The sequence below is a fragment of the Paenibacillus sp. CR_12 genome (genome assembly GCF_041953985.1).
GTDB lineage: Bacteria > Bacillota > Bacilli > Paenibacillales > Paenibacillaceae > Paenibacillus_AQ > Paenibacillus_AQ lautus_A.
The window spans coordinates 345,605-403,275 of the sequence record NZ_JAVFHO010000001.1 but is presented as its reverse complement, the minus strand read 5'-3'; the positions used below and the strand labels follow the sequence as shown (position 1 = coordinate 403,275).

The window sequence follows — 57,671 nt, the reverse complement described above, 5'->3', positions numbered from 1 at the left end:
GCATTTAAATGCTTATATAGCAAAAGTAGTTGTTCTAATTCATTCTTATGAATGTATCTGGCAGACACATTGGGCATGATGATTCCCTCACTCTTAGGTTTTTATCAGGTTTCGGCGGTTCATATAACGTTCTTGCGTTCACAACAACCAGAACCTTATGGCCCGTAGCGCTGGGTAGCATGCCACTTAGGTTCGCAGAAGTGGCATGCTGATTTCTGCTTCCTTGCTCACCTCTTCGGGCGGACCAAGGGGGCTTTGGCCGCATTGCCGGAATGCGTTGTTATCTGATGGACGGGCCTTCTTCGAGTTCACTTGCAAAATCGTCTTTAATTATTGAATACAATTTTACATCCTGAAATGCACCCTTTGCCCAGATATGCCTTCTCAATACCCCCTCAAATCGCATTCCAGTCTTCTCCATTACTCTGGCGGATCCGATATTATCCAGATGGCATCTTGCTTCAATTCGAACTAACCCTAATTCATTGAATCCAAACTCTAAAATTCTTCTAATTACCTCGGACATGTATCCTTGATTCCAATATTCATTTGATAATACATAACCAAGCTCTGCCCTTTTATTTCGATTATCCCAACTCACAAAACTACAACTACCAATTAGTTTCTTTGCTTGTTTGTGCTCAATTCCCCAAGGTCCTACCTTCTGTGTGTCATAACGGTTTAACACAAATTCAATAAATGCTTTTGTATCATCAAGTGACTGATGAGTGTCCCAAACGGTATATCTCGATACCATAGGAAATCTACAATAACTATACATATCATCCTGATCCGAGTAACTTATCTTCTTTAATCTTGTTCGTTCAGTTTCAAGAACAGGGAACTCTTGAAAATGTTCTTCAATTTGCGTCATTGCAGTCACCACCAGATAAAATATTAGTGCCTAGCTTTCAGATATCGTATATGTATTCGCGAACCCGAGAACCTTAAGGCCCGAAGGGCCGGTCGCGGCGCGGTTAGGTTCGCAGGGTTGTCCGCCAACGCTTCCCTGTACCTCTGAATTCGCTCCGCAGTGAAATCCCTTCGCTCTTCGCGGACCAAGGGGCGAACGCCCGCTGCGGGAATATGGTGTTATGTGATGTCTGCCTCATCTTAGAATAACTTTCAAAAATTATAAGTACTTCTTAAAGGCTTTACTCGAATCACCGTCATAACCTAACTTTGTATAGAACTCGTGTGCTTGCTTCCTCGAAGCTCCGCTGGTTAAAAAGACCTTAACACAACCCCTTGAAATACACAGCTCTTCAATATGCTTCATAATGAGCGATCCATAACCTTGACCTTGTCTTTTTCCAGATACAATTACACGTTCTACAACCCCAAAAGGTTGTGACTCTATCAACGCATCTAAACATAGATGCAGATGTGCAGTTGCAACGATCTCTTGGTCTACTTCGCAAATGAACAAGAAACTATTAGGATCTTGTTTAATTTCTTCTATTCTATCTTCCAACACTTTTATTTTTGTGTTGTTTGGAAGCAACTCTTTATATAGTCCTTCAATAGCTTCGGCGTCATTGGATCCAGCTTCACGAATTATCATTCACATTCTCCTCTGTATTTAGGATGATTTCACATAACGTTCCCGCATCTGTGACGCGACCCAGCCTTAGATAGCTCTTATCTTAGGCTGGGTCGTGTGTTGTCTGAATTTTCGCCTATGAGCGTGCTTGCTTATGAAAAAACCAAGGGGCGGAGCTTAGATGCATGGTTTAGTGATGTTACTGCCTTATCTGTAATTACATTCTCATAAATGTTTTACAGATATATATTGTTCCTTATGTATTCATTCTAGTTATTTATAGTATTTTATTGGTATTTCATCATATCTTATATGTTATAATTTTCTAGTACAATATACGGCTTTAAGGGCGGTCGGCTAATCTCCCAGAAGGGAGGTGATGCCCATTGAGGTCAAAGATGCACTTTCCTTAATGTTCATGTTCGGCATGTTCATTCTGGCATTGCTTACCTACATGAAAAAGAAATAGACCGCCCTCGCTAAGGTAACGGTCTATTTCTCGACCTAACTCCTATGGCCGACTGCTCTTTATGCAGTTATTGTGCTTTGGAGTCGTGTTCCAGCACGGCTCCTTACTTATTCTTACCTCAGTATAACTCATTTTATAACGCTTTTATATGTTTTGTTGATTATTTTTTATTTATATAAGGTCTGTAGTGCTAAAAACCTTTAATCAAGATTCCAACTCTATTTTTTGCTTTGGTATAAAAACTCAACTTCACCATCTAGCAAATATCGATATTCAAATAATTGCATTGTTCTTTCCCTAATTCTCTCCTTTATAACCCTGCCTAGGCTTACCGATCCTTGCGATCCAAGGTAACCATTATTAATAAATGACTTCTCTACAAATTTTGTTTCCCTTAAGTGATACTGTAACCAATCTTTCTGCGATTCAATTAGTGCTTCTCTTGGTTCTCTATCCAACTTAGAAAGAAGCTTTTTATATATATGATTTAACTCATTATCCCAAATCTCTGTATATTTGCTTTCCAACGCCCCCCATTCTAATGTTGTAATAATCTCTTTGGAATTTTGAAATTCATTAAATTCCACCTCATAATCATGATCTATAGGATTTCGAAGCATTTCATCATAAAATTCTCCTTTCAAATCAAGGTTCCCAATGCTCATGGTTAACACTTCATAGTTAGAAGGATCTGTACGACCTTCAGTTATTTCTTTCGATTCTGTTCCATTACCTGTACTCACTACATCAGATGGCAGTTCAGAATTCATTATTGATTTAGTTTCGCTGTTCAAGGTAGTCGATTGACTACTATTTTGACAAGATGAAAACACTATCGTAATAAAAAATAATATGAGTATCTTACCTTTCATAAATGATCTCCTTAAATATTTCTTTAATATTTACCGGAAATGACGCATAACGTTCTTGTATTGACGAAACGGCCCAGACTTAGATAACTCTTATCTTAGGTTGGCGCGTTTGTTGTCTGAGCTTTTTCCATGATTATTCATCTGACAACCCAGGGGCAATAGCCCCACAGCGTGAATATGGTGTTACCTGATGGATATGCCTTTTATGAACAACTAACATTTCTTTTACTTAATTTCTTAAATGCCGAGTAATCCTGATCGGACTTAATAAAATTCAATATCTTTTCGGCACATTCTGTTGGATTCAACTCTTCAGTATTTACTTCAAGGTCATATTCATTAAAGCAATATACTTTGTCGAACTGGGAATTTGCTAGTCCAATCATTCGATCTCCTCTGATTTGCTCTCTTCTTGTGAGTTCTTCTCTCGAGCATATTACACCTACGAATAATGTAGGATAATCAAAAAGTACATCAAGATAATCATTAAACCACTTGTCATTTTCGATTACGGTATCGACGATTACATTCAAACCATATTCTAAAAACAGTTTAATTGTGGCGTAGTACATGGAGATTATAGGATCAAACATTATTTGTCCGATAACTACATCATCCAATTCTTTTACTGGTTTTAAATCTGGAAATTTGTTATTAATAAGATCATTGAAATTATGAAAAAAATCATCTATGGATAAATGTTGAAAAAGAATCTCTTTCTGATTGATCAGTTCCATAGAAATACTAGTCTTTCCTGCACTTGAGGTTCCGTTCAAGAACACAATCTGTCCTTGCTTCAAACGAATCACCCTCACTTATAAGCGTATCTTTCAGATAACGTTCGGGCATTCACGAACCCATACTGCAGTAAGCGACCAACGGGAGCGGCCGCGATGCGGTTAGGCAGTGCAGGGTTGTCCACCTGTTCATCTTCCCTGAAAATCCTCGGGCAGACCAAGGGGCGCGACAGCGACCCGTAGCGTAAATGTTTTGTTATCGGATGTCAATGCCTTCCTGGAACCTCTAAAAATCTTGGAGTCAGTTTCGCTTTTGTTTTTATATTTTATAGTTTTCTTGCCTTTATCACAAAAGTTACTGGAAGCATTTTTGCTCTCTTTGCCATATCGCTGTTTTCATCCCGCGATTGCATAAATTCATGATCAGATTCCTCAATCATTAGCTCAATTATAAACCCTGCTTTCGCAAGCGCGTTTACATAGGTAGACAGCATCCGGTCCGCTAACAATAGCTCACCTTCATCAACTGCTACCGGATACCAACCTTCATTAAAGTAACTCTTATTAATTACAAACCTATCATTTTCTGTAGTAATCCATCTGTGTATAGGGTGAGACCAACTGAAAATAAATAGCCCGTCTTTTTTAAGGTAAGAAGATATTCGTCGAAAGGTACCCTCAAGATCGGTGGTCCAACCTATGGCATAAATTGAATAAACATAATCAAATAATCCGTTGGGATGCCGCATTCTTCTTCCATAGGAGAACATATCAATTTTGCTGCTATACCACATGACTTCAAATGTTGCGCTGCCTTTTCAATTTGTCTTTCTGAAATATCCACAGCCCATAGTTCAGATGCATTTCGTTCCCCTTGATATTGCAAAGATTGACCATTTCCGCAGCCGATCTCCAGCAGTTTTTTTCCTGAGATATCACCAAAAAGCTGGCACTTTTCTTCTGAGATAAATGCTCCATAATAAGGGAGCACGATTGCTTTTAAGAAGTCATTGCCTTTGGTATCCCAATATAGGCTGTTTGTTTTATGAACAACATCCGTTTTTAAATCTTCCGAGCTGCCGACACCATTTTCCACATCCACAATTATGTTTCTTCTATTTAATGAATTCTTGTCCATGAAAACACCTTCTCTTAGTAGGTATTTATATTTGAGTATTTCAGATTTGCATTGATTTCAGATAACGCTCTTGTATTCACGACGTCCTAGCCCCTTAGAGTCGTTGCTTATAGTTGTGAGGCTTGCCGAACACCTAATGCAGGACGTCCCGACGGGCTTAGGGGGCCGGATGTGGTCACTCGCTTCTGAGAGTGACCCCGAGCGTCAATATGGTGTTAGCCGAGGGAAGTTCTGGAAGCAGCCATTGTATTTAAGGCGTTCTCAAAATAGCTATATACTTCATCTGCAATTCCCAGAAACTCTTCAACAAGTACATCACTATCCAAGTAACAAGCATACAGATACTCAACTAAAGCGGAGTCAATCTCGCAATAGTTTATTATGGCATTCTTCATCTCAATAATGTCATCTTGCCATACACCTGTATCTGTTAAAACCAAAGAGTATAATGCACGAATTAATCTCTTCGAATACCCTTTAATATATCTAGTTTTCATCGTGTGATCACTAGCAGTAGAAAGTGAACGACGTACACGATCTACTTCTTCCTTGGTCTCTGTATTTAAGTCTAGAATGAACTCTGGAGAAATAATGATCGGTGGTACTTTTTCACCAATGTCATGACCATGCATGCAAACACAAATTATCTTAACCCAAAAACCCCACTCATTCGGTTTACTTAATACATCGTCAATCGAGCAAATTATCGTATCAATCTTGGTTACTATTGGATATTCTTCCAAAAACCCGTCTTTAATATTTGACAATCTTTCGTAATCAATATCTTTGGGATTTACACATACAATAGTAAAGTCTGCATCTGACTTTAAAGGTTTAGCAGTTCCTTTTGGAATCGAGCCACACATATAAATGCTATGAATCTTACCTTTAAATTCGGTAAGTATATGATTTATATACTTATCAACAAAATCCTTATATTCATTTTGTATTGCAATTCTATTTATAACTTTTTCTAATATCATGTAGACTCCTCCTAAACTAAGAACTTCTTTCGGCTAACGTTATTGTATTTACGGACACTCACTGCCTTAAACGACCGTAGGGTGTGGCCACGATGCGGTTAGGCGAGTGCAGGGTTGACCGGCTGATTTAGCTTCTGCAAATGAAATGCCTCTTTGATTCCTTCTTCTACCTCGGCCAGACCAAGGAGCGATAGCGACGCAGCGTGAATACCATGTTATCTGATGAATCGGCCTTCTTCGAATTATCTAAATTCACTTATCTCTTTTATTTGTTGAATAATTTCCAAAGTATCATTGGGGTCCTTGATGTCAAATAGATAATTAGCTTCATCTTTAGTAGGTTGAATTTCTATCGTATTTTCTTGTCTCTCCAATACTTCCAAAAAGTTCAAGGCACTTCTAAATATAGCTTTACTTCTTTGGGTTTGTGTAACACGTTCTTTCAATAAATCAATTGGTAAATTAAAGTGGACTATAATACTTTCAAATCCATTGTCATGAAAGTTCTGGAGTACATTTGTTCTTCCTGATTTATTTAAATTGGAATTGCTTAAGATAATGTGGAAATTGCTTTGCACCATAGCATAGTTAACAATAGCATTTGTTATAGAGAATTTTAAAGTATTGGGACCTTCTATAGGGCGAAGTTTCTTATAATGGCTATTAATAAATTCAGCATGATTATCCTGATCAATGACTATGGCTTGTTGTAGTACAGATTCTAATTCTTTAGCAAAAGTGGTTTTTCCACTATGAGTTTTTCCAACCGTCATGATTACCAGGCGGCTCATAAAATGCTCTCCCATCAATGTTTTCTATTATGATTTTTGCCGATCTTTCAGATAACGTCGTTGTATTCGCGAACCCGAGTGGCTTAAGCGGCCATCGGGAACGGGTGGTTCCGCCACTTTGCTTTGCAGGGTTGTCTGCCTGACCAACTCCTCCGAAAAGCCTCGAGCTGACCAAGGACCTACCAGGTCCGCAGCGTGGATACGGTATTAGCTGATGAAATTGCCTTCCTCGAATTACTTACTACTAATCTTTATTATTTCTGAGCAATTCGTCACCAGTTCTAAACCAAGGTTGCAAAGCAAATCTTGCTTCACCAGTTCCGCAATCAAAAAATCTTGAAACTATCTTAATCTCATTATCATCATTAATAATTGACAAAGGACTATTCTTAAATTATTCAATATCTTCTAATCTGTAACCATTTAAATCTAAGTACCAATTTTTATTCTCATTATCTATTATTTCATCTATTTGTCTTATTTTATTCTTTATATATTCATTCCAAATTAAACTTCCTTCAAGGTAGTGTTCTGTTAAACTACCAACAAACTCAAATCTGTGTTTTCGATACTAATCTAAAACAAATGTTTGCACGTTGGCTCTTCCTTTATCTTTTGATTTTTCATTTTACAAGAATTTTCTTTGCAATGGTTTCAGCTAACGTTCTTGTATCTACAAACCCGAGAGGCTTAAAGGAGCGCCAGCGACTGGGCCCGACGAACTTAGCCTCGCCAGGGTTGTTCGCTGATTCCGCTTCTCTGTAAATGCTTCTTTTGAACCAAAGGCGCAGCCTGAAGCGTAGATACATTGTTATAGGATGTTAGCACCTTCTTCGAAAGACTTACACTATTCAATCCCCCGTTAATTTGGTTATTTGTTTGATTTTCCTTGTGTAGAAAAATAGATTATAAGATTGATTATCCAAATACCTGTAATTGCTAAAAAAATATAAAACGATACAGGGTCTCCACTTAATCCAATCTCGTCAACGATGATTCCACTATTATATAAAAGTTGGCCAGAAACAAAAATCGAGATAACTGACAAACTAAGGACAGTAAAACCGTTTATCATTTTATTTTTTAATTTAGGGATTATCAGTATAAAAAATAAAAGTAGTGATACAACCAAACTAGAGATAAAAATAGGTCTTAGCAAAGTGAAGGTTCCTAAAGTTTCAAACGATTTGTGTGTGTACATTTCTACTCCTCCTCCAATATATATTCTTCTACTTCAATTTGCTCTTTATAAGCTAAACTACACAGTTAGTTTAAATCAACTAATAATGAATTGCTTTTGATTTTTCGTTATTGCGCTGATTTCCTAAAACGTTTCTGTATCTACGAACCCGAGAGGCTTAAGGGAGCGCACGCGATCGGGTTAGCCTCTCAGGTGTTGTCTGCTGGGGTTTCATCTGCGAAATGCCTCTTGCAGACCAAGGGCCGAAAGGCTCGCAGCGTAGATACGATGTTATCGGATGTTCTTGCCTACTTCGAATTACTAACCTAAGTCCTTCAATTCATAATAAGCGTCTCTAAGCCATGGATGAATAACTCTAAGGTTATCTCGCTGTTTCCATAAAAAATCAATATATTCGAATGCTGCATCGTTCAAAGAATGATCTAGTTTTTGCGTAATCTGAAATAAATATGGAGGTTCCCCAATTTGGTCCCATTCAATCTTATCTGCAACAAATAAAACCTTGTCTAAAATAGTTGAATTTTTCTTTAGTGTCGTATGACACCCAACTGCATCAAGAATTTCCTGATCCATAATATTAAATATATCTCTAGCCATTTCTTTAGATATCTTCTGATGAATTATCATTGGAAAAGCCTCTTCTTCAGACAGTACTTCAATACCTAGATCATAGGAAACTTGAATCCTTACATCGTTAGAATAAACCGCACTTATATCATGTAAATATCCAGCTATTTCAGCTGAATCTGCATTAGCATTAAATCTTTCTGCTATCTTTCTTGCCTCTTTCCCCACCCTGACACAATGCTCCGCAGTTTTAGGGCAACCATTGTTCACTAAAAAATTATATATGTCATCCTTGAGATTTCCGGATAAAGTATTTATAACAAGATTATTATATACTGACTTCATAAGCCCTCCTAAAACGTATTAACCGCACGCAAGAATTTCCGATAACGTTTCCGTATTCACGAACCCTCACTGGCTTAAGGGGCGCCAGCCCCGGGTCCGACGGACTTAGACAGTGCAGGGTTGTCTGCTGATTCCTCTTCCCCGAAAAGCCTCTAGCAGACCAAGGGCCGTTAGCGCAGCGTGAATACTTTGTTATCCGATGCTACCGGCCCTCTTCGATGCGCTTGTTAAATTTTTATAATCTTCAATTAATTTATTGTATTCATATCTTTCTTCTATGGGATAATCATTTCCAACTATATTTATGTACCTATTTAATTCTCTTAATTCAATAAAAAATAGTTTTTGATTCCGTATTCTATCAGAAGTGAAATAAAACCCTTCTACAATTTCCTCATCATTCAGTGAAACTAGAAAAATGTAACTATGTATTATCTGATTATATAAGTAGCTTGCCTTCATACTTTCATTTGATGGTGTATCTAAATCATATAGCTCTTGAATTCTATGCCAATTAAATCTTGTAACATCTTTTCTGTTTTTAAACGATTTAACCTTTAATTGTATTTGTTCAGTGTCATGGGATAATTTCTTGGCTTCAACTAGCTTTCTAACTGAATACATTACGATCATTATGTCTTTCTCAAACTCCACTAACATATCATCATCGTATGCTGTTGATAAATACACTTTATTAATCTTGTCAGAAAGTTTTAAAAGATCTTCTTTCCAATAACTTGATTCCCATATCATTTGGAGGACTCCCTTTTAATAGATTTGATATTTTTTTAAAAATTAACTCTTACGGTGGTTTCGGATAACGTTTCGTATATTCACGACGCCTGGCGAATGCCAGGTGTGTCATAGCAACTGCTTCCTTGAAGCCGCTTCTGGGACCGAGGAGCGTAGCCCTAATGCGTGAATTTGGTGTTATCTGATGGCACCAACTTCACGAAATACTCACATTCTTAAAATCATTATTCTGAATACTCTATTTTAAATTAATTCCAGTTGTTTTCATAAAATTTTCTTGTAATTATTATAAGAGATGATACACAAGACGATTACTCCACATAATATTAGTAAAGACCCTATCCAATAGTTAAGTGATAGATTAACATAATATTCTTCTGGACTATAAGATCCTGCTGCGGCTGCTTGATATGCAGCTCGCCCCATGATTACTGAAAATTCTTCAACAATCTTTGAAATTGAGATTATACATGTACCTACTAGAATTGCTATTAAAGAAAATATGACTTGGATCTTATTCATGAGATTCATTTCCTTTCAAATAACTAGATTCTTGACTGAACTTGGTGCTTTCGGATAACGTTCTTGCATTCACGACGTCCCACCACCTTAAGGCCTATGGCCGGCAACGATGCAGTTAGGTGGTGCGGATGTGTCCCGGCATCTGCTTCCTTGTTTCAACTTCTGGGACCGAGGGGCTTCATCCTCGATGCTTGAATGCGGTGTTATCCGATGTCTCTGCCTTCCTGATTTACTTGCATTAATACTTCCTTACCGTACTGAAAGACCTGTTCTGGAATCATTCTCGTCGGTTATGTATTCTATATTTATATAGTTCTGTTTTTTTGCGTTAGCATACAGCCCTTCTACTAACTCGTCATTCTTGCAATAGATTGTTGTATAAGAACTATCTACAACTAATAATGCCAATTCGCAGTTGCTTCTGAGAAAATCGTCGTACGTTTTAATTTCAATTGGTTTAATGCCTCTAGGAAAAGCTTTAAGGTCTTGGAATATTAAATAATAATCATTGTTCGTTATAACATTTCTTAGTGTTTTACCTTCCATGCATTCAATTAATCCTGAAAAAAGTGCATCTAGTTTGCCATCTATTATAATGTATGACTCTTCCCCACCAATCCACCAATTATAATCTTCTACTTTAAACGGTATTAATATATCTTCGAGAAATCTTCCGTATTCATTTGGAATTTCAAAGCTAATTCCTCTTATCATCTGCTCTTCTCCTTGTTCATTTCTTGCAGAGATTTCGGATAACGTTTCCGTGTTCACGACGCCTCACTGCCTTAAGGTTCCGAAGGAACCGGCCGCGACGCGGTTAGGCAGTGCAGGTGTGTCCGCTGAATCTGCTTCCTTGCGCAGAAATTCCTCTTCGTTATCACTTCTTACTTGTTGGGGGCCTAGGGGGCTTGCCCCCCGATGCATGAACATAATGTTAGACGAAGGAATCTTGAGTTGCCCCAGAAAATATCTTTATACAGCTTTTATATAGTTTTTATATAGTCTTTAATTAATTCTTTATTAGTTTTTATACTGGTTTTATACACTCTACTCGGTTGCCAAATGGATCCTTGAATTCAAATCTTTCATATCCTGGTATAGGTACAGATTTCAGAATTTCAATCCCATTGTCTGTTAGTAGTTTTTCAATAGCTTTTATGTCATTCACTTCATAAGCTAAATGAGCTTTTGTTAATAATCGGTTTACACCATCTTCAGTTCCAATGTGTAACTGTTGATCTCCAACCTGAACCCAAAAACCACCTCTGCCAACTAAGGATTCTGGTTTTAATATTTCCTTCAGTTGCAAGATCCCACAATAGAAGTTTCTCGCCTCATCTTCTTTGCCGTTTGGAATTGTAATTTGAGCGTGATGGAATCGACAAATCATTTCGATGCTCCTTTGGTTGGTTATTCACGAACCCGAAAGGCTTAAGGCGCGATAGCGCCGGGTGGCTCTGCCACTTAGCCTTGCAGGTTTGTCCGCTGAATTCACTTCCTCGAAATCCCTCTTGCGGGCCGAGAGACAGGCGCAGCCTGGCTCGATGCGTGAATGCTTTGTTATCAGAAGTCAATGACTTCTTCGAGTTGCTAATAGATTATTCCATTGATTCCACAACGGATAGAATATATTCTTTTTGAATGTTCCTTCCACTAATCTCGCATTGTAATGCCTTTCCATTGACGTCTTCTTCGATCCAGATAAATTGTTGGTTTTCTGCATTTGAAATATAAAATGCCTCATTACCTCGTACATTTAGTTGCTCAATACTAGAGTCTCCGTCACCCGGCATTTGAATTCGACTTTTTGTTGTTCCGAAAATTTGGAACTTGTATATTTCTTGGTTATTTTCGTAAGTAATGCTGACACCAACAAGTTTATTATTAGGTTTTAGTTCCCTTACAACAACATTTTTTCCAGTTATTTCACATTCCTCAACCATCTCATCGATTTCTTGCGATGTTAAATTTTCAAATCCATAATAAACTTGAATATCACACATATTAGAGTGAGTAGGAAACTTTGGTTGCCAAGGAGATAATTTTTCTTTTAAGCTTTCAAAGCTTCCATCCCAATTAATAGCGGCATAATTTGTTTGTTGTGAAAATTTGTTATCTGCGGCATCAGCTATGTAGATAGCCTTCCCTTCGCCAGGTCTTAAATTAATAATTTCACTGATTATATCTTGACGAGATTGAAAATCAATCTTTCCTATAACATTCCCTTTTTTATTTTTGATTTCCATTACTGTCACTCCATTTCTTCTTTTAATTGCTTCCTTGACTAATTTTCCATTGATTTCTGATAACGTTCCCGCATCTATGACGCGACCCGGCCTGAGATAGTTCTTATCTTAGGTCGGGTCGTGTGTTGTCTGAATATACGCCTATGAGCTTGCTTCTGACAACCAAGGGGCGAATGCCCCGCAGCATAGATGCATTGTTAAGTAATGTTACTGCCTTCTCTGTATTTACATTCTCATATACGATTTAGATGTAAATATTGTTTTTCTATGTATTTTAGTTATTTATATTATTCTAATGGTATTTCATCATGTTCTATATGTTATAATTTTCTAGTACAATATACGGCTATAAGGGCGGTCGGCTAATCTCCCCGAAGGGAGGTGATGCCCATGGAGGTCAAAGATGCTATCTCCTTAATGTTCATGTTCGGCATGTTCATTTTGGCATTGCTCACCTACATGAAAAAGAAATAGACCGCCCTGGCTAGGATAACGGTCTATTTCCGACCCATCTTACGTGGCCGACTGCTCTTTATGCAGTTGTTGTACTTTGGAGTCGTGTTAGCGCACGGCTCCTTACTTATTCTTACCTCAGTATAACTCATTTTATAACGCTTTTATAGGTTTTGTTGATTATTTTTATTTATATAAGGTCTGTAATGTTATCTGCAGAAATTTCACTTAACGTTCCTGTATTCACGACCCGACGTATGTCGGGTATCCGGCGAATGCCGGATCAAGGGCGTATGCCCGCAGCGTGAATATGTTGTTAGGCGATTTTCGTAATTATTTTCACAATAGTTTAAATTTTTCAAAATGTATCTTATGAACTTCTTTTCCTTCTGGAAGAGGATAATAGACATCTCGATAATGCGATTCTAAAGGATCACTATAAATTCCAAGTTGTCTACGTAAAATAAACTCTTGTAAATTAGATAAGAAATAAGATATGCCTAATCCACTTGGTAATTTATAAAAACTATATTCTGCAAAAAACTCATCATATTCTTCTTTAAACGGCCACAATTTAATAAACCTTCTATCTCCTAAGCAAATATTATTAACACAAACTTTTAAGTTTCTCGGTAAAATTTCATTAAAGTGATTACGTTGTACAATTTTATTATTAAAAAATTCTTTCATATAACTTTGATAAGCTCGGTCTTTTCTTTTAACTTCGCTATATGCAAAAACCCCATTAAATATTGAAATTTCGCGTCCATCAGAAATAATAAGACCGTTCTCGTTGGCTTTATCAACTATTTCCAATAATTTGGAAGGTTCTATAGAACTCTTAACCTCGATGATACCTATCACATTTTCTGGAGTTGTAACAATAAAATCTCCCTCTGAAAAGATAGGGGGTATATTATTCTCATAAATTATTAGATCTATCTGCTTGGTTATGCGATTTTTGTTCCTTACAAATCCAGTTCCTACGGATAGATTTTTAGGAAGAATCCTTTTTAAATAATTCATTAATATGATTTCTTTATATCGTCCTTCTTCTGCCCAATTAGCGTCGTCGATAAGGTGACGAACACGTAACTCGTGCGCTTTAAATTCTTTAGCAATTGACTTTTGATATTCTAAGTAATTAGGCATTTTTCTTACTTGCACCTCCAAGTTTATTTTTAACGATTTAAACATATTTGATTTTATGAATTTCGCCTAACGTTCCCGTATCCACGACGTCCCACCGACTTAAGGCTCCGTAAGGAGCCGCCGCGATGCGGTTAGTCGGTGCGGATGTGTCCGCCTGATTCTGCTCCCCTGCCAATTCCCGTCGGGCGGACCGAAGGAGCCGTAAGGCTCCGAAGCGTGGATATGATGTTATAGGATGTTCGGGCCTTCCTCGAGTCACTTAAAATGTTCACTTTCGTTCCTTTTTAATATTTCATATGCAATATTTAGGATAGTCTTATCACGCAGAATCATGAACTTTGTTGAATAATCATTACAGTTTATCAATGACTCATTCATCAATTCCATTGCCCTATCTAAAGTCATCCAATTAACCACCATTCCAAGTTGCTTTTCGCTTTCGCTAAGTTTTACAGCGCTGACTCTTCTCCTTGCATATGCTATCCAACAATAGGATAATTGCATAAAATCATTTTTCTTCTTATGTTCTTCAATATATCCCAGTTCATGGAATACTTTAGCTTCATATCCAGTCTCTTCTCTAATCTCTCTTAAAAATGATTGATCTATTGTTTCTTTTTCTTCGATTCCTCCACCTGGCAATTTGTATAGATTAATTTCTGACATATACATCATAGCTGCATTCATCTCTTCATCAATTAGGACACCTCTTGAAGCATATCGTGATACCGACTCAATCAATTCAGGAGTTCCACCGAAAATATCACTATCAGTAATTCTTCTAATTAATTTCATCAGATCAATCCTTTTATTCGATGTCTCTATTCGAGCATTACAAAGATCACCAGTTGCCTGGCTCAGTTTGTTTATATATGTTTTGCCCAAATTTCCTATAACGTTTGGCATTCCTGACGTTCAAGCGGCTTAAGTGACCGCAAGGAACGGGTCGACAGACTTAGCTGGTTGAATGTATCGCCTGAATTACCCTCTTTGAAATCCTTCTTAGCGATCAAGGGCGAATGCCTGCAGTAGGAATGCTTTGTTATCAGATGTGCCACACTTCCTGAGTTACCATTCAAAGTACTAACATTTAGTTTAAATTATCAAAGATCAATTAGTGTCTTTAATATCCCGATCCCTCTGATTTCAATTAAATTCCCGTCGTTGTCATTATAATTTTCTTCAAATATGGTGTATATGCCGACGTTCTTAACATGCCCTGACATCCAATTAATTTTTATTTCATTATTATCTTTTAGTTGTTTACAATTTATTTCCAAACCATCATTTGTGCAAATTATTCCATGTTTTTCTCTAAGCCAACTGGTGTAATCTGATTTAGTAGGATTTGTAAAAATCATACTAAATAATATGACAACTACAACACTAATTGTTATTCGAACTTTTCTCCTCATGCTTCCACCGCTTTATTATTTTTTTGTGGCATTTCAGATAACGTTCCCGCATTCACGACGTCCCACTCCCTTAAGGCCGAAGGGCCGGCTGCGTAAGCAGTTAGGGAGTGCGGATGTGTCCCGGTAGTTACTTCCTCGCTTTCTGCTTCCCGGACCAAAGGTCAGCTTGCTGGCCTGCAGCGTGAATGTTTTGTTATCGGATGTCAATGCCTTCTTCGAATCTCTAACATTATTCTTTCCTTAGATCATTGATTCCGCAATGCTAAATAATACGCATTTCTGAATATCGTTCCCCATAAATTCATACTGTATTGCCTTCCCACCAGAATCCTCTTCTATCCAGACTAATTGCTGGTTGTTAACACTCGAAATATAAAATGCCTCATTCCCTCACACTTCAAGATTCTCAATTTTAGAATTTTCGCTGTCCGGTTCTTGAATACGACTTTTTGTTGTCACAAATATTCGAAATCTGTAAGTTCCTTGATCTGAATGATAAGTTATATCCACACCAACAAGTGTATTATTAGGCTTAAGATCCCGTACCACTACATTCTTTCTAGATCTTTCACTTTCTTCGATCATTTCATCGATTTCATGAGATAATAAATTGTCAAACCCATAGTAAACTTGTATCTTATGGATCTTAGAGAGAGTCGGAAATCGTGGTTGCCAAGGGGATAATCTTTCTTTTAAGCTTTCAAAGCCCTCATCCCAGTTAACTGCAGCATAATTCGTTTGTTGAGTAAATTTGTTATCTGTAGCTTCAGCATCATAGATAGCCTTGCCGTCGCCTGGCCTTAATTCAGAGATAATACTTTCAACTGTATTTTTATTTTGATTTGAATGAAATTGAATCTTTCCAATCACATTCCCTTGCTTGTTTTTTATTTCCACTCTTTTCATCCCTTCTTCGAATTACTTCTTGTATTGATTGTCTTTGCATGGATTTCCGATAACGTTTCTTGTATTCACGAATCCGAGAGGCTTAAGTGACCGATGGGAACGGGGCGAAGCCTTAGCCTCGCAGGAGTTGTCCGGCTGAATTCACCCTCGGCTTTTTCTACATCGGTCCGGACCAAGGGCGAATGCCCGCAGCGTGAATACGGCGTTAGATGATGTTACCTTGAGCTACTCACAAAATCCCTCATGCCCTCTCTTAACATGCTAACCCCTTCTTCTACACTCTTCATATTCTCATCGTCATTCATATTATTCCTTGCATGTAATAATGCCGGTCTTAATGATTCTACTGAATTTCCAAATTGGTACATCCATTCATATCTAGGAACCATCCACAAATGAAAGTGATGTGTTGTATCTTCATTATAAAAATAATAGACCTTATCAATTCCCAATCGTTTTCTTTGTTCACTTCTGAGCTTATGAATTAACGAAATAAATTCTAATCGCTCTTCATCTGTTAATTCATCCATGCAGTAAAAATGCCTTTTTGAAGCCAATATAACTAACCCTTTGATTGGGTAAGCAACATCCTGATGGACATGAAAGTTGCTTGATTCAAAAATTACTCCACCAGGTGGAGTAATCAAGCCACTTGTCAATGCGCAGCTTACACATTCAACTTCTACTGTTCTTCCATCACCCAATGTAATTTGTCTTGGCATTATGCACCTCGTATTATTTGATAAGAACTTGCATCGTAATTTCATCTAACGTTCTTGTATTCACGACGTCCCACCACCTTAAGACTCCGCCAGGAGCCGGCAGCGATGGCGGTTAGGTGGTGCGGATGTGTCCGGCTGATCCTGCTTCCCTGAAACTGAAATGCCTCTTCGAACCCGCATCTAACTTCGTGCCGGACCGAGGGCGAATGCCCAATGCGTGAATATATTGTTAGGTGATGCTACCGACTTCATTGATATACAAACTAATTCTCTTCATTCTCAATAAAAATAAGGAAGTACTCTTTATTAGTTACATCACTATAACCAATATCACTTGTACAGTCCTTAAGATCATATTCCGTTCCTTGTGATTCCCCTCTTTGCCCAGTTTTCTTTATTATTTGATTACAAGTTGTTCTTTTCCTTCCTTTACTTTGACCACCGAACTTATCATCTGAATTATCTCTTGAAAACTTAATTTGTTCGCCATTCGAGTCTAAATCTAAATAAACAGGATCTCCTTCATCTGTAAAATGTACAATTCGGATCTTATCTTCCTCGTGCTTAAGAAATTTCTGATAGAATAGTTCAAGTTTATCTATGTTTTCTTGACCTGCGGGTCCAGTTACCACATGACCTTCGCTCGTTGCGTCTTTATAACTATAAGAGTTACATCCTGTTAGAGCTACAATTAAGATTAGTAATGAAAGACTCTTTTTCATTGTTCACTTCCATCTCTTATTGATTTACGGTAATTTCACCTAACGTTTCCGCATTCACGAACCCCGCACCGACTTAGATAGCTCTTATCTTAGTCGGTGCAGGGTTGTCTGCTGAATCTTATCCACCAAAATGCCTCAGCAGACCGAGAGCTTCAGCTCGTAGCGTGAATGTTTTGTTATATGCTGTCAGGCTCTTCTTCGAAATACTAATAAATCATTATGCCTTCAATTTCTCTGATCTTTAATATTTCCTGACGTTCTGTTGTCTTAATAAATCCTTCATTTTCATGTGCTATTGTTACTAACCATTCTTCTCCATTCTTATAAAAACACAAATCTTCTAATAGTTCAGGTTGTATCCATTCATACAATCTATCTACTTTGCTTAACAATATTTCCTTTAGTTCTTCCTTACAATCAAAATAATAAACATCTGCGTAGTGCCCAAACAATCGTGTTCCCGGCCATTCTTCTTGTTTTCTAATCTCTTTTATATATGGTTTTAATTCTTCAATAAATGTTTCTCCGTTTTCATTCAATACAATTTGATCCCTTTTGACTAATATAAACTCGTCACATAGGTTAAATGCCAAAGATACTAATTGTTTATATGTTACTCCTATTGGTTCTTCTAGTATTTGTATCATTCAATTCTCCCTTTTTTGAGATCTTTCATTTTTAGCCTGATTGCATATAACGTTCTTGTATTCACGACGCCCCACCACCTTAAGCCACGAAGTGGCGGCCGCAATGCGGTTAGGTGGTGCGGGTGTGTCCAGCTGAATCTACTTCCTCGCTACTGGAATCTCCCCCTGAATCCGCTTCTAACTCCGGCCGGACCGAGGGACGAATGTCCCGATGCGTGAATATAATGTTATAAGATGTCAGCGCCTTCATCGAGTTACTTACACGGTTCATTTATTATTCTTGTCAGCTTTTTAATTTATCAATGTTCTTTAATTATGCATTGCGAATGTAATCTAAACAATTTTCGCAAAGCGATGCTCCACCATCTTTTGTAAAACAATAAGTGGAACCGCAACGCATGCACTCTTCTAAATCACCAAAATCCCACTTGTCAGCACAGGTGAAACAAATAAACCCTTCTTCTGTCCTAACTAAAGTTTCATAGCCACAATCAGGGCACGAGTAAATTGGCCATTCACCGCCTTGCGTTACTACTTCATACTTACTTTCACGCAGAACTTCAGACACATATTCATTAGCAATTTCTTCTGGATCGTCATTCTTGTATCCGCAAAATAAGCAATGAAATCCATCTGAAAGATCTGCGGCGTCTTGCAGGCATCGTGGGCATGTCACTACAAGTTGTAATTTCGCTATTTGGTCACCGATAGCTTTCCAACGTTGTTTAATGAAAGCATCAAATTTTAATACCTCTTCCCTAATAATCATCATTTCATCATTATCAAGTTCATCTTCAAGTTCATGGCTAATGAAATCGATCAGGAAGTTTAAAGCATCTGCAACAGTGGCTTTTAAGGCCTCAGAAGTGTCCACAATACCAAAGTGTTCAAATCTATTCCTTTTATCTCTTAGGCTATTTAAATTTTTCCTCTGTTGTGAAGAAATATCTACTTCACAAATATTAACTAACCTTGCTATACAATCGTCAAAGGAGGCGCTTGTAAATTTGCCATTTTTATAGTCTTGGAGACTAGCTTTATCTACTTTAGTAAACAAAAGCGTCCAATGTTCTCGCCTCAGACGTTCTTTAAGAATCAGTTCTATTCCGGAACTTAGATGCAAGATTGCGTATTTCAAATCAGACGGTTGAATAGGTTCATCTAGATACTCCAGAGCCGAAACAACAAAGTTCAAGCCATTTTCAAACAATTCAAATTCAACATCGTTATGCGAGTCCTTTTGATTCAACTATGATTCCTCCTGTTCCGTTTTGCGCTGATTTCTTATAACGTTACTGTATCTACGAACCCGAGAGGCTTAAGGCGCTTCGCGCCGGGTCCGACGGACTTAGCCTCACAGGGTTGTCTGCCAGATTCACTTCTCCGACAAATTCCTCTAGCAGACCAAGGAGCGCTAGCGACACGGCGTAGATACGATGTTATAAGAAGGTCAGGACTTCTTGAAATACTAGCTTTTATTTATATGGTTATCAATCTATACTTGCATTGCTTTTTTTAACCTTAATGTCTCATCCTCAATTAATCTATGAAAATAGTGATTCGGATCTACTCCGAAATCCGGTTTGACTCTATTGGTTCCCTGGTTTTCTTTTATTAGTTCAAATATTTTCTTAGAGTCGCTTCTTGAAAACACTGTTTGAATTAAAGCTCCAACTCCACCATCACAATAAGTATTAATAAAAATAGTCTTTAAGAGTACATCATTAGTTGCGAACATAAATATCTCATCCATATTTTCTTCAGTATAATGAAAACAACTCCAATTAGATAAATAATTTAGATCCCATGCTTGGTTTTTACATCCAACTATTATTTTGTTAATATCGTTGCTACCAGAATTTTTTGGAGCTTTTATACCAGGCTGATTTGTAAATAGCATTGCTACATATGCTATAGTGCTCTCTGAAATTAACAAGTTTTTATAGTTCCATTTTAGAAATTTAATCATTTTTTCTATTGGCGATAAATCACGCTGCTTATGTAAAAATACTAAATGAAGCATTTCTGCGATATGCATAAGTAAGTGATGGTCTTCCTTGTTATAATTTATTTCATTAATATATGGATCAACAGGCAATGAACAAATTGGAATACTATTTATATCTCCCTCAGCCAGTCTAAGCCATAACATGCTAGGGTAGTAATCAAAAATATTATTAAACTCTTGTAGTTCTTTTTTGGGTTCAACACTATCGTTAATTTTTGTTCCATACTCCAATAGAGCTAGACCTGCACTTGCAGAAAAATTATTCATAATAATCCATGTCATCAATAGTGCAATTTTACGCATTTCTTTATCATCTTTAAGATAGCCATCACGAGCAAGTTTTAACAGTCCACTTAAGAGATTTCTATCAAGTAAAACTATAATCTGTTTATTGTGTTTTAATTCAAATAATTCATTATAACTAAGTGCTCCATCCGGTGAATACTTTGGATGAAATACTAGTTGCATCTGACATATTGTTTCCCAGATATACTCAACTTCATCGCCCTCCATCACTAAAAAACTCATGTGTACCTCCATTTTATTCTATTAATAAAGCAGTATTTAATGAAACACGGTCTTACCTGACTTTCTTATAACGTTCACGTATTCACGACGTCCGACGGAGTCGGATGTGTCCGGCCGATTTCTGCCTCTCCGAACCCCCTCAGCCGGACCGTGGGCGTAAGCCCGATGCATGAATATTATGTTAGATGATGTTGCTGGCTCCTTCGAATCACTCGGGATAATTTTTTGATGCTTCTATCAGTCTATTCTCTTCGTCGAAAGCTTTTAATACTCTGTCTATATCACTAAATTCATAGCTTCTAACTACAATAAGCTGTTGCATATGAAGACCAGGTGGATCTATATTGGGTCTGGATAAGTTATTTAGTAATCGTTCTGGTGTATATAAAATACTCCATCTTTTTGAACCATCTGTGAAATGCATCGTGATCTCTATCCAATTCCATTCTTTTGGATTATCAGTTCCAATCTCATCATCGAAATGCCAGTTTAAAAGTCTTGGTCTTGAATTTGAATCTTTCACCATGGTTTTACCTCTCTTTGTAATCAAGCAATTTCAGCTAACGTTCCCGTATTCACGACGTCCCACCGACTTAAGGCCCCCCAGGGTCTGCGGCCGCGATGCGGTTAGTCGGTGCGGATGTGTCCGCTGAATCTACTCCTCTGCCGATCACATCTAACTGACCGAGGAGCCACCAGGCTCCGATGCGTGAATATTATGTTACATGATGTCAGTGCCCTCTCGAATTAGCCCACAAAATTATCTTTAATTAATTTCATTTCGATATTATTCCATGTGCGTCCTGCTTTATCTTGATATACATTCTCCTTACGATTCATCTTCTCAAAACCAATATTCTCGTAACATCTAATTGCCGATATATTAAAATCAAATACGTTTAAATTTATTGCCTTTAATCTGAATTGTTCAAATCCAATCTTTACAATTTCCTTTAATGCCTTGCTTCCAATTCCTCTTCCTCGATTTTGCGTTTCACCAATTAAAAATCTTCCAATTACAGCTTCTTCAAGATCTTTATTAAACCTGCAAAGTTGTATTGTGCCAACAAATTGCTCTGCCTCTTTGATCCTATATATAAAAACATCCGATTCAATCGTATTTATTCCTTTACTGTAATGTGCTTTCAATTGTTCTATGGTTAATGGATAGGAATAAGTTAAACCTGCCCATTGTACGATGAAATCTTCATCTTTTTGATTTATCCATTCTATGATCGTTGTAAAATCTTGTTCTGATAATGCTTCTAAATAAACCTTCATTGAATGATCCTCCAAAATAAACAGCATTGATTTCATGTAACGTCTCTGTATCTGCGAACCCGAGAGGCTTAAAGGAGCGTAGTGACTGGGTCCGACGGACTTAGCCTCGCAGGGTTGTGAGCTGATTCCACTTCTCTTCTAATACTTCTTGCGAACCAAGGGCGTAGCCCCAGCGTAGATACTATGTTATAGGATGTCAGTGACTTCTTTGAATCATCTACATATCGAAGTTTATTTACTTAAGATACCAATTAATCATTGTATCTTCATTACATTCAATCGCTTCCCAACCAGCACTAAGAATTGTTTCCTTCGTGTTTATATCATTGGTTAACATGAGTGTAATAAATGAATCATAAACACTTAAAAATGCTGTATCATTAGTTTCGTCTGTTACAATAATTTCTGAAGGTGCCATTTCATAAAAGTTTTGAATTGTAATATCATCTACTAGTATTTCGCCACTTGTATCAAATATCGGCTCTGAGTATTGAATTTTTGTAATTCCCCTTGATTTAAACACTTCAATTATTGTTGGAATTAAGAACTGAGAGATCTTATCTTCGTTAGGCAAATATACGTCTTCTTGCAACCCTAGTTTAAGTTTCTCCATTAAATCAGACCTTGCATAGAATTTATTTAATGCTGATATGTATGTTTTCATCGCTAAAGCTAAACATCTTAAATCTTCAAGTTCAGTTAGCTTTAATATTTGACTCCACAAAACAGGTTTACCATACTCAATTATTTCCTCATTTGTTGGGTATGTATATTCAAGGCCACTAATTTTTTTATTGTTGTACCAGCCTTGCGGCATTTGAATAAAAGGATTAGTAATGATTAAAGCGTATTTATATTGACCTTTGACCTGATTTAATATTGATGTTTTGTCATCAATCCATATGTAATCAAGCATTTAATTACATCCTTTATTTTTATTGATTTGCGCTGATTTCCTATAACGTTCCCGTATTCACGACGTTCGACGTAGTCGGATGTGTCTGCTGAAACGCTTCCACAAAATTCATCCAGCAGACCAAGGCTCCAAAGGAGCCGCAGCGTTAATATTATGTTATACGACGGAATCACTTCTCGAATATAACTTCACTATTTTTCTTCTTCAGGTACGTATTCAATCAATTCAGATAATTTACAATTAAATGTATCGCATAGCTTGAATAAGGTTTCCAGCTTTGTTGTTTCTATATTAGTTTCCCTATAGAGCTTATTGATCGAATTCCGACTTAAGCCCGATTTTGCCATCAATTCTGTTATATCATCTATTCGATGTTCTGCCATGAGTTCTCGTATATTGCACTTGATTATGTTCATCTTTTCCCCTCCATAGTTCTATCTTATCTCCCTCATTAGTAATCATCAACGAAAAGCGAATATTTAACTCTACAAAGTCAAATATTCACCTTGTAATTAACCTTATAAGGTTATATAATAACTCTGTAGAGTTAATTAAAGGAGGAATATTATATGATTAATACATTAGAATTGCTAACAGAACCGCTGATCAGAATACGTCTAGAATTACTCTATACTGAACTTGTGAAATGCCATACGGAATACAATCAACTTTCTACTGAGACAGATCAATACTTTAAAACACTTCGCGATGCTTTGCCTGATCAACTTCAACATACAGTTTTTCTTTACGAAGACGCTCAAATTTCTCTTCAATCCCTCTTAGAAAGAAGTATCTACATACAAGGCTTCAAAGACGCTCTACAACTTTTTGGTGAATTGCAAAACTCTAGCATTTAGAGGATCATATGATCCTCTTTTCTATTCTTTTTGATTCTGTCATATAACGTTCCTGTATTTGCAATGCGGGGGTGTACAGCTACACCAACTTTCTAGGAATCCATCTGCCGGAACGCAACTTATCCGAAGTGTGAATGTACTGTTGTATGTCGGTTCCTTAAGTTAATTATTTTGGACTTCTCTGTTTAAGAATAACTCCATCATCTCTACTTCTTTAAGAAAATGAGCTTCTATGTTCTTCTCGTGCTTTTCATACTCATCTAGATAGTTTAGCACACCTTCAAGCATTCCAATTCTTATTAGAACAGACATATCACTAAACGAATCCTCTTCTTCTAATAAAGTTCTTCTTAGCTTCTCCAGTTCCATTTTCCTTTCAACTAGTTCTCGAAATCCTTTTAAGGATTTATCTTTATTATGTGTAAATTTTCTTCGTAGATTTATGTTTTCCAATTGCTCTTTATATTCACTAATGCTTTCAATCCTCTTCTTTACAGCATGATCATATCTTAATTGATCAGGACCAAAACGAAATTGGGTTCTCCAAGCAACAAATGTTTTTTCAGGCACTTCTAATATTTTTGCTCCATCCCATTTATCTAATCTTCTATCCACACACAATTCATACATTATTTCTTTTAGGGGCTTACCATACTTAGCTTCTACTAGCTCTTTGTATTCTTTATTTGTCATAACAAGTTCCCTCCTTAATTTCTATCATCGCGCTGTCATATAACGTTCCTGTATTTACGACTCAGCCAATGCTGAGTGTCCTACTAAATGTTGTACCAAGGGAGTATGCCCTCAGCGAGAATATTATGTTATACGGAGTCATCTTCTCGAGAAACATGCACTAATGTCCAAGCATTTCTCGAAAGAACATTATCGATAGCTATGATGTTTATTAAATTATGTATTTTCATCGGGGCAGAATATAATTCCATGAATTTATTAACTTTGACAGGCAAGAAATTCTTGGTCGAGGCGTGCCATGACCACATATTTCTATCATTGAATTCTTTCATAATTTTCAATTGAATTTCGAAGATAAATCTATATGAGTTTCCTCTCCATTCTTCTGGAAGATGAGTTAATATTTCATTCAATCCAGCAGCAATCCAAATTAGAGCTTGTTTTTCATTATTTTCCTTGTTTTCCCATAACATTTCAGCAGTCCGTTTAAAACCTACTACCGTATCCCAATCAGCCCCTAGGATACCTCTATCATTTAACTTTTTTGTTCTATATTCAATTTCATTAGATGGCCACATCTATTATTCCAGTTCCAATGTTAAGATTAGGATTCGATTGTGATTGTATTTGAACTTGTTTAAAGATCGAATCTTCAATAGATTTATAGCTATAATTTTCAACAAAATGTTTCCAATACGAGTAGACTTCTGTCCATGAAAAATTTTCAGAATTCATTTTTGATCTCCCTTTTTTAAAAATGCTCTCATATAATTCTGTCGTATAACGTCTTTTTTACGAACTTCGCAAAAACGTCACCTCTTGAGGTGTTTACGAAGTTCGTGAACACTCCTTCACCAACCATGTTTACGATTTTTCTCCCTGAATCTCCTCTTCCAATTGATCTAACGGACTTTTAATCCTTCTTATGTCCTTCACACTCACATGTGTGTACCTTTCGGTGGTGCGTACACTTTGATGACCGAGCAACTCTTGAATGAAGCGAATGTCAATTCCACCTTCCAACAGATGGGTAGCGAATGAATGGCGTAAGGCGTGTATACTAACCTTTTTCTGGATTCCAGAGGCAGTACGTGCTTGTTCGAACACTTTTTGAACCGTTCGTTCCGTTATATGGCGCTCTGGGTGTTGACCTGGGAACATCCATTTCTCGGGCTTTTCTTGTTGTAAATACGGTTGAACAATATCCATAGCTGTATCGGATAATAGCGTAAGACGATCCTTTTGACCTTTTCCTTGAGAAACTCGAAGCGTTTTTCGCTCGAAGTCAATGTCTTGAGTTTTCAACCGGACCACTTCACCTACCCGTAATCCTGAGGAATAGGTAAGGTATAGGATCGCACGATGTTTTAAATTATGGAGTGCTTTTAAGATCAACATCACTTCTTTCATCGATAACACATTCGGCAACTTCTTTTCTTTCTTAGGGCGAACATAAGAGACTGTTTCCTCATGCAATAGTACTTTTTGAGCATAGAATTTGATCGCGCTGAGCGCTTGATTAACATAGGAATGGGAACATTTCCTATGAAGTAAGTGCAAGGAATAACTCTGAATCATGTTCTCGTGACCCATCCCATAATTTTGCTGTTGTACAAAAGTGTGAAATCGATGGACTTGACTACAATAAGCTTTTATCGTTTTTTTACTATAACCTCGAAGCTGCAGTGCATGAACGAAAGACCTTTTTATCGACTCATCCCATGAATAGATTGGAATGTGTTCCTGCATGTAAACTTCATTGTTAAACAAGCTGGACTCTTTCATCAACATGCTATCAACATGAATCATCGTTCCTTCAAAAAGTGTATACAACTGTCGAATGGATTCGAGTGTAAATGGAATCATCCAGACCTTTTTATCACTGACCCATTTCCTTCCTGGAATTTCTCGAATCTTCATCACCATTTGTTCATCATACTTAAAACGAACATACAAGGAATTTCCATCATTCCGAGACAACCATATACTCACATTCCCACCCTCCCATTATAACAGCAACCTAATTATTGGAAAGCAAAAAGAGCTCACAATCGCCGTAATCGACGTTGTAAGCTCCCGATACCTTCGGTGCTATATCCTTTATAATCTAACCGCATCCAATTCAGTAATATTACGTTTAGGGACTTAAAATTGTTATAGCGATTAAATTGATTAAACCATATTCAAGGTAGCCATGGCTACCTCATTTCTCACCTTACTTTAAGAACAGAGATGCCATGCAAGCGAAATCACAGTACTGCACTTCGGGTCGAACATGACAAGTAACGCCGAGTCAGTCTTGATTGTTCACACCGTCTTCGAACAACTCAATTTATCATTTGCTATAGAATGATTAGATTTATTTATTACTGTCCAGCTTCGCCCATGTTATCAACTACTTCATCCGCAGCATCAGCTCCTTCAAGGCCGTCATTCTTCTCTCTAATTATCTGGATGTTGCTGCAGCTCCTATCCAGATTCAATACATGATGGTATCTTGAATAAAAGAGATCAGTCTCGAAGCTTCCATTGAGACAGGCGCTGAGGTCAGCGTCCCGTTCGACGTGGGGATCAACTTTATCATGGGTGCGTTTCATGAAACCATCTTGTGATGGATGTTGAAGGGATATCCCTATACTCCACGGTTAATGACGGCCGTGGTATGACAATTGTCCATTAACGGCACCTATCAATTCTAGAAATCAGAAGGAATATTTGTCCATTCCATCGAAATACAATGAACTAACGGAAATGGATAGAAAGCGATGTGTATGAGATGAATGGAATTCTGGGTGTGTCCGGACTATCGTTCTTGCTGGTGACGCTATTTACGCCGCTGCTCATCTGGGGTTTGCGCACCTTAAAGCTAACGCAGCCGATCCGGACCGAGCTGCCTCCCGATCATCAGGCCAAACGCGGGACACCGTTGATGGCTGGCCTTATTTTGTTGATTGGCATTGGGATGTCGCTGCAGTTTCAGCCTACGCCGCTGACCGTTTTTTTATGTTCCACCTTTCTTCTGTTCAGCTCGATCGGGTTTATGGACGACTTCAAAAAAGCAGCGTGGCAGGACCCGTCCGGAATTTCCGGCCGAACGAAGCTTGTGCTTCAGTTCCTGTTTACCGGGGCATTATTGTATGTCCTGTTCCAGTCCTTCTCCCTGACAAGTGATATCGCGCTTTTCAACGGGTTCCAGCTTCACCTGCCGATCAGCGTCTACATTATCATCATGCTGCTGTTCATCGTAGGCTCGGCGAATGCCATCAACTTTACCGATGGTTTGGACGGACTGTTGATCAATGTGGCCATTCCGACCTACTTTTTCTTCTTCCTGATCTCCGATAAACCGGAGGTTCAGATGTTCTCGCTGGTCATGATCGGCTGTCTGCTGGGCTTGCTGCTCTACAACATTCATCCGGCCCGGGCTTTTATGGGTGATACGGGATCCCTCGCTATCGGCGGCTCCCTTTCATTCCTTGCGGTGATCGAGAAGGTCGAAATTCTGATTCCCCTGCTGTTCCTTATCTATTTGGCGGAGCAGCTTTCGGTTATCCTGCAGGTATGGTATTACAAACGGACCAAGCTGCGCCTGTTCCGGATGGCCCCGATCCATTTCCACTTCAGTCTCAAGTACGGCTGGAGCGAGAATAAAATCGTGATGATCTTCGGTTTTGTCTCCTGGTTTATGGCTCTGCTCTGTTGGGTGCTGGCAAAATACGTCATGTGAACCATTCCAATGGACAAGCCAAGCAAGAGCCTCCTGGTAGATGCCCCGAACTCTGCCAGGAGGCTTTTTACATATTGAAACCCAACGCTGATTAGGATTTAGACATCGTGATCTCTACAAGCTCTTTCTTCAGGCTGTTTAGCGTGGACGCGCGTTCTTCGTCATTCTGGACATCACAAAGCAGCTGCTCCATGAACTCCCAGATATCCTCCAATTTACGTCTGCCTTGATAAAACGTCAGCGCCTCGCTGTTCATCACGTAATCGCTATGCGTTTCTTTATAAATCCTCATAAATGATTCGAAATAGGGTTCAGCGACAAAAAACATCATATCGGCTTCGACCGGCGCCAGCTTCAGCCCCTCCCAGTCAATCAATATCAATTGCTGACCATCCGACATCAGATTCCAGGCATGCACGTCCGTGTGGCACAGCGCCAGGCGAAGATCGCGTTTCTTCAACGCTTCGGACAGCGCTTCCACTTCAAGCATCAAACCCTTCAAGCTGTCGATATGGGGATTCACGACTTCACCGATGTCAACCGGCTTCTTCGTATCCAGCGCCTCCCTTAGCTGACCAAGAAAAGGCACCGTAAAGCTTTCCGTCATGGCACTTGTCACCAGAGGAAAATCCTCCCCGTAACGATGGAGCTCAGCGATGATCTCTGCCAGTTGTCTCACTTGATTCTCCGCCAGCTTGCGGTCTGCGATCGTGTCCCCGTCGATATATTCATACAACAAATAAATGCCTTCGTTATCCTCGCATCGATAACGTTGGTCTGTCGTCAGCATCGGCACCGGAATGCTGCCCTTTAACCGACTATGCTCCTCAAGCCACAGCAGGATCGGAACATAATCGTCAATCAGCGCAGTCCATTTGGACGTGGAGGCCCGGCTTTTCTCATAAACTTTCAGGAAATAGTCCTGTGCGCCGTTACTCACTTTGTAAGCAAGCGCAGCCCAACCGCCCTGCTGGGGTACAATAACGGGATGAGCCAAACCGTAAAATTCCTTCAAAATGCCCTGTAGTCGGTCCATGTTTCCTCCTATCTATGCACTTACCATGCCTCATAATCTCTTTGATATATCATAACGATAAGAAGATATGACATAAAGTCCATCATTCATTTTAATTTAAAAAACAAGGATGCTCTTCTAGCATCCTTGTTTTCACTCATCATATCTTATTTTATTCTAATGGCCTGCCTTCTTTATAATAGAGATTCCGATTGAGAATCACGAAGAATATATGTACGTTCCGGTACCCGCGTTCCGACAGGATCTCGTGAATGCTGGCCGCAACCGCATCGTGGGTCTCCTGAGCCCGCTGAAACATCAGGATTTCGACGGATAACGGTGTATTCGTAATGATCCGATATGGAAGCTGTTCGATTTTCACGATTTCTTTCGGAATTTGAACAATACCGGCGAAAGTTTCAACCACGGTTGGCGTTATTTCTTCGAGGAAAACTTCTGAAAATCCTTTAAAACGTAAATATGGCACACTTATCCCTTCATTTCATCGATTTATTGGTCTTCTGGATGTCCGCAAGTGACTTTTATCTCTCTTCTACTATACAATAATGTCATTGTGAAAGGAATCACTATGATACAGATATCTAAATTGGTCGGTAAAGTTCAATTACAGTTGTCCTTTCCGTTGCCCGTACGATGCGATTCCGATACACTGAGTAAGTGTTCCGTTTTATGGAAATTATTCATTCATGGAGGTGAAGACGAATATGGGACAAAATCCATGGGATGCCGAATGGGAAGTGACGGAGCCGTTAGTCCGGCTGCTGCTTAACCGTCAATTTCCCCAGCTGTCCTCATTATCCATCCAAGAGATCGGCAGCGGCTGGGACAATACTGTCTATCGCATCGGCGAAGAGTATGTGTTTCGTTTTCCCAGAAGAGCATTTGCCATCCCTTTACTTCAAACCGAAGCCAAAATCCTGCCCAAGCTGGCGAATTACATAACGTTACCCTATGCTAAGCCCCTTTTCTTCGGAAAAGAAAGCGCAGACTACCCCGCGCCTTTTCTGGGGTACACCTATCTTTCCGGGTCGTTTCCGATTGGACTGACGGATGAAACACGGATGCAGTCGGCGGCAGCGCTCGCGCGCTTTCTGAAGAACCTGCATGCCTTTCCCGTGGACAAAGAGCAGCAAGAAGGTGTAGCGGTGGACCATCGTAATCTGACCGATCTCGCTGGGCGCAGGGATAAAATGCTGGACTTTCTAGCCCGGTTTACCCTCCATTTTACGGATGCAGAAATGAAGGAGATCGCCGACTATTTGCACGGCATTTCCTTGGATCGGGTCAAGCAGCGACATATTCTTATTCATGGAGATCTCCATTTCAAAAACATGCTGGTGGACGAAACAGGCAAGCTTTCCGGCATCATCGATTGGGGCGACGTCAGCATCGGACATCCCGCCTGCGACCTGAGCATTGCTTACAGCTTCTTGCCTCCGGCATCAAGGGAGGGATTTTTTGAAGCCTATGGCAGCGTGGACGAAGAAACGAAAGTGCTGGCTCGTTTAATCGCCGTTTATATCCCCATGCTCATCTTCATGCAGGCTATCGACGATAAGGATGAAGCCGTTGCACAGGAAGCCAAATCGATTATGAAGCGTGCCATCTCGATTTGATGCATCCATGAGATTTTTGTATCAAACGGCATAACAAAAAGAAGCTTGAGGGTTCAAGCTTCTTTTTGTTCGATCAGACCTTTGCCCTTGGTTAGATTTTCAACACTCCCATTAATGGCATGATGGCTTTTATCACGTTCATGCCCAGTTTAATATGAGGCACGATCTGTCCCAGGAAGCCGAGAGGGCCTGCAGGCGCAGCCGCCACTCCCTCCTCGGCTCCTTCGGCTGACGCAGCGCTTGGAGGTCCGCCAAAGAGGTCGCTTAAAAATCCGGATATTTGCGCTTTGTCTCCGCTTCGGGCAATCGCAGCCGGCATCTTATTGTTGGCCCGGAGCCCTGATAGCGTCACTTCCCCGCCTTGGATCTGATTCAGTTCGCCGACGTAATAGCTGCCGTCCTTCAGAACGACCACGACTGGCTGACCTACCCAATGCTGCGGCGGTCTCGGTTTGGAAGCGGATCTGGACTTCCTTGCGCGTTTCGAAGGCATATAAGGATCACCTCGCTTCCCATATACATGATGATGACATCATATGCACAAAACGCCTTTCTTTCTTGTGCCTTTATAGGATGATGAATATAAATGCATAAAAACCTAGATTCCGAGAATATTTCGTTCGACTGTGGCTTTTTGCATACCTCCGGTGTCTAATAAACTGTAAGGTCAAGAGGAGGTACTTATCCATGTCTAGAGCTCATGACAAACTCCCTGATTATCCGGATAATCAAGGAACAAAACGAACATTTGAAGATACGTATGATGAATATCGCCCGAGGATCCGGCATTATCTCGCACTGAAATTGAATCCGACGGCGGCAGATGACTTAACCCAGCAAGTGTTTTTAAAGGCAATGGAGAACCTTGATAAGTTTAACGGAACATCCAGTCTGTTCACTTGGATCTTCAAAATTGCTCAAAACACAGTCAAAAATGAGTATCGAAGTTTAGCGCGAAAAAATGAAAAACCTTATGACTTTACACGTTTTGAATCGCAGTCCATCTCCCTTGATTTTGCAGGTTATGTTGATATTCGAATTGATATCGGAGCGGCGCTTAAGAAGTTAAGCGAACGGGATCAGCAGATCATATCTTTACGATTTTTTGTGGATTGTACGCTGCAGGAAATTTCCCAGATTGTCGGCATGCGCGAGAGTGCGGTGAAAAACCGATTGTATCGGTCCTTAGCGAAGCTGAAGAAAGAATTAAGAGAATGGGGTGACATCACGATTATGTCGATACTCGACTTGATATCCATTGAAAGTAAAAGTGAGGCAAACCATCATCAGAACAAGGTGCATCAGGACCTGTTTCAAGAACTCAAGAATAATGTAGAACAGATGGCAGCGAAATATAATCATCAGCCTTCCCGCAAAATCGTTATTGAAATTTATCCCGACCTGCCCACATTCCATCAAGCCGTAGGCGAAAGCGGTGCACCTAATTGGTTCATGGGCACGTTCGATAACTGCACGTTAAAAATCGTCTCGCCCTTGAACCCGGGACCCGAGCATACCTACCACTCGATCCTCCGGTCCACCCTGCACTTGTATGCCATGTGGTTGATTAGTGATATTAATCCGCTGGCACCTAGATGGATCCGTCAGGGCATCGGGGGGTACGAAGCTCAACAGATGTCGGAAGACTTCATCCGAAGCACGACGACCGAAGCCATTCTTAGTCGGGCAATTCCAAGCTTCGAGGATCTGAATGATGATTCCTGGGATTTCGGCAAAACAGGATTTCAGTTTTCATATTTGATCGTTGCGTTCATGATTGAAAAATACGGGTTAGATTCATTGAACCAATTCATTCGCAATCCGGATGATTATTACGGCATCTTCCATCTTTCCAAGGAAGATCTTCATGAACAGTGGACGAAAAATCTCCAGCACCAGCTTAATTAAATCAATGGAAACCCGGTCATTGACCGGGTTTCCTAGCCTTTTTCAATTGAATTCATCATGCCTTGCATCATTTCCTATCTTGAACCATCGGATGGATAGCTGGGATGATGCTCGAGCTCCACTTGCCATGCAATCATGGTGACGCTGTCCTTGATCCCGCGTTCATGCGACATTTGCATGAAATCCTTCACGCCTTTTTCCAGATCAACGCCACGCAGCTGTTTCATATGTTCCAGAAATAACGGTCCCCATTCTAAAGCGCCATCGGTGCTTAATACAATCACGTTTTTCCCGGAGCGCAGCTCTCTTACGCCCGTGGAATAACAAGGGACCTGCTTATCGAAGGTGTTTACCTTCCCTATCCATTCGTAGAAATTCCGTTGATTGAGCAAGGTTTGCCCGAGCGCCGTCAATTCGGGATGAAGCAGATAAAGCAGGCAATCCCCGACGTTAAACCACCACAAGTATTCTTCGCGTCTGCAGCATAGCAGACAGGAAGTTTCACCCGCAATTCCCCTGCAATCCTCGCGAAAGCGTTCGGAAGTCAACATGCCCAGCAAATAGTCATGCAGGTTTTGAAAAGACTGCTCGATTGGCTCTCGGAGGATGCCAGCAATCTCGGAAGCGGCCCCATCGATATAGGATAAGACGAGCTGGGCGCTCTCATCGGTTTCATGGGCATCCAGCAGCAGGACGAATTCCAAATCAGATTCCGCATCGATCCAGATATAAGCGCCATCCTCGTTTTTATCCGCCCCGGCTGCCGAGCTGCCGCCATACCGGCCCAGTACCCCATGGGAAACCGCAATCGTCTGCGGATCGTCGAGGAACATGCTGGAGCTGCCGTGCCACTTCACGATATAGGGTCTCATGGAGAAACCTCATCCTGCGCCATACAACGCCTGATTCGCGAACACACTTCTTCGATCTGAGCGGCATCACCTCGAGGGGCTTCCGGCCAGCCGCTGATTCCAAACCCCCAATAAGACGGGGGCGTATTCGGATAACGCGGAATCAGATGGATATGCAGATGAGGGACGTGATCTCCCAGCACGAAGGAATAGATATGTTCCGCGCCTAAGCATGCTTTCAAGGCGCGACTCACCCGGGTCAGCATCCGTCCGACGGCGGCCGACTCATCGTCCCGCAGCTCCGCTAATCCCGATACATGCCGCTTGATATCGATCATAATATATCCCAGATAAGCTTCGTTGGAATCGGAAGAAATATGGCCTACGTAGAGCAGCTCATCCTCATAAATCGCTCCCCCCGGAAGCTGGATCTCTCCCCGATGCTTTCGACAGATAAAACAATCGCGCTCTTTCGCGTTAACCATATGAACCCTTCCCTTCGATAAAAAATAAAAAGCCCGCCATCCCATAAGAGACGACAGGCTAACTACCCGCGCGGTACCACTCTACTTGATCCGATCTTCATCAAATCCGCTTGAAGCCCGATCACGAAGGCTAAACGTCAAGGCATACTCCATTTCTGCCTCACCACTCATGGGCGAGCTTCGGAATCCTCATGGACTGCATTTCACCATTGCTGCAGCTCTCTGAACCATGAACGATTTCTACTACTCCCAATCATTGTGTTTGTATATAAAATTGTTCCTATTATAATTTTCCATATTCATCCTGTCAATGAAGAACGGACTCATTGTTGCATCACCCTTACCTCAATGACCGTATCCGGACAGCTGCTGTCTTAAAACCGGGCATCTTGCAGAACGGATCCAGCTCCGGCCGGGTCGCATGATTGACATTCTGCACGCCGCCCCAATGCATCGGGACGAATAGCGTGTCTACTCTTATATGTTCTTTAATCCTGCTGCGTACGGAAAAACGTCCATGCTCCGACACGATTTCTACCCACTCCCCGTCACGGATTCGGTAACGCTGCGCGGTAATCGGGTGGATCTCCACGAAATTTTCAAGCTCGCGTGCAAGCAGGGAAGGACTTCTCCGGGTCTGCACGCCCGTCAAGTAGTGTGACAGAACACGGCCATTGGTCAGAATGAGCGGGTACTCCTCGGATACCCCCACCCACGGATTCCCCGGCATCACGGAAAACACGGCCTTTCCGTCTGGATGGGCGAACGATTGTTGGAACAGAAGCCCCGTCCCCGATTCTTCTTCAGAGGGACACGGCCAGTATACGCCCTCTTCACGGCGCAACCGATCATAGGTGATGCCGAAGTAGTCAGCAATGCCGCCTTTGCTTGCAAGCCTCAGCTCATTAAATATCTCTTCGGGCTCATGAAAGTCAAAATATTCACCCTTGCCCAATCTGTCTGCGATCGAACATAGAATCATCCAGTCATGACGCGCCTCCCCAGGCGCCGGTCGCGCCGCCTTCCGGAGAAGAACCCGTCCCTCCAAATTCGTCAGCGTACCTTCATTTTCCATATAGGAGGTTACCGGCAGGACAAGATCGGCGAATCGGGCCGTTTCGGACATAAACATATCCGCAACCACCAGAAAATCGAGATGGTTCAAGCCTTCCTCCACAAGCCCCGCATTCGGATTTGAAACAACGGGATTGGACCCCATCACGAAGAGCGACTTAATTTCGCCTTCATGAATCAGCTCCATCATCTCGTAGGCAGAGACGCCCTTTCCAGGCAGGCTGGAAGCCTTAACGCCCCACACGGAGGCAACATATGCCCGGTCCTCCTCATTCTCGATCGATCGATAGCCTGGCAGCTGATCGGCCTTCTGCCCATGCTCTCTTCCTCCCTGGCCGTTTCCCTGACCGGTGATCGCCCCGTATCCGCAGCCTTCCCTCCCGACTTTTCCTGTTGCCAAGACCAGATTCAGATAACGGCGTACCGCAAGATGGCCATCCGTCTGCTGCTCCACCCCTCGGGCCGTCAGCACCATCCCGGTATCCGCCATAGCATAGGATACGGCGGCCTCCCGGATCAGCTCCACATCTAATCCGCATAAATCGGCGGCCCGTGATAAATCGAAGCTGCCCAAATAGGTTTTCAGTTCCTCGTATCCCGTAGTTCTTGCTTGAATGAAGCCTTCGTCTAAGAGACCTTCATCCACGATCATCTTCAGCATCGCATCCGCCAGCATGGCGTCCGTCCCAGGTCTGATCGCCAAATGCATATCGGCTATTGCGGCCGTTGCGGTTCTGCGCGGATCGATGACGATGATCTTCGCCCCATTCTCCTTGGCCTGGTTGAAGTAAGGGAGCAGCGTAGGCTGGCATTCCGCTATATTGGTGCCGGCCAGCACGATGCAGCGGGCAAGAGGAATATCGGACAGCCTGAACGTCAGCCCCCTGTCGATTCCAAAGGTTTTGCTCCCGGCAGAAGCTGCGGCCGACATGCAGAAACGGCCGTTATAATCGATATACCGGGTACCGAGCGCCACCCTGGCAAATTTCCCGAGCAAATAGGCCGTTTCGTTGGTCAGGGACCCGCCGCCGTAGACGGCATTGGCATCGGGACCATATCTCTCGGATATCGCCTGAAATCGATCGCTAATCACGGCCATCGCTTCATCCCAAGAGCAAGGAACGAGTTCGCCATTTGAACGGATCAGTGGATGCTGCAGCCGCTGGGAATGGGCTGCGTGCTGATGCGCATTCATGCCTTTGACGCACACCCTGCCTTCGGAAGCGAGGTTCGGTATCCCCTCCACCTTATACTTGGCCCTGAACCGTCCCGGGACGCTCTTCTCTTCCTCTTCAACCGTCATCTTGCACTGTACGCTGCAAAACGGACATTGTGTCTCTACCACGGCCGCAGCTCCTCCCGCAGCGGACGATTCCGAATAAACCATAACTGACCACCTCTCCCTATTTTTCGCTTGTTTAACCCACTTGTGTCTTCCATTCCCGCCGAGACAGCATCTCTGCAAGCTCTATTTGCAGATCGTGGTCCAGAACATGCTCCCGGATCGAGGTCACACCCGTACGTTCCACCCATTTCCACATCGGCTCCTCATACAAGCCGTTCTGCCGGTACCACTGCAAACAAGCGGATACGAGCTGCATTACATGTTCCTCACGTTCAGCAACGCCGATCAATTGTCCTTCACGGACAGGGTGGTCCGCATGTCCGCCGAGATAAACCTCCCAGCCTGCGGGCGAAGACGATATTCCGATCCCCTGAACCAGTATGCTGACGGACGATGCTAGACGATCGGACACCCCTGCATGTACAGGATAAGGCAGCGATACCTCTTGCCAGCGAAGGCGAAGCCATTCTCCAATGCGCCGAATGCCTGCCGCCTCCATCCTCGAGCCTTCCGTGTCTTCCATCCATACCTGAACGCCTTGGTAGAGTCCATGATCCGCATCGGAGACATCATGCCAAGTCTTCCGAACCGGTTCATCACCGTTCCCTATCCCCGTCATTTCAAGGTAATAACGCAGGGCTGGCCGACAGACTATGCATCCGCCCGGCTTCTTCCAGCCCTGATGGAGCATGAAATCCGATATCGTATGACAGCCTTGACTCACCGCATGGGTAATCGCTTGCTTCAATGAGGAGTGCCCCAGCTTCGTGCATTCACATACGGGAATCTCGCCTTGCGTTATGGCCGCCCTCTGCGAAGCCCTCTTTTTGCCGCTTCGCGCATGTTTGACCAGGGCATCCACCATTGGCCGGCAGCCGCCGCACGAACCGGATGCCCTGGTCAGCTGCTTAACTTCATCCGTGCTTTGGAGATTGCGATCGGTAACGGCCTGCATGATCTCCGCTTTGCTCACGCCGTTGCAAGCACACACCGTTTCATGATCCGGGAGCGTCTGTGCAGCTGCTTCCGCCGAGCTTACAATGCCTTCTTGCGGGATAAGCTCCGAGACAGCCGCGCCCTTCTTCACCATGGACAACAGCGCGGAACCCTCAGTCGTGTCTCCGAACAGAATGGCACCCGTAACCCTGCCTTTGTGCATGATCACTTTTTTGTACGTGCGGCTTACGGCATCGTATTGCTGAATGGCGGTTTCCGCATCGATCCCCGATATCGCGCCGGCCGAAAATACATCCACACCCGAGACTTTTAGCTGGGAATAAGGAATCGAACCGACATAAGGCTCGGCCTGCCGGCCGCAGATAACCCGGGCAAGCACCTTTCCTTGCTCATACAGGGGAGCGATTAGGCCGTAACTAATCCCCCGGTGCTCCGCGCATTCTCCCACCGCATAAATATTCGACTCACTTGTCCTCATGTAGTCATCCACCAGGATAGCCCGCCCCGTCAGCAGACCGCTTCTCTGGGCCAGCTCCACGTTAGGCCTGATCCCTACGGCAAGCACCACTACATCCGCATCAAGCCGAGTTCCGTCGATAAACCGAAGACCCTGCGCCCTTGTTCGGCCAACGATTCGCGTGGTATCCATCGCCAAGTGGAATCGCATCCCTTGGCTTTCGAGCTCCTGCTGCAGCATATGGGCTGCCGTCCGGTCCAGCTGCCGGTTCATGATGTAAGGGGCATTATGAACCACATGGGTTTCCATGCCGAGATGGAGAAGTCCCCGGGCAGCCTCCAACCCCAGCAATCCCCCGCCAATGACGGCCGCTTTTGTGTAGACCTTGGACATTTCGGTCATTTTCGTGCAATCATCCACCGTCCGAAATGAAAGGACGCCTTCCTTATCCGTCCCGGGGATAGGCGGAACGAAAGGAGATGAGCCTGTTGCCAGAATTAATGCATCATAACCTTCCCGTTTACCGGAGACAGTCTCGATGCAGCGGGCTTTGACATCGATATGATGAACGGCTTCACCGGTCAATAACCGGATGCCATGCCGCTCATACCAAGACCAGTCGTTCAGGATAATATCCTGGAGGGAATGTTCGCCTTGAAGGACTTTAGACAACAGAATCCGATTATAGTTGGGGCGAGGTTCGGCGCCGAATATCGTAATATCGAAAAGCTCCGGCCCAAGCTGGAGTATTTCCTCTACGCATCGTATCCCTGCCATTCCATTTCCGACAACAATGAGCTTCTTTCTCTTCATGAATTACCTCCACTCTACCCTTGTCACTTTCATGTAAGAAAATACGAAACGCCCTTTCCCTGCGAACAGGAAAGGGCGTCATTGCCATCAAAACCGGCACATCCTTGTGCCATATTGGTATTCGTAACATACATCTAGCTTAGTTGACGAAATTCGATATGTCAATATATGTGACATATATTCATCGGGATTTTAATAATTAATAATTATTCGTTTTTTGTGTGATGTATATTGACATTTATTTGACCTGTTATCTATAATGTGAATCAGCAAAATCATATATTTCACAGACGGAAGACACAATGACGTGTCTGCGTCTTGGGCAACGAGGCCGCAAGTCGTTCTGCAATGGGCGAATTGCGGCCTTTTTATGCCTGCATCTGGAGATCCGCACCAGGTATAGAGAACGTACACATTTGGATAAGGAGCGATAACCATGGAGAAGAAAGGATTTTGGCAAAGCGGGCACAAGCCCTCCCTGTTCGGTGCTTTTTTGTATTTCGATATCAGCTTCATGATATGGGGCATGCTCGGACCGCTTGCGGTAGTCATTGCCGGAGATTATCCGATGGATCCGGTGCAGAAGGCAAATCTGGTGGCACTTCCCGTTCTGGGCGGCTCGATACTTCGGCTCGTACTAGGTTTCCTTGCCGATCGCATCGGCCCGAAGCTAACGGCTCAGATCGGGATGATCGTCACGCTGGTCCCTCTTTTGCTTGGCTGGTTATGGGTAGATTCCCTTGATCAATTGTACGTCGTTGCGATTCTTCTAGGCGTCGCGGGAGCTTCTTTCGCCGCAGCACTTCCCCTTGCGGGACAGTGGTATCCCAAAGAACATCAAGGCCTGGCGATGGGAATCGCCGGAGCCGGGAACAGCGGCACCGTCCTGGCGACCCTGTTCGCCAACCGGCTGGCGCAGCATTTCGGAAGCTGGGAGATTGTCTTCGGACTTGCCATCATTCCCATTGTATTGGTCTTCATCTACTTCTCGCTGTTTGCCCGCAACAGTCCGAATCGGCCTGCCCCCAAACGGCTGTCCGAATATGGCAATGTGCTTAAACAGCGCGATGCTTGGGTATTCTGTGCCCTGTACTGCGTGACGTTTGGCGGCTTTGTCGGGCTCGCCAACTATTTAACGATCTTCTTCAACACCCAGTATGGCCTTTCCGCGGTTCAGGCTGCGGACATTACAACGATCTGCGTCATAGCAGGGAGCTTCTTCCGTCCTGTAGGCGGCTTTCTGGCCGATCGTATCGGCGGCTCGCGAATGCTGATGTTTCTCTATGCCGGAGCTGCCATTATGCTGATCGGCGTCTCCTTCTTGCCGCCGCTATGGCTTGTCGTCTCGCTGCTGTTTATCGGCATGATGTGCCTGGGCGCGGGGAATGGTTCCGTATTTCAGCTTGTCCCTCAACGGTTTGCCGGCGAGATCGGCCTGGTTACCGGGATTGTCGGGGCTGCCGGAGGCTTGGGCGGCTACGCGCTTCCGCTGATATTGGGTCGATTGTACCAAGCGACAGGCTCATACACCGCCGGGTTCATCATTCTGAGTTTCATTGCCGCCGCATCGCTGGCCCTTACGATTGTGATGCAGCTGAAATGGCGGCGCAGCTGGCTCCGCGGCGTGCCATCCGGCGCGCAGACCGGATCGGCCGAGGCGTGAGAGAAAGCGAGATCCATGTTAACGCTGCGACTTTTTCACGGCATATTGCCAAAGAAACGGTCGATTAGCGGGCACCCACGCAAAAAAAGCATCTTATCGATGCTTTTTTTGTTTGGGATAACAGCCATGCCATCAGTCGGCTAAATTCACGACGTCATGCTGAACCGAAATTCTGACAAAATAACGATTCGGCCATATCTTGGTTGTCACCACGACATCCTGGTCATCCTTTTCAAAAAAATAGCCGGAGCCCTCTTGCATAACATAATGCCAATCCTCGCGCTGCATCCGCTCCTTAATCATTTCAGCCGGTTGCCTCATCTTCGTAAGATACAGTCCATGGCCGTTCGAAGGATCATCAATCTTTACGACGGATTTGTCGGTGGTATGAAGCGAATACATCAGTTTGATATTATTCCAACCGATCGAATGGATATATAATGCGATATTTATGACGAACATGACAAAGACCAATCCGATGGAACCGAACAAGATCCTTTTCCAGCGTTTATTCACGATTATAACCACCGCCTTTATAGATATGTCTTCAACGTCAAATCGGTACTCATCATCAGGTTCAAGATGAGGCCTCTTGCTTCTTCGCCCCCGATAACGGCTTGCCCTTCCCGCCCCTACCCTCATCAATATGGGATTGTTTTTCCGATAAGGTTAGTTTTAAGACGAGGACCATGGAACAGCCTATCACCCCGCCAGCCGTATTCAGGATTAAATCGTCCACATCAAAGCTTCCCATCGAAAAGAGAATCTGCGAGCACTCCAGCCCAAGGCTTAGCCCGAAGGAAGTCACGAAAGCGCCAAGCCATCCCATCCACTTGTTTTTCAGCAATACACTGACGAATATGCCATTGGGTATGAAAATCGCGATATTTCCGAACAGATTGATCACGTCATGCGGGCTCGAGAGTCGTTTCATATTTTGATGAATGGACTTAAACGGCGTAAAATTGGCAAATTGCAATCGATTCTGCATATATTCGGGATTATCCATCGAACGCTGCAGTTGATGCCACAGAAACGAAATGTTCACGTCGCCGAATTTGAACAGAATGATTTTGACCAGCACATATACATACAACGCATACAGCAATAATACCATCCATTTAGGCGTTAGTTTCATTCATTCTCATCCTTGCCGAGCTGCACCGTCACAATCATGCCATCGATGTTGTTGCCGGATATCTCATACTCGCTGCCGGCCGGAACTTCAATTTCCGTTTCTTTCGCCTGGACGGGTACGTACTCGATTTCGTAGGCCTTCCCGTTTACGGTTGCCTTATAGTTTTTTTTCTCCTTGAGAAAATCCAGATACTCTTCGAGCGTAAAATCCAGCTCGTGCATGATCATGCTGTGCGGAAGCCCAACATAACGAAAATGCCACGGCTCATACTGGATCCCTGTGACATCCGTCTTGTTCTGGGGGTATCTCAAAATGAATCCATGCGCCCAAGCATGCTTCTTCAGCCACTCGCCCTCCGGAGATTGATCGATCGCCTTCTGCGTAGATCCGATATCCATGGATAACCCAAGGTTATGTTCGCTGTAGCCTGGTGGCAATGCATAATCGGCGCCTTTTTCGCGATATAACGCCTCTTGTTCGCTCTCATCCCGGTACCCGCTGCTGATCATGAAGTGATTGACCCCGTCCTCTCCTGCTGCTTGGATCATATCGCCAAAACGCTCCGCCACAGTGCGCGATAAACGGATCGTGTTGTCAAGAACGACGTAACCATTCATTAAGTCTTGATCGTGAAACAAATTCACGATATCCGTCGGTACGGCTGCCGGATCCAGCGGGTGATCCTTGTTGACCAAAACCAGATTCCCCTGCGTTACTTGTTCATCTGTCACTGAGACCGTTTGAGCCGCTTTATTCCCATCGTTATCGTATTCTGATTGAGGATTCGCCTGCGCGTCGGAGCCAGCGTTCATATCCTGTTCCTTATGTGTTCCTTCGTTATCATTCGCGTTTGGCGTCTCCGTTAGTGCGGTCTCGCATCCGACCAACAGGAAGATCACGAGCAATATCAAACCCTTCTTCAATTTCAACAACTCCCTCTATCTTTGTCCCACCATCTTAAAGAATATAGTTTAAGGAAAAGTAGGGAAAAGTTAAAGTTTTTCTTAAGAGATGCGAATCCCTCCCAGGCTTTCGCTCTTTACCCTTTGACAAGGCTGAAGCCCATGGCTTACCTTGGTATTTAGACTAATAAGAATAAAGAAGGTGCCATTATTCTTGCTTAAACTATTTCGTTATTTACGTCCTCACTGGACAGCGGCCCTGCTTGCACCGCTGTTGATGCTGCTGGAGGTCGCCATGGATCTGCTTCAGCCCATGCTGATGGCCAGCATTATCGACCGCGGCGTCATGCAGAACGATACGGCACACATCCTCAGTACAGGGCTGCTCATGCTGGGAGCTGCAGCCATCGGGCTGCTTGGAGGTCTCGGGTGCACGATTTATTCTTCCATTGCTTCACAGCGTTTTGGCGCCGACCTTCGCCGGGATTTGTTCCGCAAAGTTCAGACCCTGTCTTTCCGCAATCTGGACGACATCTCAACCGGGTCGCTCATCACCCGGCTTACGAGCGATATCGTTCAGCTTCAGACGATGGTGCAGATGCTGCTGCGCATCTTCGTACGCTCACCGTTTCTTGCCATAGGAAGCATGATCATGGCGGTGATCATCAGCCCCAAGCTGGCCATCATTCTGGCTATTGCCGTTCCGTTGCTGTTCGTCGTGATGTTTTTCCTGATCCGGGCTACCCTGCCCTTGTTCGCCACCGTTCAGAAGAAACTCGATAAGGTGAATACGGTACTGAAGGAAAATTTCGCCGGAATCCGGGTCTCCAAGGCATTCGTGCGTGCCGGTTACGAGAAGGACCGATTTCATGATGCGAACCAGGACTTCACGCAAGTTTCGGTAAAAACCCAGCGGATCGTTGCGCTCAACATGCCCATCCTGACCATGATTCTGAATGTCAGCATCGTGGCCGTCCTGTGGTTCGGCGGAAAGGATGCTATCGGCGGATCCTTTGAGGTCGGTAGCCTGGTAGCCTTTATAAACTATGTCACGCAGGTATTGTTCTCGGTTTCGTCCGTGGCCATGATGCTGGTACGGATTTCTACGGCCAAGGTCTCCGCTGACCGTATTCAGGAGGTCATGCGTACAGAATCCGAAATTGTGAACGAGGTTCAACCGGCAACCGATGCGTACAAGCAAGGAGAGATCATGTTTGACCGCGTTACCTTTTCCTATAACTCGGAGATGCAGAAGCCCGTACTGCGCGACATCAGTTTCAAGGTTCGACCAGGACAGCATGTAGCCATTATGGGTGCAACAGGTTCGGGTAAAACCTCTCTGGTATCCCTGCTCCCCCGTCTGTACGATGTGACCTCCGGGCAGATACGAATCGACGGAACCGATGTGCGGAGAATGGAGCTGTCCGCTTTGCGCGAACGAATCGGCATCGTCCTGCAAGAATCCATCCTTTTTACAGGCACTATAAGGGACAACATCCGCTACGGGAAACCGGACGCTTCCGATGAAGAAGTAATGGCCTCGGCTAAAGCTGCCCAAGCGCATGATTTCATTACTTCCATGCCGGATGGCTACGATACCGTGCTTGGACAACGCGGCGTGAACCTGTCCGGCGGACAGAAACAGCGGATATCCATTGCGCGGGCATTATTGCTTCAACCCGCCATTCTGATTCTTGATGACAGCACCAGCGCCATCGATACGGGAACGGAGTCGCGGCTTCGGAAAGAGCTGGCCCGTCTGATGAAAGACCGGACCTGCCTTATGATAGCCCAGCGGATCTCATCCGTGATCGACGCCGACCTGATATTGGTGCTGGATGACGGGGAATTGATCGCGAAGGGCACGCACCACGAGCTGCTTGCTTCCTGTGAAGTATATCAGGACATTTATCGATCGCAATTCGGCAAGGAGGTGTCTTCTCATGGCTAAACCGAATCAGGATTCCAAGCATGCCCATCATACGGACGGTCCGGACCTTAGCATGCGAGGCGGCAACGCCATCCGCGGAATGACGATAGCCAAAGCCAAGCCGAAACATACGATGGATACGATACGCCGGATATGGAGCTATATCCGTCCGTTCAAAGGCGGCATGATGGCTGTTTTCGTATTCACGCTCGTAACGACGCTGCTCTCACTGATTGCCCCTTATCTGCTGGGGAACGCCGTGGATCATTACATCATCCCGGGAGACATCAGAGGACTTATGGGGTTATGTGCGATACTTCTTGCCGTTTATGCTGGCACCGCGCTCACGGCATGGCTTCAGCAGCATGTCATGGTGAAAGTCTCCCAGCTGTCCATTCTGGCCATGCGGCGGGATATCTTTGCAAGGCTTCAAGTCCTGCCGCTCCGCTTCTTCGACAGCAAGACGCACGGCGAATTGATGAGCCGCACGACCAATGATATCGAGAATGTCTCCGGTACGTTGAATCAAAGCGTAACCCAGCTCATCTCCAGCGTTCTGTCCCTGATCGGATCGCTCGCCATCATGCTGTACCTCAACGTGTGGCTTACGCTGCTCAGCATGGTGACCATTCCGCTTGTCCTGCTGTTCACGAAGACGGTGGCAAGCCGGACAAGAAAGCATTTTTCCAAGCAGCAAAGCTTGCTGGGTGAGCTTAACGGATTCATTGATGAGACCGTTTCGGGCCAAAAGGTCGTGCAGGTATATCGCCGCGAACGGCATGCCGCTGCCCAGTTTGATGACATGAACAAAAAGCTGACCGACGCCAGCATTCAAGCCCAGATCTATTCGGGCACGGTCGGGCCGGTTATGAACGTGCTGAACAATGTCAGTTTTGCCTTGATAGCAGCGGTTGGCGGCTACATGGCTTTCAAGGATTTCACAACCGTCGGGGTCGTCGTTGCGTTTCTGAATTATTCGAAGCAGTTTCAACGGCCTTTGAACGATCTGGCGAACCAGTTCAACCTGGTGCAATCTGCGGTTGCCGGGGCAGAACGGGTCTTTGAGATTATCGATACGGAGTCCGAATACCGCGGCAATGAACAGACGAAAAAAGCGGACGATATGTATGGCGAGGTACGATTTGACCATGTGTCCTTCAGCTATAAGGAAGGCGTCCCGATTCTGAGGGACGTTTCGCTTACCGCCCGGCCGGGTGAGACCGTTGCGCTCGTCGGCCCGACAGGCGCCGGCAAAACCACCATTATCAATCTCCTCACCCGCTTCTATGAGATAGATGATGGCGTCATCACCATAGATGGCAGCGATATCCGCCAACTGGATAAGGACAGTCTGCGCAGTCAGCTGGGGATCGTGCTTCAGGATGCTTATGTATTCTCGGCATCGATCCGGGAGAACATTCGATATGGCCGGCTGGATGCCACGGACCAAGAGATCGAAGCCGCCGCCAAGCTTGCCAATGCGCATGACTTCATCATGAAGCTGCCCGATGGCTATGATACGCAGCTCCTGTCGGGCGGCGGCAACCTGAGCCAGGGCCAGCGGCAGCTCTTGACGATCGCTCGCGCCGTGCTTGCCGATCCCGTTATTCTGATTCTCGACGAGGCAACCAGCAGCATCGATACCCGAACCGAGATGCATATTCAGACCGCCATGCGCGCCCTGATGCGAGGCCGGACCAGCTTTGTCATCGCCCATCGTCTAAGCACGATCCGCGAGGCCGACCAGATTCTTGTCATGAATCATGGCGGAATCGCGGAGCGCGGCACACATGAAGAGCTGCTGGCCAAGCGCGGCTTCTACTACGAGTTGTACAACAGCCAATTTAAACTGACCAGCTAACGGGTGTTGAAAGTTTTCTTTAGCTGCTACTGGCAAAATCATTCAAGGACCGATTCTCTAGAATCGGTCCTCTTTTTATCCTTAAGAGAAAACATCATGTCATTCTTGTACGACTCGACCGGCATTGCTCACGATCCGCTTCACGGCCCCAATGATCCATTCCATTTCCACGTATTGGTTGCCCGGCGCGTTGTATTCGACGCCCCAATACCCCCGATAGCCCCCGGCGAGCAGGCTGCGCACCTTCTCCTCCGCATCGGGATGAACCGCGGTCTTCGCATCGAAATGCGTATGCACCGTCCACGGGGCAACCATCTCGTCGCCTTCGGCTTCATCCGCCCTCCATCTTCCTAGGTGAAGCAGGAAACCAAAAGCCGGATGCCGGACTTCCTCCGCAATCCGCTTCATTTCCCGCGGGAGCAGGGAGGCGCCCATATGGTTTTCCGGGCCTACCGTATAACCGTTATCCCCTGCACGCTCCGCCAATTCCCGATAGCGCTTAACCAGGTATTCGAATTGTTCGTCCGGCATTGGCTCCGCTTCCTTATAACCGCCGCCGGTGTCGATCCGCACCGTTTCGGCACCCAAAATTTCTGCGGCATCCAGATGGGCAAGCGCATTTTCATACAACTTCTCCCGCATGTCCGGGTCGGGATCCCACAGATGAGCCCCGTCAACAGCAAAGTTAACCACGCTCATCTCCTTCTCATCCAGCGCTTCCCTGATTTTCCGTATGTAGCTTTCGTCGGCAAGCTTGTATATGGGGCCGCTTCGATCGATGAAAAAACCGTTCCACAAATCAACCGCATCCATTCGGTATCGATACTTCACCGTCTCCAAATAACCGAACACATCCATTTTGCCGTCGAGAAACGTGTTATAAAAAGAATACCCGCCAATCGAAATGTTCATCGCATTGCCTCCTCCTATTCCCGGTTTACATACAAACTTACCACATTTTCTATTCCTTAATTAGCATAAATTCTCAGTCCTTCTAAATTTCTCCTCACTAGGTTTGAATCAAATGAAAGACGAGATAAACGGCCGTCCCCCACATAATCACCGCCGATATTCGGTTCAGCGCGAACAGCAGCCTGCCTGACGGATCCATTCTTCCGGCCGCCCTGCCGGCAATTCCGAGTCCCAGAAACCACAACCAGGAGACGGCGATGCATATAACGGTAAAAATCACTTTGTCCGCCCCTTCATATTGAAGCGAGCTCGTGCCGATGACGCCCATCGTGTCCAGAACCGCATGCGGATTTAGCAGCGACACGGACATGGCAAATACGATTTGCTTCTTGGGAGAGAACGAACGGGCGCTTTCCGGGTCCTGACCTGAAGGCTTACTCCTCCACGTCGCCGCTCCCATATAGACCAGGAAGCAGATGCCCAATGTAAATAACGTCAATTTGATCCACTCATATTCCAAAACGATCACGGATACGCCCAACACCGCCAATGAAATCAGCAGCGTATCGCATAACGATGCGGTAATAATGACGGGCAGCGCCCTAATAAACCGGGGTTGGACGACACCTTGATTAAATACGAACACATTCTGCACGCCCAAGGGAAGAATTAGGCCAATAGCCAGAATGAATCCATGAAGTATAACGCCTATCATTTGAAAGCAAACCTCCAGTACATATTTTCACCATTGTAAGGGAGGTGCTTGACTGCGTCTCCAACCAATTGGTTGGTATTCGACCCAACCAATGATGTAAACTGGGCATAATACTATAGAAACGTTGTCAGAAAGCAGGTTGTCCATGACAGAAGAATGGAAATTGAATAAAGCTTCCGAAGTGCCCCTGCATCAGCAAATTTATGATCACATGAAGAGCCGAATCATGAACGGGGAATGGCCGGTCGGAACCCGACTTCTCCCGCAGAGGGAGCTCGCCGCCAAATTTCAAGTCAACCGCAGCACCATCGTTTATGCCTTGGGTGAGCTTGCGGCTGACGGTTTCATAGAATCCCGGGTGGGACAAGGCACGGTTATTGTGAACAATACTTGGAGCGTATTGGCCGCCACGCCCCCGCCTGATTGGAATCAATACGTGAAATCCGGCTCCTACCAGCCGAACATCCATATGATCCAGCAGATCAACCGTGCGGAAACCGATCCCGAAGTGATCCGACTAGGTACTGGCGAGCTTTCGCCTGAGCTCCTCCCGACCGCCCAAATGCGGGAGACGTTTAACGGCAGCATGTCCAGCCGTTTCACTTTGGGATATTCGGAACCGAAAGGCAGCCTATACTTAAGGGAAATCATCAGCGATTATTTGAATAAGAAGGGGATATCCGCCTCTCCTTCTTCCATTCTTATCGTCTCCGGCGGGCTGCAGGGCTTGCAGCTTATTTCCCTGGGGCTGCTGCATCACGGTTCCGCCATCCTGGTGGAGAATCCCACTTACCTGAACTCGATTCATGTATTCCAGTCGGCTGGCATGCATTTGCACGGCATCCCGATGGATGCCAAAGGGATCAGAACGGAATCTATCGGAAGGCTCAAGCGTCAGCACAGAGCCGCCCTGCTCTACACGATCCCTGCCTTTCATAACCCTACCGGCACGATGATGTCTTCCGACAGACGGACGGAGCTGTTGCAAATCTGTGCCCAAGAAAGATTGCCCGTCATCGAGGATGATGTGTATGGCGATTTATGGTTGGATACTCCCTCTCCGCCCCCTTTGAAAGCTTCGGATAAACAAGGACTCGTGCTCTATATGGGCAGCATGTCCAAAACCCTCGGGCCCGGTCTGCGCATCGGATGGGTCGTCGGGCCGGAGCCTGTCATCGATCGGCTGTCCGACATTAAAATGCAGACCGATTACGGGTCCAGCTCGCTGTCCCAGCATGCTGTCGCGGAGTGGCTCTCGAGCGGATCCTATGAGAAGCATCTCGTTCAGACCCGGGCAGAGCTGATGAAACGCAGAGACTTTACGCTGTCGTTGCTAGAACGATATTTTCGAGATATTGCCCACTGGAATAAACCCCAAGGCGGATTTTATGTTTGGCTCCGCATCGCAAAGCCGATCTCCATTCGTACGTTATTCGAGCAGGCGTTGAAGGAAGGCCTGCTGCTCAATCCCGGAAATATTTATGACCGTAACGACCAGCAGCATCTGCGGTTATCTTTTGCCTACGCCTCCTACGATCAACTGGAGAAGGGACTTATTCGGCTTGCGGAGCTTATTCGCCTCCATGTGTTGTAAACAGCAAAAACAAAGGGCTATTCCGAGGAATGCCGTACCCTCCCGGATTAGCCCTTTCTTTATTCAGCGCGCCATCATGTTATCGTTTATGCTTGCTTGCAGCCTACACATGACGCGCCGTTCCATCAGATTGATCCCAATACCCATGCACAATACCCCGATGAGCAGCAATTAACCATGCTGAGAAGTCCGTCGAGCAAACTTTGCAGAACACTCACTTTCATCGAGTTCTCTCAGCTTTCATCGCAAATATCCTACGGGTTCGTTGCATCCGTACTCGCGGGTCCCAAGGAGATTACCGAAAATACCGACGTTGCGAGCAGTGTGACAAATAGCATTGCAGGCCTGGCGCGGAACAACGGCGCCAAAAAGAAGCCCGTGAAAAAAATGGCGCTGCTTCCCAATGGCCAAGGCAATGGATCCGGGTCAACATGCTGCAGCACAGGGACGAAGGCGCAAAGCCAGCTCAAAACAAGAAATAAAAACCATATCCAGAACGACCGCACCGGCTCCCCTCTCTTTCCTGTCAAGCGTTTCACAATTCCCAGCAAAATATCACGTTCCAATTTTTAGTTATATCATATCACAAGCGTCTTCGAGCCTTTTGGTTAAATAAGTAAACTGGAAATAAAAATCGAGTTCGATTTTATTGTGAAAAATTACACTTTCACGTCTAAACCCTTATCAGTACTGGGATTTATTCGGCAGGTTAAGGAGGTGAAACCAGTGAAAAACAGGCCCGGAATTGTGACGAAACTGGTAACTCTCGTGAATGTTTGAACAAAGTATGAACTGCCTCAAAACCGCGCCACTACAATGATCTCGCTCACAACCCTCCCCTTTTGTAACAAATTGAACACATAAAATTACATACATTGACACGAATATGGATTTATCTGTTATTTATACAAGTTTATGTGTTTTGCAAAGCCGACCGGAACTTTCTACTATAGATGTGTCAGTAACATTGAATCGAACGAACGTTTCAAGGAAAGGGGTACATCATGAACAAAAGAGGGCCGTTATTTGCATTGTTTATATGCTTTACCTTGCTCTTATCGGGCTGCAGCTCGCTCACGGTATTAGATCCGAAAGGACCGGCTGCCAGAACCCTATCCGATACAATCATATTCTCCATTCTCATGATGGTCGGAATCCTAGCGGTAGTTTACGCGCTCTATATCTACATGCTCACGAAATATCGAGCCAAGAAATCCAACGAAGGTTATGAACCGCCACATGAAGAGGGCAACAAATGGCTGGAGATTCTGTGGACTGCCATTCCGATCCTGATCGTTGCCGTGCTCTCGGTCGTAACCGTCAAAACGACGGTGGCCGTCGAGAACGTGCCTGAAGGCTACGAGAACCAAGAGCCTCTGGTCATTTATGCTTCCTCTTCGAACTGGAAATGGCATTTCAGCTATCCCGAAGAAGGAATCGAAACCGTCAATTACGTTAACATTCCGACCAATCGTCCGATCGAGTTCCGATTGTATTCGTTCGGTCCGATCACAAGCTTCTGGATCCCTCAGCTTCACGGACAGAAGTACGCGATGAGCGACATGATCACCAAGCTGAACATGGTTGCCGACGTACCGGGTTCGATGATGGGCCGTAACGCGAACTTCAACGGCGAAGGTTTCGCCCATATGGAGTTCGAAGCTCTTGCCATGACCTCTGCCGAGTATGATGAGTGGGTTCAGGATGTAAAGGATACCGCGCCTGAACTGAAGGAAGATGAGTTCAAGAAGCTTCTGGAGACCGCGCATGTCGGACGAATGACCTTCTCTAACACGCATCTGGAATTCAGCCCGCCGCCATCCGAAGACCATCACCATGGCGGTGACGTCAACGGCAATGAGGAGCATCAGGACCATAAAGACGTCCACCCGGATCCTGCAACAACGGAAGAAACGGAATTTGACAGCGAAACGAACGTGGATCCAAACGAACCGCTGCCGAACTTCCCGGCTGAAGAAAGCCCAAATCATCAACATGATGGACAATAAATCGGTGAGCGAAACGTTGTTCACCCGATCTACTTCATACATCCAGAAAGGAGCTAGGCCTTTATGAAATGGGACGAATTTTTCGTTACCGGTGATCCGTTAATTTACGGCGCCATGGTGAGTATCGTGCTCGTCTCGCTCGCAATCCTCTTCGGCTTGACCTATTACAAGAAGTGGGGATATATGTGGCGGGAATGGCTGACGACCGTGGATCACAAAAGAATTGGCGTCATGTACATCATCTGTGCATTGATCATGCTGTTCCGCGGGGGCGTCGACGCGATCATGATGCGTGCGCAGACCGCCGCACCGGAGATGAAGTTTCTGACCGGTCAGCATTATAATGAAGTATTCACGACTCACGGGGTCATCATGATCCTCTTTATGGCCATGCCGTTTATTTTCGGTCTGATGAACGTCATCGTTCCGCTCCAGATCGGTGCCCGTGACGTTGCATTCCCTAAACTGAACGCAATCAGCTTCTGGCTGTTCTTCGCCGGAGCGATGCTGTTCAACATTTCCTTCGTTATCGGAGGATCGCCTGATGCCGGCTGGTCCGCTTACTTCCCGCTGGCCAGTATCGAATTCAGTCCGACGGTCGGCAACAACTACTACTCTCTGTCGCTTCAGATTTCAGGGATTGGTACTTTGCTGACAGGCCTTAACTTTATCGTAACCATCCTGAAAATGCGCGCGCCGGGTATGACCCTGATGCGCATGCCAATGTTTACGTGGTCGGTATTGATCACTTGCGTCATCATTATCTTTGCTTTCCCTGTGCTTACGATTGCGCTTCTGCTTATGATGTTCGACCGCATCTTCGGCTCGCAATTCTTCACGATGGCCAACGGGGGCATGGATATGCTCTGGGCCAACCTGTTCTGGGTATGGGGTCACCCTGAGGTATATATCGTTATTCTGCCGGCATTCGGTATTTTCAGCGAGATCATCTCAGCGTTCTCCAAAAAGAACCTGTACGGTTACAGCTCCATGGTATTGAGTATGGCGATTATTTCCGGATTGTCCTTCCTGGTATGGGCCCACCATTTCTACACGATGGGTCAAGGGGCCATGGTCAACGGTTTCTTCTCCATCACGACGATGGCGATTGCCGTACCGACCGGGATCAAAATATTCAACTGGCTCTTTACGCTTCGCAAGGGCCGAATCAGCTTTACGACGCCGATGCTCTACTCGCTTGCCTTTATTCCGATCTTTACGATCGGCGGCGTAACCGGCGTCATGCTCGCCATGGCGAGTGCCGACTATCAGTATCACAATACGATGTTCCTGGTGGCCCACTTCCACTATGTGCTCATTCCAGGCGCAGTATTCGCCGTCATTGCCGGTTTCCATTACTGGTTCCCTAAAGTGTTCGGCTTCCGTCTGAACGAAAAGCTTGGCAAAATCGCATTCTGGTTCATTGCCATCTCATTTAACGTTACGTTCTTCCCAATGTTCTTCCTGGGACTTATGGGGATGACCCGCCGTACGTACACGTATTCGGCCGAGACCGGCTTTGGTCCGCTGAATATGCTGTCGATGGTCGGCGCTGTCGGACTGGCGATCGGATTCATCCTTCTGGTGTACAACATTTACTGGAGTACACGTTACGAGCCGCGCGACAAAACGGGAGATCCATGGGATGCACGCTCACTGGAATGGTCGACGCCAAGTCCGGTTCCTGTTTACAACTTTGCGGTAACGCCGAAAGTCAAAGGCCGTGACGCCTTCTGGTTCTCCAAGAAAAACAACGAGCCGCTTTCGGACGAGAAAATCACGAAGATTCACATGCCAAGCAACACCGGAAAACCGTTTATACTGGGCATCGCCTTCTTCTTCCTGGGCTTCTTCCTGGTATTCAGCTGGTGGATTCCATCCATCGTTGCCGGTATCGCGGTATTGATTATTATGGCTACCATGTCCTTCGACCGTGATCACGGGTATTACATTCCGGTTGAAGAGATTGTTCAGACCGAACAGAAACTGCGGGGTGATACGGTATGAAAATAGATGCCACTCAGCCGCTGGAATATGGAACAGAGGAAAACCGCAATCGTATATTCGGCTTCTGGCTGTTCCTCGGAGCTGAAATTGCGCTCTTTGCTACCTTGTTTACCGTCTACTTCGTTCTCGTGAACCGCTTTGCCAGCGGTCCGAGCGGAGCGGAAATCTTTGAAATTACGCCGGTCCTGCTTGAGACGTTCCTGCTCTTAACGAGCAGCTTCACCATCGGTTTGGCTGTTCATGCGATGCGTCTGGGCCTGAAAAAGCAGATGATGATCTTCATGGTCATCACCCTGCTGCTGGGTGCGGGATTCCTCGGGATCGAGATCTTTGAATTCTTCACCTATGTTCATGAAGGAGTAACGCTCTCAACCAGCGCCTTCTCCTCCAGCTTGTTCACATTGCTTGGCACGCACGGAGCTCACGTAACCTTCGGTCTCCTGTGGGGAACCGCCATTCTGATTCAACTTAAAAAGCATGGACTGGATCATTCCACAGCCAACAAGTCCTTTATCTTCTCGCTCTACTGGCACTTCCTGGACGTTGTGTGGATCTTCATTTTCAGCTTCGTGTATCTGAAAGGACTGATGTGACATGTTAAAACAGCTGTTTCCAATTAAGCATGTAGCGGGTTATCTATCGTCCCTCGTCCTTTCAGCTGTCGCGCTCGTCGTTCTGCTGGATATGCCGGCAGCTTCGAAAGTGGCCGTTCTGCTGGTCACCGCGATCCTGCAGGCAGCCGTTCAGCTTATGCTGTTCATGCACGTCGGCGAAAGCGAAGACAAAAAGTCCGTCTATATCAACATTGCGTTCGCCCTGTTCGTAGGGCTGGTTACTATCTTCGGAACGCTGTTCATCTTCATATGGGGCTGGTACGCTTAAGTCTCGCGAAAATCTGGGGTGAACGTGTACCGTCGATCATCGTTCGCTGTCACGAACGTATGACCAATATCAAATAGGGCGTCCCAAAAGATCCTGGATCTCGAGGGATGCCCTTTTTTTTCCTATTGAAGATGCTGCATGCGAATCATTCCCCCATCGTACTTCAAACATGCAAAGAGAACCGTTTCTCGGAACTAGGGACGTGCGGCCCGCCAATTACGAGGAACGGTTTCTTTTTGCATTCCATATGCAGCTTCATCTGCCAATGCCATTTGCGGCTCCATTAATCATGTCCTGCAGGCGTATCCAGAATTTCATCAATCTCACTCTGGAGCTTGGTGGTCAGGGTCTGTTCATCTCCGATGATCCAGGCATGATTATAGGGAGTATCCACTTTGGTGGCGTCACTCTGTTGCCTGATCGAGTCAACATACTTCGTAATCGAGCGTGGCACTCCGTCGCGCTCCGTAAACAATAGAGGGGCGTGTTTACCCATATGGGACAATGGAGCGGCCGCAATGGACAATGCCGGCGAGTCCGGCCTCGAGAAGGAGAAACTGTATCCCGGCGATTGTACTCCCCAGCCAAAACCCGTCCCGGGATCATGATACTGGGCAAAATGAATGGCATTCTCATACGGATCGTCTCCGGCTATGCGCGTTACCTTCCCATATTGCCGCAGCTCGTCTTCAACGGCCTGGGACACCACCTTTTCAGGTCCGATGACGTAGATATTCGCCTTCCCGTTACGCTGCCTTAGGGCCTGCGCCGTCTCTTCGGGCACGACCTTCTCGCTGACATACAGCATCGTTTCCGGCATATGGGCAATCCAGCTTACCGCGGGCAGCGTATAGTCGGGCCGTTCCATCGATCCGACAATAACCGAGGTCGGTACTGAACCGTTTACCCTTGAAGCATAGGCATCAATTGCTGCTGCAGCTTCCGCGGCTTCCCCGGCAGGAATGTGATCGGCCTTGTATTCAAGTCCGTTCAGCTCTTTCATCACCTGATCCGAGATCGGGCCGACGGTAATGATCTCAATCCCCTTGTTGTGCTCCGCCCCCCTCGGCTTCAGCCGTCTCAGCTCTTCCAAGGTTTCCTTCGGGATTCCCCCTTCTTCAACGAAGAGTAAAGGCCCCTCGCTAAACTGCGTCAGATCGACGCTGACAGCCGCGATCGACCAGTGAGCCGAATCCACGAGGATCACGGTCTGCGGACGGCTGTGCACGTTCGTGGACTGCCACAGCGTCTTGGAAGTCAGTACGGCCGCACTTACTGGATCGGATGTATTCAAGCGAATCGTGTTTTTCGTGGCGGACCAAGGTACGGGAACATCCTTCAGCAGTTCTTTGCTGTGAACCGCCGAGGGAATGGAGGGCTCGGAATGGCTCTGCGTTTGACTCCAAGCGAGGATACCTGCCGTCAGCAGGGCAAGGGCCCAGCCGGCGATCATTTTTTTCACCGAATATTCCTCCTGTCTTCACAATACAGCGCATCGTGCGAGATCATTCTTCCTGCCGATCCGTCTACAGATCTTCCATTAATTTCTCCTCATCCATATCCGGCGGCAAGCCTGGACGCTCATGGGTACGGTTTCGGATCCATTGTTCCTTCAGCATCTTCACAAATACGTCATCCCGGGACAACCAGACCCCGTACTGGCGCTTCATATGCCGCTCTGCTTCCTCGAACGACCTGAACCGGAATGGGAGAGGTTCTCCGTTCCACTCGATCACCCATTCCCCGGCATAGGCGTAAACAAACAGCAAATCCTCGCCCCAGCTTTCGTACAGCACGCCGGACTCGCTTCCTTTGATATTGAACTGATTGCGCGAAGCATCGAACCGGATCGGCTCCAGCTCAAACGAGTCCGCGGCAAACAATTGATACACATCCTCTGTTATGGTGCACCCCGCAGCCTTGGCATGGCCGCCACCGCCATACCGCATCGCCACTTCGGACACGTCCACATGATCATGAATGGTTCGAAGGCTCATTTTTCTTCCGCCCATATTCAGTATCGCGATGTAGTCAAGATGGGGATAGCTCGTTCCCAGCTCGCTGGCAAGCTCGGAATGATAGGATTCGGCGTAAACGATGCCGACGCAATGCTCCTCGACGAAGGTTTGAATGAGTTCCCGCTGCTTGCGGCGAATGTAACGCTCGATTTTATTCTCTTCCATGTCCAGGATTTTCTGTTCAAATTCATCAAAGAAGAAGCCATCGTGCGATTCCCGGAGGCGCTCAGACATCTTGCTCTCGAATTCGTCCAGTGACAACATGTAGAACAAGTCATTCAAGCGCTTAGCCTCGATCTTGCCGCTCTCTTCCCATTCCCATGTATCATAGAGACGCACCAGCTCAACGAATTCGTCCAGCGCTTCGGTTCTGCCGAGATGTCCATGCTCGATTAAATATTCATAGAACAGCGAGGTTGCCGATGCCAAGCGGCCGTCCCGATGCGTTACATCCACTTGTCCCCAGCTGTGTTCATTGAGGTGGAGGGCGGTTTTATGGTGATCGATAAGCTGCACCTGTCCCCCCTCTTCGACAAACACGTTCAATTCCTTCTCGATGTCAGGAGAGACCGACAAATCCGTAATGAACAGCATATCGTATGGATTCTCCTGAACGGAGGTCCGGTTCAAATACCTTTCGACTTGTTGATTCAATCCGTGAATGGAGTTGTAACGGACATCGATTCCTTCACCGAAGGCGCATTTGGCGATGATGCCGCAGCCGACGCCATCCAAATCGTTATGGCTGTACAGATGATACATGGTTGACTTCCTCCCAGCAGAAGGTGGAATGAGTAGTTGTTCTTGCCTTTCATCCCTTTACGGTTCCCTAAATTCCGTCGTTTTAACCCCTGTCAGCCCCTTAGAATCGACAAGGAAACTAAAAAAGAAGAAGCGGCTGCTGCAGCCGCTTCTTCTGGAATATAGAGAATGATTATGCCTGTTGAACCGGTCTCGGCCCTTTGGATGCCATGACCTCGTACATGCCGTGGCTGGAGCTGATGACATGCTCAGGCTGCGGCTTTCCGCGGTTGTCGCGGTGTCCTTGGATGTGCGCGGGACTGGTTTCCCAGCGTTTCCACGCTTCTTTCGACTCCCAGCGGATCATCACGATAACTTCTTCCGTTTCGTCGGTACGTTTCGCATTCTTCACAAGAACGTTCAGATCGATAAATCCTTCAATTTCTTCAATGGGTCCCGGCTTGCTGAAACGTTCCACGACCAGGTTGGAGGTGCCTGCTTTAACAATAATCGTTTTAGTCTCGATCAACATATCCATAAACACTCCCTTAGCGAAAATCTGC

General features: G+C 44.7%; 58 protein-coding genes, 1 pseudogene and 1 other annotated feature (1 of these 60 cut by a window edge). Of the genes and pseudogenes, 14 read left to right on the top strand and 45 right to left on the bottom strand.

Annotation, left to right across the window (positions count from 1 at the left end; genetic code table 11):
- The 3 genes from RB297_RS01910 to RB297_RS01900 form a co-directional block, all read right to left on the bottom strand.
- On the bottom strand, positions 1-77 hold the beginning of the coding sequence (locus RB297_RS01910; RefSeq protein ID WP_375119563.1) for a GNAT family N-acetyltransferase. 247 nt of this gene lie to the left of the window's left edge; the window shows 77 of its 324 coding nt (coding positions 1-77); it begins with the start codon at positions 75-77; its stop codon lies off the left edge, out of view.
- A gap of 203 nt (positions 78-280) precedes the next feature.
- A complete protein-coding gene (locus RB297_RS01905; RefSeq protein WP_375119562.1) occupies positions 281-874 on the bottom strand; it encodes a GNAT family N-acetyltransferase in 594 nt (197 codons plus the stop codon).
- A 258-nt stretch (positions 875-1,132) separates the two neighbouring features.
- Positions 1,133-1,564: a GNAT family N-acetyltransferase gene (locus RB297_RS01900; RefSeq protein ID WP_375119561.1), complete on the bottom strand. Its 432-nt coding sequence runs from the start codon at positions 1,562-1,564 to the stop codon at positions 1,133-1,135.
- A gap of 364 nt (positions 1,565-1,928) precedes the next feature.
- Here RB297_RS01900 and RB297_RS01895 point away from each other — a divergent pair, with 364 nt between their 5' ends.
- A complete protein-coding gene (locus RB297_RS01895) occupies positions 1,929-2,012 on the top strand; it encodes a putative holin-like toxin (RefSeq protein WP_220687457.1) in 84 nt (27 codons plus the stop codon).
- Positions 2,013-2,230: 218 nt separating this feature from the next.
- On the opposite strand, the gene RB297_RS01890 is transcribed toward RB297_RS01895, so the two are convergent.
- The 12 genes and pseudogenes from RB297_RS01890 to RB297_RS01835 all read right to left on the bottom strand — a co-directional run bounded on the left by RB297_RS01890 (position 2,231) and on the right by RB297_RS01835 (position 12,167).
- Positions 2,231-2,884, bottom strand: a complete 654-nt coding sequence (locus RB297_RS01890) for a lysozyme inhibitor LprI family protein (protein ID WP_375119560.1) — start codon at positions 2,882-2,884, stop codon at positions 2,231-2,233.
- A gap of 203 nt (positions 2,885-3,087) precedes the next feature.
- Entirely contained in the window at positions 3,088-3,684 is a 597-nt protein-coding gene (locus RB297_RS01885; RefSeq protein ID WP_375119559.1) for a chloramphenicol phosphotransferase CPT family protein, read from the bottom strand.
- 263 nt (positions 3,685-3,947) lie between these two features.
- Positions 3,948-4,759, bottom strand: a pseudogene (locus RB297_RS01880) (class I SAM-dependent methyltransferase).
- Positions 4,760-4,974: 215 nt separating this feature from the next.
- Entirely contained in the window at positions 4,975-5,742 is a 768-nt protein-coding gene (locus RB297_RS01875) for a nucleotidyltransferase (RefSeq protein WP_375119558.1), read from the bottom strand.
- A 242-nt stretch (positions 5,743-5,984) separates the two neighbouring features.
- Positions 5,985-6,533 (bottom strand): ATP-binding protein, encoded by a 549-nt coding sequence (locus tag RB297_RS01870; RefSeq protein ID WP_375119557.1) that lies wholly within the window; start codon positions 6,531-6,533, stop codon positions 5,985-5,987.
- Positions 6,534-7,404: 871 nt separating this feature from the next.
- Positions 7,405-7,734 (bottom strand): hypothetical protein, encoded by a 330-nt coding sequence (locus RB297_RS01865; protein WP_332294289.1) that lies wholly within the window; start codon positions 7,732-7,734, stop codon positions 7,405-7,407.
- 300 nt (positions 7,735-8,034) lie between these two features.
- The gene (locus tag RB297_RS01860; RefSeq protein WP_332294288.1) at positions 8,035-8,646 is read right to left on the bottom strand and encodes an HD domain-containing protein; all 612 of its coding nucleotides are present in this window, start codon (positions 8,644-8,646) and stop codon (positions 8,035-8,037) included.
- A gap of 192 nt (positions 8,647-8,838) precedes the next feature.
- Entirely contained in the window at positions 8,839-9,399 is a 561-nt protein-coding gene (locus RB297_RS01855) for a hypothetical protein (RefSeq protein WP_192572260.1), read from the bottom strand.
- A 264-nt stretch (positions 9,400-9,663) separates the two neighbouring features.
- Positions 9,664-9,921: a hypothetical protein gene (locus RB297_RS01850; protein ID WP_332294287.1), complete on the bottom strand. Its 258-nt coding sequence runs from the start codon at positions 9,919-9,921 to the stop codon at positions 9,664-9,666.
- Between the two features lie 249 nt (positions 9,922-10,170).
- Positions 10,171-10,692 carry a DUF2691 family protein gene (locus RB297_RS01845; RefSeq protein WP_375119556.1) on the bottom strand — a complete coding sequence of 174 codons (522 nt, stop codon included), beginning with the start codon at positions 10,690-10,692 and terminating at the stop codon, positions 10,171-10,173.
- A 256-nt stretch (positions 10,693-10,948) separates the two neighbouring features.
- Positions 10,949-11,311 (bottom strand): VOC family protein, encoded by a 363-nt coding sequence (locus RB297_RS01840; RefSeq protein WP_375119555.1) that lies wholly within the window; start codon positions 11,309-11,311, stop codon positions 10,949-10,951.
- Between the two features lie 208 nt (positions 11,312-11,519).
- The gene (locus tag RB297_RS01835) at positions 11,520-12,167 is read right to left on the bottom strand and encodes a hypothetical protein (protein WP_332294284.1); all 648 of its coding nucleotides are present in this window, start codon (positions 12,165-12,167) and stop codon (positions 11,520-11,522) included.
- A gap of 384 nt (positions 12,168-12,551) precedes the next feature.
- Here RB297_RS01835 and RB297_RS01830 point away from each other — a divergent pair, with 384 nt between their 5' ends.
- Positions 12,552-12,641, top strand: coding sequence for a putative holin-like toxin (locus RB297_RS01830; protein ID WP_375119554.1), 90 nt, complete (start codon positions 12,552-12,554; stop codon positions 12,639-12,641).
- 318 nt (positions 12,642-12,959) lie between these two features.
- Here the strand turns inward: RB297_RS01830 and RB297_RS01825 are convergent, their stop codons facing one another.
- From RB297_RS01825 to RB297_RS01770, 12 genes are all read right to left on the bottom strand, one after another.
- Positions 12,960-13,772: a DUF6602 domain-containing protein gene (locus RB297_RS01825; protein ID WP_332294283.1), complete on the bottom strand. Its 813-nt coding sequence runs from the start codon at positions 13,770-13,772 to the stop codon at positions 12,960-12,962.
- A gap of 255 nt (positions 13,773-14,027) precedes the next feature.
- Positions 14,028-14,567: an NUDIX hydrolase gene (locus tag RB297_RS01820; protein ID WP_192572664.1), complete on the bottom strand. Its 540-nt coding sequence runs from the start codon at positions 14,565-14,567 to the stop codon at positions 14,028-14,030.
- Between the two features lie 1,010 nt (positions 14,568-15,577).
- Positions 15,578-16,084 carry a hypothetical protein gene (locus RB297_RS01815; protein WP_332294279.1) on the bottom strand — a complete coding sequence of 169 codons (507 nt, stop codon included), beginning with the start codon at positions 16,082-16,084 and terminating at the stop codon, positions 15,578-15,580.
- A 224-nt stretch (positions 16,085-16,308) separates the two neighbouring features.
- Positions 16,309-16,815, bottom strand: coding sequence for an HIT family protein (locus RB297_RS01810; protein ID WP_007127786.1), 507 nt, complete (start codon positions 16,813-16,815; stop codon positions 16,309-16,311).
- A 263-nt stretch (positions 16,816-17,078) separates the two neighbouring features.
- On the bottom strand, positions 17,079-17,537 hold the full coding sequence (locus tag RB297_RS01805; protein WP_375119553.1) for a DUF4362 domain-containing protein: 459 nt from the start codon (positions 17,535-17,537) through the stop codon (positions 17,079-17,081).
- Between the two features lie 206 nt (positions 17,538-17,743).
- A complete protein-coding gene (locus RB297_RS01800; protein WP_375119552.1) occupies positions 17,744-18,184 on the bottom strand; it encodes a hypothetical protein in 441 nt (146 codons plus the stop codon).
- Between the two features lie 313 nt (positions 18,185-18,497).
- Positions 18,498-19,433 carry a hypothetical protein gene (locus RB297_RS01795; RefSeq protein ID WP_332294281.1) on the bottom strand — a complete coding sequence of 312 codons (936 nt, stop codon included), beginning with the start codon at positions 19,431-19,433 and terminating at the stop codon, positions 18,498-18,500.
- Positions 19,434-19,679: 246 nt separating this feature from the next.
- Positions 19,680-20,720: a hypothetical protein gene (locus RB297_RS01790; protein WP_375119551.1), complete on the bottom strand. Its 1,041-nt coding sequence runs from the start codon at positions 20,718-20,720 to the stop codon at positions 19,680-19,682.
- 208 nt (positions 20,721-20,928) lie between these two features.
- Positions 20,929-21,246, bottom strand: a complete 318-nt coding sequence (locus RB297_RS01785) for a hypothetical protein (protein ID WP_071224293.1) — start codon at positions 21,244-21,246, stop codon at positions 20,929-20,931.
- Positions 21,247-21,467: 221 nt separating this feature from the next.
- Entirely contained in the window at positions 21,468-22,001 is a 534-nt protein-coding gene (locus RB297_RS01780; RefSeq protein ID WP_375119550.1) for a GNAT family N-acetyltransferase, read from the bottom strand.
- A gap of 235 nt (positions 22,002-22,236) precedes the next feature.
- Positions 22,237-22,917, bottom strand: coding sequence for a DUF2711 family protein (locus RB297_RS01775; RefSeq protein WP_375119549.1), 681 nt, complete (start codon positions 22,915-22,917; stop codon positions 22,237-22,239).
- Between the two features lie 191 nt (positions 22,918-23,108).
- A complete protein-coding gene (locus RB297_RS01770) occupies positions 23,109-23,333 on the bottom strand; it encodes a helix-turn-helix domain-containing protein (RefSeq protein WP_375119548.1) in 225 nt (74 codons plus the stop codon).
- Between the two features lie 153 nt (positions 23,334-23,486).
- Here RB297_RS01770 and RB297_RS01765 point away from each other — a divergent pair, with 153 nt between their 5' ends.
- Positions 23,487-23,774 carry a hypothetical protein gene (locus RB297_RS01765; RefSeq protein ID WP_375119547.1) on the top strand — a complete coding sequence of 96 codons (288 nt, stop codon included), beginning with the start codon at positions 23,487-23,489 and terminating at the stop codon, positions 23,772-23,774.
- A gap of 162 nt (positions 23,775-23,936) precedes the next feature.
- On the opposite strand, the gene RB297_RS01760 is transcribed toward RB297_RS01765, so the two are convergent.
- The 3 genes from RB297_RS01760 to xerA all read right to left on the bottom strand — a co-directional run bounded on the left by RB297_RS01760 (position 23,937) and on the right by xerA (position 26,459).
- Entirely contained in the window at positions 23,937-24,467 is a 531-nt protein-coding gene (locus RB297_RS01760; protein ID WP_375119546.1) for a hypothetical protein, read from the bottom strand.
- Between the two features lie 128 nt (positions 24,468-24,595).
- On the bottom strand, positions 24,596-25,045 hold the full coding sequence (locus RB297_RS01755) for a hypothetical protein (RefSeq protein ID WP_375119545.1): 450 nt from the start codon (positions 25,043-25,045) through the stop codon (positions 24,596-24,598).
- A 286-nt stretch (positions 25,046-25,331) separates the two neighbouring features.
- Positions 25,332-26,459, bottom strand: coding sequence for a site-specific tyrosine recombinase/integron integrase (gene xerA, locus RB297_RS01750; protein WP_332294275.1), 1,128 nt, complete (start codon positions 26,457-26,459; stop codon positions 25,332-25,334).
- A 784-nt stretch (positions 26,460-27,243) separates the two neighbouring features.
- Here xerA and mraY point away from each other — a divergent pair.
- Positions 27,244-28,194, top strand: coding sequence for a phospho-N-acetylmuramoyl-pentapeptide-transferase (gene mraY / locus RB297_RS01745; protein ID WP_176502375.1), 951 nt, complete (start codon positions 27,244-27,246; stop codon positions 28,192-28,194).
- A 91-nt stretch (positions 28,195-28,285) separates the two neighbouring features.
- Here mraY and RB297_RS01740 read toward each other — a convergent pair whose 3' ends face one another.
- Positions 28,286-29,230 (bottom strand): aminoglycoside phosphotransferase family protein, encoded by a 945-nt coding sequence (locus RB297_RS01740; protein ID WP_332294274.1) that lies wholly within the window; start codon positions 29,228-29,230, stop codon positions 28,286-28,288.
- Positions 29,231-29,381: 151 nt separating this feature from the next.
- The gene (locus RB297_RS01735; RefSeq protein WP_090911464.1) at positions 29,382-29,696 is read right to left on the bottom strand and encodes a DUF1904 family protein; all 315 of its coding nucleotides are present in this window, start codon (positions 29,694-29,696) and stop codon (positions 29,382-29,384) included.
- Positions 29,697-29,934: 238 nt separating this feature from the next.
- Here RB297_RS01735 and RB297_RS01730 point away from each other — a divergent pair, with 238 nt between their 5' ends.
- On the top strand, positions 29,935-30,846 hold the full coding sequence (locus tag RB297_RS01730) for an aminoglycoside phosphotransferase family protein (RefSeq protein ID WP_375119544.1): 912 nt from the start codon (positions 29,935-29,937) through the stop codon (positions 30,844-30,846).
- Positions 30,847-30,937: 91 nt separating this feature from the next.
- Here RB297_RS01730 and RB297_RS01725 read toward each other — a convergent pair whose 3' ends face one another.
- Entirely contained in the window at positions 30,938-31,339 is a 402-nt protein-coding gene (locus tag RB297_RS01725) for a hypothetical protein (protein WP_192572277.1), read from the bottom strand.
- Positions 31,340-31,533: 194 nt separating this feature from the next.
- Between RB297_RS01725 and RB297_RS01720 the strand changes: the two genes are divergently transcribed.
- Positions 31,534-32,754: an RNA polymerase sigma factor gene (locus RB297_RS01720; RefSeq protein ID WP_375119543.1), complete on the top strand. Its 1,221-nt coding sequence runs from the start codon at positions 31,534-31,536 to the stop codon at positions 32,752-32,754.
- A 74-nt stretch (positions 32,755-32,828) separates the two neighbouring features.
- Here the strand turns inward: RB297_RS01720 and RB297_RS01715 are convergent, their stop codons facing one another.
- The 4 genes from RB297_RS01715 to nirB all read right to left on the bottom strand — a co-directional run bounded on the left by RB297_RS01715 (position 32,829) and on the right by nirB (position 38,736).
- The gene (locus RB297_RS01715) at positions 32,829-33,626 is read right to left on the bottom strand and encodes a PP2C family serine/threonine-protein phosphatase (RefSeq protein ID WP_375119542.1); all 798 of its coding nucleotides are present in this window, start codon (positions 33,624-33,626) and stop codon (positions 32,829-32,831) included.
- Entirely contained in the window at positions 33,623-34,090 is a 468-nt protein-coding gene (locus RB297_RS01710; RefSeq protein WP_192572280.1) for an HIT family protein, read from the bottom strand. The genes RB297_RS01715 and RB297_RS01710 overlap by 4 nt, the downstream gene beginning before the upstream one ends.
- Before the next feature lie 43 nt (positions 34,091-34,133).
- Positions 34,134-34,356: a binding site (T-box leader), on the bottom strand.
- Between the two features lie 74 nt (positions 34,357-34,430).
- Entirely contained in the window at positions 34,431-36,551 is a 2,121-nt protein-coding gene (gene nasC / locus RB297_RS01705; RefSeq protein ID WP_375119541.1) for an assimilatory nitrate reductase catalytic subunit NasC, read from the bottom strand.
- Between the two features lie 31 nt (positions 36,552-36,582).
- Positions 36,583-38,736: a nitrite reductase large subunit NirB gene (nirB, locus tag RB297_RS01700; protein WP_375119540.1), complete on the bottom strand. Its 2,154-nt coding sequence runs from the start codon at positions 38,734-38,736 to the stop codon at positions 36,583-36,585.
- 436 nt (positions 38,737-39,172) lie between these two features.
- Here nirB and RB297_RS01695 point away from each other — a divergent pair, with 436 nt between their 5' ends.
- Positions 39,173-40,399 carry a nitrate/nitrite transporter gene (locus tag RB297_RS01695; RefSeq protein WP_096773461.1) on the top strand — a complete coding sequence of 409 codons (1,227 nt, stop codon included), beginning with the start codon at positions 39,173-39,175 and terminating at the stop codon, positions 40,397-40,399.
- 132 nt (positions 40,400-40,531) lie between these two features.
- Here the strand turns inward: RB297_RS01695 and RB297_RS01690 are convergent, their stop codons facing one another.
- From RB297_RS01690 to RB297_RS01680, 3 genes are all read right to left on the bottom strand, one after another.
- A complete protein-coding gene (locus RB297_RS01690) occupies positions 40,532-40,915 on the bottom strand; it encodes a hypothetical protein (RefSeq protein ID WP_096773521.1) in 384 nt (127 codons plus the stop codon).
- Between the two features lie 61 nt (positions 40,916-40,976).
- Entirely contained in the window at positions 40,977-41,537 is a 561-nt protein-coding gene (locus RB297_RS01685; RefSeq protein WP_192572284.1) for a VanZ family protein, read from the bottom strand.
- Positions 41,534-42,460 carry a M15 family metallopeptidase gene (locus RB297_RS01680; RefSeq protein ID WP_277748658.1) on the bottom strand — a complete coding sequence of 309 codons (927 nt, stop codon included), beginning with the start codon at positions 42,458-42,460 and terminating at the stop codon, positions 41,534-41,536. Before RB297_RS01680 ends, RB297_RS01685 begins: the two co-directional genes overlap by 4 nt.
- A gap of 193 nt (positions 42,461-42,653) precedes the next feature.
- Between RB297_RS01680 and RB297_RS01675 the strand changes: the two genes are divergently transcribed.
- Together RB297_RS01675 and RB297_RS01670 are read left to right on the top strand one after the other, a co-directional pair.
- Positions 42,654-44,390, top strand: coding sequence for an ABC transporter ATP-binding protein (locus RB297_RS01675; protein ID WP_375119539.1), 1,737 nt, complete (start codon positions 42,654-42,656; stop codon positions 44,388-44,390).
- Positions 44,383-46,230 carry an ABC transporter ATP-binding protein gene (locus RB297_RS01670; RefSeq protein WP_375119538.1) on the top strand — a complete coding sequence of 616 codons (1,848 nt, stop codon included), beginning with the start codon at positions 44,383-44,385 and terminating at the stop codon, positions 46,228-46,230. Before RB297_RS01675 ends, RB297_RS01670 begins: the two co-directional genes overlap by 8 nt.
- A gap of 99 nt (positions 46,231-46,329) precedes the next feature.
- Here RB297_RS01670 and RB297_RS01665 read toward each other — a convergent pair whose 3' ends face one another.
- On the bottom strand, positions 46,330-47,142 hold the full coding sequence (locus RB297_RS01665) for a sugar phosphate isomerase/epimerase family protein (protein WP_375119537.1): 813 nt from the start codon (positions 47,140-47,142) through the stop codon (positions 46,330-46,332).
- A 97-nt stretch (positions 47,143-47,239) separates the two neighbouring features.
- The gene (locus tag RB297_RS01660; RefSeq protein WP_375119536.1) at positions 47,240-47,857 is read right to left on the bottom strand and encodes a LysE/ArgO family amino acid transporter; all 618 of its coding nucleotides are present in this window, start codon (positions 47,855-47,857) and stop codon (positions 47,240-47,242) included.
- Between the two features lie 145 nt (positions 47,858-48,002).
- Between RB297_RS01660 and pdxR the strand changes: the two genes are divergently transcribed.
- The 5 genes from pdxR (at position 48,003) to qoxD (ending at position 54,349) form a co-directional block, all read left to right on the top strand.
- Positions 48,003-49,451, top strand: a complete 1,449-nt coding sequence (pdxR, locus tag RB297_RS01655; RefSeq protein WP_145035769.1) for a MocR-like pyridoxine biosynthesis transcription factor PdxR — start codon at positions 48,003-48,005, stop codon at positions 49,449-49,451.
- Positions 49,452-50,455: 1,004 nt separating this feature from the next.
- Complete coding sequence (gene qoxA / locus RB297_RS01650) at positions 50,456-51,460, top strand: cytochrome aa3 quinol oxidase subunit II (protein WP_375119535.1); 1,005 nt, start codon at positions 50,456-50,458, stop codon at positions 51,458-51,460.
- Positions 51,461-51,523: 63 nt separating this feature from the next.
- Positions 51,524-53,467: a cytochrome aa3 quinol oxidase subunit I gene (gene qoxB, locus RB297_RS01645; protein ID WP_009589459.1), complete on the top strand. Its 1,944-nt coding sequence runs from the start codon at positions 51,524-51,526 to the stop codon at positions 53,465-53,467.
- Positions 53,464-54,060: a cytochrome aa3 quinol oxidase subunit III gene (qoxC, locus tag RB297_RS01640; RefSeq protein ID WP_009589471.1), complete on the top strand. Its 597-nt coding sequence runs from the start codon at positions 53,464-53,466 to the stop codon at positions 54,058-54,060. Before qoxB ends, qoxC begins: the two co-directional genes overlap by 4 nt.
- A 1-nt stretch (position 54,061) precedes the next feature.
- On the top strand, positions 54,062-54,349 hold the full coding sequence (gene qoxD / locus RB297_RS01635) for a cytochrome aa3 quinol oxidase subunit IV (protein ID WP_213577991.1): 288 nt from the start codon (positions 54,062-54,064) through the stop codon (positions 54,347-54,349).
- Between the two features lie 283 nt (positions 54,350-54,632).
- On the opposite strand, the gene RB297_RS01630 is transcribed toward qoxD, so the two are convergent.
- The 3 genes from RB297_RS01630 to RB297_RS01620 all read right to left on the bottom strand — a co-directional run bounded on the left by RB297_RS01630 (position 54,633) and on the right by RB297_RS01620 (position 57,640).
- Complete coding sequence (locus tag RB297_RS01630) at positions 54,633-55,802, bottom strand: cell wall-binding repeat-containing protein (RefSeq protein ID WP_375119780.1); 1,170 nt, start codon at positions 55,800-55,802, stop codon at positions 54,633-54,635.
- A gap of 73 nt (positions 55,803-55,875) precedes the next feature.
- Positions 55,876-57,129, bottom strand: coding sequence for a DHH family phosphoesterase (locus tag RB297_RS01625; RefSeq protein WP_375119534.1), 1,254 nt, complete (start codon positions 57,127-57,129; stop codon positions 55,876-55,878).
- Positions 57,130-57,301: 172 nt separating this feature from the next.
- Positions 57,302-57,640: an antibiotic biosynthesis monooxygenase gene (locus tag RB297_RS01620; RefSeq protein WP_036665294.1), complete on the bottom strand. Its 339-nt coding sequence runs from the start codon at positions 57,638-57,640 to the stop codon at positions 57,302-57,304.
- Between the last annotated feature and the right edge of the window lie 31 nt (positions 57,641-57,671).

Bases quoted from the DNA above. Each gene is read 5' to 3' on its own strand.
- RB297_RS01905 (WP_375119562.1), bottom strand. From the start codon at position 874: ATGACGCAAATTGAAGAACATTTTCAAGAGTTCCCTGTTCTTGAAACT.
- RB297_RS01900 (WP_375119561.1), bottom strand. From the start codon at position 1,564: ATGATAATTCGTGAAGCTGGATCCAATGACGCCGAAGCTATTGAAGGA.
- RB297_RS01890 (WP_375119560.1), bottom strand. From the start codon at position 2,884: ATGAAAGGTAAGATACTCATATTATTTTTTATTACGATAGTGTTTTCA.
- RB297_RS01875 (WP_375119558.1), bottom strand. From the start codon at position 5,742: ATGATATTAGAAAAAGTTATAAATAGAATTGCAATACAAAATGAATAT.
- RB297_RS01870 (WP_375119557.1), bottom strand. From the start codon at position 6,533: ATGAGCCGCCTGGTAATCATGACGGTTGGAAAAACTCATAGTGGAAAA.
- RB297_RS01865 (WP_332294289.1), bottom strand. From the start codon at position 7,734: ATGTACACACACAAATCGTTTGAAACTTTAGGAACCTTCACTTTGCTA.
- RB297_RS01860 (WP_332294288.1), bottom strand. From the start codon at position 8,646: ATGAAGTCAGTATATAATAATCTTGTTATAAATACTTTATCCGGAAAT.
- RB297_RS01855 (WP_192572260.1), bottom strand. From the start codon at position 9,399: ATGATATGGGAATCAAGTTATTGGAAAGAAGATCTTTTAAAACTTTCT.
- RB297_RS01850 (WP_332294287.1), bottom strand. From the start codon at position 9,921: ATGAATAAGATCCAAGTCATATTTTCTTTAATAGCAATTCTAGTAGGT.
- RB297_RS01840 (WP_375119555.1), bottom strand. From the start codon at position 11,311: ATGATTTGTCGATTCCATCACGCTCAAATTACAATTCCAAACGGCAAA.
- RB297_RS01835 (WP_332294284.1), bottom strand. From the start codon at position 12,167: ATGGAAATCAAAAATAAAAAAGGGAATGTTATAGGAAAGATTGATTTT.
- RB297_RS01830 (WP_375119554.1), top strand. From the start codon at position 12,552: ATGCCCATGGAGGTCAAAGATGCTATCTCCTTAATGTTCATGTTCGGC.
- RB297_RS01825 (WP_332294283.1), bottom strand. From the start codon at position 13,772: ATGCCTAATTACTTAGAATATCAAAAGTCAATTGCTAAAGAATTTAAA.
- RB297_RS01820 (WP_192572664.1), bottom strand. From the start codon at position 14,567: ATGAAATTAATTAGAAGAATTACTGATAGTGATATTTTCGGTGGAACT.
- RB297_RS01810 (WP_007127786.1), bottom strand. From the start codon at position 16,815: ATGCCAAGACAAATTACATTGGGTGATGGAAGAACAGTAGAAGTTGAA.
- RB297_RS01805 (WP_375119553.1), bottom strand. From the start codon at position 17,537: ATGAAAAAGAGTCTTTCATTACTAATCTTAATTGTAGCTCTAACAGGA.
- RB297_RS01800 (WP_375119552.1), bottom strand. From the start codon at position 18,184: ATGATACAAATACTAGAAGAACCAATAGGAGTAACATATAAACAATTA.
- RB297_RS01790 (WP_375119551.1), bottom strand. From the start codon at position 20,720: ATGAGTTTTTTAGTGATGGAGGGCGATGAAGTTGAGTATATCTGGGAA.
- RB297_RS01785 (WP_071224293.1), bottom strand. From the start codon at position 21,246: ATGGTGAAAGATTCAAATTCAAGACCAAGACTTTTAAACTGGCATTTC.
- RB297_RS01780 (WP_375119550.1), bottom strand. From the start codon at position 22,001: ATGAAGGTTTATTTAGAAGCATTATCAGAACAAGATTTTACAACGATC.
- RB297_RS01775 (WP_375119549.1), bottom strand. From the start codon at position 22,917: ATGCTTGATTACATATGGATTGATGACAAAACATCAATATTAAATCAG.
- RB297_RS01770 (WP_375119548.1), bottom strand. From the start codon at position 23,333: ATGAACATAATCAAGTGCAATATACGAGAACTCATGGCAGAACATCGA.
- RB297_RS01765 (WP_375119547.1), top strand. From the start codon at position 23,487: ATGATTAATACATTAGAATTGCTAACAGAACCGCTGATCAGAATACGT.
- RB297_RS01760 (WP_375119546.1), bottom strand. From the start codon at position 24,467: ATGACAAATAAAGAATACAAAGAGCTAGTAGAAGCTAAGTATGGTAAG.
- RB297_RS01755 (WP_375119545.1), bottom strand. From the start codon at position 25,045: ATGTGGCCATCTAATGAAATTGAATATAGAACAAAAAAGTTAAATGAT.
- mraY (WP_176502375.1), top strand. From the start codon at position 27,244: ATGAATGGAATTCTGGGTGTGTCCGGACTATCGTTCTTGCTGGTGACG.
- RB297_RS01740 (WP_332294274.1), bottom strand. From the start codon at position 29,230: ATGGACCGACTACAGGGCATTTTGAAGGAATTTTACGGTTTGGCTCAT.
- RB297_RS01730 (WP_375119544.1), top strand. From the start codon at position 29,935: ATGGGACAAAATCCATGGGATGCCGAATGGGAAGTGACGGAGCCGTTA.
- RB297_RS01725 (WP_192572277.1), bottom strand. From the start codon at position 31,339: ATGCCTTCGAAACGCGCAAGGAAGTCCAGATCCGCTTCCAAACCGAGA.
- RB297_RS01720 (WP_375119543.1), top strand. From the start codon at position 31,534: ATGTCTAGAGCTCATGACAAACTCCCTGATTATCCGGATAATCAAGGA.
- RB297_RS01715 (WP_375119542.1), bottom strand. From the start codon at position 33,626: ATGAGACCCTATATCGTGAAGTGGCACGGCAGCTCCAGCATGTTCCTC.
- RB297_RS01710 (WP_192572280.1), bottom strand. From the start codon at position 34,090: ATGGTTAACGCGAAAGAGCGCGATTGTTTTATCTGTCGAAAGCATCGG.
- nasC (WP_375119541.1), bottom strand. From the start codon at position 36,551: ATGGTTTATTCGGAATCGTCCGCTGCGGGAGGAGCTGCGGCCGTGGTA.
- nirB (WP_375119540.1), bottom strand. From the start codon at position 38,736: ATGAAGAGAAAGAAGCTCATTGTTGTCGGAAATGGAATGGCAGGGATA.
- RB297_RS01695 (WP_096773461.1), top strand. From the start codon at position 39,173: ATGGAGAAGAAAGGATTTTGGCAAAGCGGGCACAAGCCCTCCCTGTTC.
- RB297_RS01685 (WP_192572284.1), bottom strand. From the start codon at position 41,537: ATGAAACTAACGCCTAAATGGATGGTATTATTGCTGTATGCGTTGTAT.
- RB297_RS01670 (WP_375119538.1), top strand. From the start codon at position 44,383: ATGGCTAAACCGAATCAGGATTCCAAGCATGCCCATCATACGGACGGT.
- RB297_RS01665 (WP_375119537.1), bottom strand. From the start codon at position 47,142: ATGAACATTTCGATTGGCGGGTATTCTTTTTATAACACGTTTCTCGAC.
- RB297_RS01660 (WP_375119536.1), bottom strand. From the start codon at position 47,857: ATGATAGGCGTTATACTTCATGGATTCATTCTGGCTATTGGCCTAATT.
- pdxR (WP_145035769.1), top strand. From the start codon at position 48,003: ATGACAGAAGAATGGAAATTGAATAAAGCTTCCGAAGTGCCCCTGCAT.
- qoxA (WP_375119535.1), top strand. From the start codon at position 50,456: ATGAACAAAAGAGGGCCGTTATTTGCATTGTTTATATGCTTTACCTTG.
- qoxB (WP_009589459.1), top strand. From the start codon at position 51,524: ATGAAATGGGACGAATTTTTCGTTACCGGTGATCCGTTAATTTACGGC.
- qoxC (WP_009589471.1), top strand. From the start codon at position 53,464: ATGAAAATAGATGCCACTCAGCCGCTGGAATATGGAACAGAGGAAAAC.
- qoxD (WP_213577991.1), top strand. From the start codon at position 54,062: ATGTTAAAACAGCTGTTTCCAATTAAGCATGTAGCGGGTTATCTATCG.
- RB297_RS01630 (WP_375119780.1), bottom strand. From the start codon at position 55,802: ATGATCGCCGGCTGGGCCCTTGCCCTGCTGACGGCAGGTATCCTCGCT.
- RB297_RS01625 (WP_375119534.1), bottom strand. From the start codon at position 57,129: ATGTATCATCTGTACAGCCATAACGATTTGGATGGCGTCGGCTGCGGC.
- RB297_RS01620 (WP_036665294.1), bottom strand. From the start codon at position 57,640: ATGTTGATCGAGACTAAAACGATTATTGTTAAAGCAGGCACCTCCAAC.